Genomic DNA, 57,671 nt, shown 5'->3' on the forward strand with positions numbered 1-57,671 from the left:
AGTCAAGGTCGAACAAAACATTCAGCCGATTCGTTGGCAAGAGCATCTGCTGCCTTAGAAACACTTGATGTTGCGCCAGGCTTGGAAGAGCTTGAAATGGGCGCACAGCGCGTACAAGTTGACGATAAAGCTATGATCAACTGTCGTGCTGACTTGAACCAGCTTGTTCCGTTCAAATACGAGTGGGCTTGGCAGAAGTATCTTGACGGTTGTGCAAACCACTGGATGCCGCAAGAAGTAAACATGAACCATGACATCGCACTTTGGAAGTCTGAAAATGGCTTGACCGAAGATGAGCGTACGATTGTTATGCGTTCACTTGGTTTCTTCTCGACTGCCGATTCATTGGTTGCAAACAACCTGGTATTGGCGATTTACCGTCACATTACCAACCCTGAATGCCGTCAGTACATCTTGCGTCAAGCATTTGAAGAAGCGATTCATACTCACGCTTACCAATACTGTATCGAATCTTTAGGTATGGACGAAGGCGAAGTCTTCAACATGTACCGTGAAGTACCGTCAGTCGCACGTAAAGCAGCTTGGGGCTTGAAATATACTCAATCTTTATGTGATCCTACTTTCAAAACGGGTACACCTGAAAACGACCAAATTTTGCTTCGCAACCTGATCGCATTCTACTGTGTACTTGAAGGTATCTTCTTCTACTGTGGTTTCAGCCAAATCCTGTCTATGGGTCGTCGTAACAAGATGAATGGTGTTGCCGAGCAATTCCAGTACATCCTGCGTGATGAATCTATGCACTTGAACTTTGGTATCGACATGATTAACCAAATCAAGAATGAAAACCCGGGTCTATGGACAGCTGAATTCCAAGAAGAAATCATTCAAATGATTCTTGAAGGTACGATGCTTGAAATTGAATACGCACGTGACACCATGCCACGCGGTGTACTCGGCATGAATGCTGCAATGATGGAAGAATACTTGAAGTTCATTGCAAACCGTCGTTTAGCGCAACTTGGTTTGCCTGAACAATTTGCTGGTGTGAATAACCCATTCCAGTGGATGTCAGAAATGATGGACTTACGTAAAGAGAAAAACTTCTTTGAAACTCGCGTAACCGACTACCAAACGGGTGGCGCGTTAAGCTGGTAATTTAAAGATTCAAAAATCCCGCTCATATAGCGGGATTTTTTATTAAAAGATAAAAATATTATAAAAAACAATAGAAATACAGCAACTTAAGAATAAATAATTGGTTTATATTTCAAACTGTTCTGCTATTATAAAAGTGAATAACAACACTAAACTTATAACTTAATACCCATAAAATCACAGAGGCTAAAATGAAAGGAAGTATTTTGGATTTTTCAATCCAGACCAACACTGGGATTATCAGTGGAGATGACCAAAACCGCTACAATTTTACTGGTGCAGAATGGCGTGGACAACGCCCACCTGCTCGTGGCGATCGTGTGGATTTTGATGTCGATAATGCAGGTAGTGCAATTCAAATCTTTACCGCATTGGGTCACAGCAACCCTGTACAAAATATTTCCAATCAATTAGATAAACTTTCTGATCAGAATAAAGCTGAAGAACAATTCAACATGATTGACTGGTTTGTTAAAGGCTTAAAAAATTATGCAAACTTTAAAGGTCGTGCTCGTCGTAAAGAATATTGGTTTTTTGTACTTTGTCAGTTTTTGCTCATCTTTATTGCAGCGATTATAGATTCAATATTATTCGATAATCCCGCATTATTTTATAGCATCACGGCATTAGGGTTATTTATCCCTTCTTTAGCCGTAGCTGTTCGACGGATGCATGACATCGGTAAGTCAGGATGGCTATTATTATTGTCACTTATTCCACTTATTGGACTAATTGTAATTTTTTGGCTTGCAAGTGAAACAAAACAGGAAAATAATCAATGGGGACAACCTGCTAAATAAAGCAAACAAAAAAAGGGCGATATCGCCCTTTTATTCAATCAAAATTTAGCCATATTTACGGGCAAAATCTTCATCTGAGGTACACAAGTAAATAATAAACTCGATGAAAGCCACCAAGGCTGGAATAAAGGTCCAGCAGAAGATCAGATAAACAATGCCCCAACCAATTTGCCCCAAATAAAATTTATGAATACCAAAGCCGCCAAGAAAAAATGCCAAGATTGCAGCAATAATCCTGTTTTTCTCCCCAACTTGAGTTGGAAATACTAAAGGTGAACTCAGGATATAAATGTCATTGGCCTGACCTGCTCCATCTACGGTAAAATCAACTTTTTGACCTCGTGCAGGTGGAACTTGCCCACGCCAGTGCGCGCCAGAAAACTGATAACGGTTTTGATCATCAGCACTGATCACTCCCGAATTGGTCTGGATGGAAAAATCCAATATCTGCCCTTTCATACACACCCTTAATATTCTTTATATTATCTTTTTAAATTATAGGTTTAATTGACTAAATTTAAAACAAATATCGAAAAACCAATGCTTCGAACAGACTCAATATGCCAGTGCTTATAATTTTCCTTGAACTATTTTATAAAATGGTTCTACTAAAAAACTTCATTATAAAAACGCTTCAAACAAAAACCCGGACTTTGCAATCCGGGTTTTTAATGAATAATTTAACTGACGAGCTATATATTTATCGCAACTCGATTTGACTGATTTTTTCCAAACCCTGTACAGCGGCAGAAAAATCCAGTTGACGCGCAGACTCCTTCTCAATTAAAGCAAATTGCTCCTGAATCAAATGCATACTTGGAAGATTCAATGATTCTTCATGAATCAAATCGACTGCAATGCCAATATCTTTCTGTAATAAATCCAGAGTAAAGGTTTTATCAAAACTGCGGTTGAGTACCCGCTGCGCCATAATATTTTCAGAGATACTGCTTTTGCCACTGGAGTGATTGATACAATTTAAAGCAGCAGACAAATCTACCCCTTTGGATTTAAGCACGGTTAAGCCTTCTGCCAAAGCCCATAAATGGGTGGCCATCAAGGTATTATTAATGGCTTTTACCGCAAAACCTGAACCACTTTCCCCGACATATTCAATCAAACCTGAAAATGCCGCAATAATCGGTTTGGCTTTTTCAAAGGCATTCGCATCGCCACCAATCATGACGGTTAAAGTGCCCTTTCTCGCACCGATGGTTTGACCTGAAACAGGTGCATCCAGATATTCAACACCTATTTTCTTAAGACCTTGGCTTAAGATTTGAGCCGATTGTGGAACACCACTGGTGCAATCAATCCAGATACTGCCTGGCTTGGGTGGATGTGCTGCAATCAATTGCTCTACATCTGCACTGGTCGGCAGGCAAGAGAAAATAAAATCGGCCTGTACCGCTTTTTCTATATCTACAGATTGGGTTTGAAAGCTAATTGAATGATGATCTGCTTTGGACTGGGTTCTGTTCCACACCCAAACTTCATGTCCAAGTTTAGGAAGATGGGAAGCCATATGCCATCCCATTGCCCCGAGTCCAATAAATGCAATTGTCTGATTCAAAATAGACTCCTATTGATTGACCACAGGTATAACTGAACTTTCTGTATTTTCACCGACTGAATTGGTTGCGTCTTCGCCACGATTTAAAAACAGGTTCAGGGCAATTGCAGCTAAAGTTGCAGTACCAATACCGCCTAAATCAAAGATGCCAATTTTCAGGCTAAAGTTACCTGCACCCATAATTAGGCTGACCGCAGCAATAATTAAAGTGCTGTTTTTGGTGAAATCTATTTTATTATCAATCCAGATTTTTGCGCCAGCCACGGTAATCAAGCCAAACACCATGATGGATGCACCACCCAATAATGCCACTGGAATGGTACTGATCACGGCACCAAATTTAGGTGAAAGGCCGAGTAAAATCGCGAACACACCGGCAATGACAAATACCGTCGTTGAATAGACCTTAGTGACTGCCATCACGCCAATATTTTCGGCATAAGTGGTCATACCTGTACCACCCACCGATGCTGACATTGAGGTACATACACCATCTGCAAAGAATGCACGGCCCATATACGGGTCCAGGTTCTTGCCGGTCATGCCCGATACCGCTTTAAAGTGACCCAGGTTTTCAGCCACTAAAATTAGTGCCACAGGTGCAATTAATAAAATGGCATTGGCGTTAAAAACAGGACTATGAAAAGTTGGCAAACCAATCCAGGCTGCTTCAGAAATGATGCTGAAATTAATCGGCGTACCAAAACCCATGACATTGGTCATCAGGAAATAAATGAAATAGGCCGCAACAATACCAAGTAAAAGTAATAAACGGCGTACCATCCCTCGGGTAAACACCGCGACTACACTAATACAGATAATGGTGACCACTGCCATCCAGGTATCGAATGAACTTGCAGATACACTTTTGATAGTCACTGGCGCAAGGTTCAATCCAATAATCATTACAATTGCGCCCGTCACAATCGGCGGCATCAGTTTTTCAATCCAGCGGGTGCCAGTTTTCATGACAATCAAACCGATGCCGGCATAAATCAAACCACAAACGATGGTTCCGCCGAGCGCCAAGGCAATATTGGGATTAGACCCTGCACCGGCATAACCAGTTGCCGCGGCGACTGCACCAATAAAAGCAAAACTGGAACCCAAATAACTCGGCATGCGCCCGCCAGTAATCAGGAAAAATAAAATGGTCCCGATCCCGGTAATTAAAATGGTCAAGTTCGGATCGAAACCCATCAATAACGGTGCAAGCACCGTTGCACCAAACATTGCAAAAGCATGTTGTAGCCCTAAAACAATGCTTTTCCCCGCAGGTAAATATTCATCCATTTGGACTGGTGTTGTATCTAAATTGCCTTGATAAGGCTTAAATTCTGGAAACCACGATTCTTTTTTTTGCATGGGTTTCCCCTCCCCTCAATTAGGAATATTGGATTAGTTCATGGGTTGTGGCTCGCAATACGCACGATTGAAATACATCAATGCATTCCTACCTTCATTTTGTTTCATGGCTTTGACCTGACAGATCAGTACATCATGACTGCCGACCGACATGCTTTGCACCACTTCACAATCAAACGACACCAGTGCATCTTCTAACACCGGTGCCTGTGTGATCAGTGTTGACCATTTACCACGCAAGAATCGTTCCGATATGGGTGTTTTTCCACCAAAAACATTCGATAATTCAGTTTGATGCGAGGCGAGCGTATTTACACAAAGCACTTTATTGGTTTTGAATGTTTCAAATACTGACGCTGAACGGTTTAAACAGACCAATAAAGTCGGTGGTGAATCGGTGACACTACACACTGCAGAAGCGGTAAATCCTGCCTGACCCGCTGCACCATCTGTGGTAATCACATTGACGGCTGCACCCAAATTGGACATGCCCTGTCTAAAAATCGCCTGATCAATTTCTGTATGCGCTTCATGCGCCATCATTTGAAAATTTTGTGCATGTTGTACTAAATCTTTTGCAGATTGAACCGACATGATTTTACTGTTCATCACCACCTCCATCACTGAAATTCGATTATTCATGGTTGAATTCGAATTTCAGTTTTGTCCTGTATGGATATTATTTACATCTGTTTTTTTAAGAATTTTTTGATTTAAACATGGGCAATAGATGCAATTTCAACTAGAGCATCGGGTTTCACCAAGCCCGTCTGTACGCAATAGCGTGCCGGTTTATCACCCGGAAAATACTCCGCATAGACGGTATTGATGGCAGCATAATCGGCCCAGTCTTTGACAAAGACATGATTAAAGGTCACGTCATCCATGGTCCCACCCGCAGTTTCAATGACTTTTTTGATGGTTTGCAAAATATGACGGGTTTGTGCTGCGGCATCTCCCACATGCACGACATTGTTATTTTCATCAAAGGCCAAAGTGCCTGACACATAAACAATATTGTCCGCTTTGGTTGCAGGTACGTACGGTGCCAATGGTTTTCCTGTTCCTGCGGGTAAAATAATTTCTTTTGGCATGATGCTCCCCTATGAAGTTTTAAGCTGATTTTTCTAAAAGATTGGAGTTGGTTTGAAAGGTTTCGACAAAGTTTGCTGTGTCCGACACCCAACCAAAGAAGGTTTTAATGTTATATAAACTGGCTTCATGCGCCTCAATCGGTCCTGCCTGATAACAGGCATCACCCAGTGCTACGCCAAAATACTCCAGAAAAAAACCGTCTCTTAAAGTTGATTCCACACAGACATTGGTGGCAATCCCGACAAACACCAGATTACGAATGCCACGACTTCTGAGCATGCTGTCTAGTGCTGTATTAAAGAAACCGCTATAACGGGGTTTTTCAATCACGATGTCTTGAGCCAAGGGTATGAGTTCATCAATCAGTTCAAAGTCCCAACCGCCTTTTGCGAGTAATTTCCCTTGTAATTCAGGCTGCTGACGCATGGTTTTTAAGGCGTTGGATTTATGAAAATTCGGGGAATTGATACCACCCGCTTCCACATACTGATCATCCCAGCCATTTTTGAAATAAATCACCTGAATGTTTGACGCATGTGCGGCATCGACTGCTTTTTTGATGTTCTCCACAACAGGCTTGGTTTTTGAAACGTCAAAACCCGCCAAGTCTAAATAACCGCCTTTTGAGGTATAGGCATTTTGCATGTCTATTACGATTAATGCGGTTTGCTCAGCTGCCAGTTGAATTGCTTCAGGTTGTGCCTTTAATACTTTTCCAGTACCAGCGGCTTGAGTAAATCCTGCACAAACCACATTTTCTACAGATTTATTCATATTCATGCTGACTTCTCCAAGACTGAAACTTGAGTTGCTTCACCTTCAACCACAATATGCTCACGGCATTTCATCAAAGGCTGAATTTTTTGGCCAAAATTTTCTACGCCTTGAATAAAATCATCAAAGGTTAAAAGAATGCCTTCAGTTCCTTCGATTTCAGCAATTTCATCCAGCATTTTTGCGACATTTTCAAAAGAACCGACAATGGTGCCCATGTTGATATTGACGGGTGAAACACTGGATGCCATTTGACGAATGTTGGTATCGGCGCCAGATTTGGTATCTTTTCCGCCTTGATTCATCAGCCAGTTAATCGCCTCGACATCGGCTCCATCGTTATAGCTTTGCCATTTTGCAAAGGCTGCTTCATCTGTCTCTGCGGCAATCACCATAAAGAGCACATAGGTTTGCACATCGCGGCCTGTTTTATCGGTATATACCTTTAAGCGATCATTGATGTCTGCATACGCCTTCGGTGTATTTAAGCCTTTACCAAAGACAAAATTGTAATCTGCATATTTAGCGGAGAACTCTAGCCCCGTATCGGATTGCCCTGCACAGATGATTTTCATATCGGCTTGTGGAACTGGACTTACCCGGCAATCATCCATCTGGAAATGTTCACCCTTAAAGTCCGATTTTCCAGTCGCCCAAAGCTCACGTAAAATTTCGACATATTCAGATAAATAGTCATAACGTTTGGCAAAGTATTCATCGCCCGGCCACATACCCATTTGTTTATATTCAGGCGCTTGCCATCCCGTTACTACATTTAGTCCAAAACGCCCATTGGAAATGGAGTCAATGGTGGATGCCATACGTGCCACAATTGCAGGTGGCATCACCAAAGTTGCCGCTGTCGCATAAATTTTAATTTTGCTGGTCACTGCAGCCAGCCCCGCCATTAAAGTAAATGTCTCGAGGTTATGATCCCAAAATTCGGTTTTCCCGCCAAAGCCACGCAGCTTGATCATCGAGAGTGCAAAGTCAAAACCATAATGTTCTGCACGTTGCACAATTTGCTTGTTCATTTCAAAACTGGGTTTATATTGCGGTGCATTTTCAGACAGTAACCAGCCATTATTTCCGATTGGACAAAAGACGCCTATTTTCATTATTAACACCTCATTTTTACCATTTGGTTATAAACATGCTTCAAGCAACCCACTTGAACTTTTATAGTTAATATTTAGCAAATGCTATGCCAACATTATTAAAATTATATTTTTCAATAATTTGTAAATATTTTATTTTAACAAACAGTAAAATACACAACAAAATACCTGCACTGTTTTAGCGATAATGGCTCCAAAAAAATGCATAATCTTTAAAATTTGAAAATGCGGCATTGATCGATATCGAATTATTTTTATGAAAAAATGAATTAAAAAACCGTGATCTTAAAATCACGGTTTGATCAATAATTTACGGGTTATGACTATTAATAAGCCTGCTTAATTCGACAGTGAAATCACTTCAAAAAATGATTTTTAAAAAACTGCAGCATGGTTTTATTCAATAATTCAGGCTCTGTGACCGTAGATGCATGTGCACCTGTAGCAAGCACATTCAGTTGCCCATGACCCAGTCTCTGTTGCAGATCACTCGACTTGTGGCCGGGCACTAAAAAATCATCCTGATTGGCAATGAAATGTAATTGGCTATATTGCAAGGCTTGTATGTGCTGCTCATCGATCCTGAATTTCTGTGCAGCCTCAATGCGCTTCAATATATTTGCAGCCGGTGGAAAATCTTCAAGTTGAATATTTTCCAGCGTATTTAAATGCTGGTGATTTTTTGAAATCCATGCCGGTGGATATAAAAATAGCCCCTGCGCCCGTACATAAGCTTCAGAACCTGCTGATTTTAATAAATGAATCCGGGCTTCAAAACATTTTTGGGTATGCGGATCGAGCTCATCCCATGAATTGATACAAGTCAGACTTAATAATGTCGCTTCAGATGACTTTATTAATACCGCCAGTTCTGCTCCAATAAATCCGCCAATGGCATGTCCAATAAAATGAAAATCCTGAATTTTTTCCAGTTTTATAATTTCCAGTAACTGTTTTGCCAGATCGGTAATTGAATACTCATCGGCTAGAAGACCGGAATCTGCATGGCAGCCTTCCTGGTCATAACTCAACACATGAAAATATTGGGTTAATGCCTCAATTTGTGGTTTCCAAAAACTCGCATGACCACCCAAACCTGAAGATAAAATCAGGAACTCGGCTGCTGTATTTTCTGTACATTGATGAATTTGATAGTCCATTTTTTTTACCATTCATTAAAATAAATTTAATAAGAAATAGCAAAAGTTGTGCCTAAATAATCAAATAAATTTAGTTTAAATACCTAATATTAAATCACGCCACAGTGAAATATAGACAACGAAATTCGATATAAAAATAAGAAAGAGGAAAAATTTAAATCAAGAAAGTTACCTAACAGGATTTACTTTCATACTCAAATCTACAACAAAAACAGCTAAACCCAAGTCAACCTAAAAACTTAAAATAGATGAATACAGCAAAGACCAATAAAAGAAAAAATTTAAGAAAATAATTTGTTAAAACAAGCGTTAAAAATCAATATGCAATTTAATTGGAGTCAAGTTTATAACAATTCTAGGTATTTCCTGTCTCTAGGTACGTTCTGTCTCGTAATGGAACAGTCGCGCACTAGAAATAACAGTCACACCCTATCTATATTTTTTTTGAGGTGAGGGTTCATGGACACAGCAACTGAATATCCCCTATTTCAATGTCACTATCTGCCGCGTTATTTCATTGGGCTGATCTTTATCCCTGCCATATTTATTGTTTTAGCTCAGCACTCACTCAATAACTTCAATATGGTTCAAGATATTAGTAGTCTGATTCAGTATTTATTAGCTCAATCCCTGTCAAGTTGGTTAATGGTGTCGCTCATCTTCATGCTGGCTTGCGTTGCCATGAATATGAAACTTGTGGTCACCAGCCAGACCATCTCCATACAAAGTATTGGAATAAAGCTGAGTAGCATGGTGCAGCGTAATACGCTGTGTAAAGCCCAACTCTACTCCTCACATGCCTCAAAGTATCGTCTGCTTAAGCCCCTAATAACAAAAGGATTAAGCCAGCAAGAGTGGAAAAGATGCAGTATCGGCTTTATTTTAAAACCTGAATTTCGCAAGCACTATAAAATGGCACATATTGATCTGAATATGTTGAATAAAGACAACCGGCAAAAACTGATCCAGATTTTGGTGCAACACTATCATTTAAACCCTACGGTTTTTTTAGGCAGAGAACAACTTGCCAGACGGAAACTACAGCACAAATTTTGATAAAATATAAAAAAAAGCGCTCTCCGCGCTTTTTTTTATTCATCCCAGTTTAGGCAGGAATACGAAGTACCTGTCCTGGATAAATGTCATCGGCATTTTTTAACAAAGGACGGTTGGCTTCAAAAATTTTATTATATTGATTGCTATCACCATAATATTCTTTTGAAATTTTAGACAAGGTATCGCCAGATTTAACCGTATAAAATTTGCTTGCGGGTTCAGGCGTTGCAACAGTCATCTGATCATCGACCTTAGCGACATGATCGACATTCCCTACCGCCAATACAATTTTTTCACGGTCTGCTTGGCTTTGTACTTGCCCTTTAATGGTGGCTAGATCAGAAGTCCCGTTATAACTCACAGACAAGCCGGTTACAGGCAAACCCAAAGCTTTGATATGTCCGAGCAGTTTATTTGCGATTTCTTGTGCAGATGGCTCTGCGGGAGTAGTTGAAGCTGCTGGAGTTGCCTGTGGTTCAGCGGGTGCTGTATTTTTCTTACCAATTCCTTTTACAAAATCAAAAAGACCCATTTTATTTCTCCATATTGTTATTTATGCTATTTAAAAAAATAGTGTTCTATTTTTATACCTAAAATTTACCCAAAAGAAAGATTGTCTTTGGTGAACCGAACGTAACGATATGTAATGAAAGCTGTTTAAAACAGTTTTCATTTTGCAATAAAAAAGCCACCTAAAAGGTGGCTTTTTTATTTTCAGCAAAGCTGAAACAACGATTAACCTAGTTTCTTAGAAACATAGTCAATTGCTGATTGAACAGTTGTGATTTCGTTAGAATCTTCATCAGGGATAGTGATGTCAAAATCATTTTCGAAAGACATAACAAGCTCAACTAAGTCCAAAGAATCAGCACCCAAATCATCCATGAAAGATGCTTCGTTTTTAATCTCTTCAGCTTTAAGACCAAGTTGTTCTGCAACCGCTTGTTTGATACGTAGTTCGATATCGCTCACAGGAATTCTCCTCATTGCTTGTGGCGTTTTTAATGCCGTTAGTTTAATTGAATATCTAAGTTTTTGAAAGTTTATACATCAGCTAATTAGCTCATGTACAAACCGCCATTCACATGTAAAACAGTACCAGTGATGTAACTTGCCTTCTCGCTAGCCAGAAAGCTCACTGCATTCGCGATATCTTGTGGGTCACCTAAACGGTTTAATGCCACTTGATCACTCATTTTCTTACGAATTTCTTCACTTAACTGTTCTGTCATTTCTGTTGCAATAAAACCTGGCGCAACAGCATTCACCGTAATTTGGCGACTACCCATTTCTTTTGCAAGGCTACGGCCAAATGCTTCTATCCCTGCTTTTGCAGCAGAATAGTTGGCTTGTCCCGGATTTGCAAAGTGGGCAACGACAGAACTGATATTAATAATTCGTCCAAAACGTGCTCGGGTCATGCCTTTTAAAACACGCTTAGATAGACGGTATACGGCTTTCAAATGAATATTGAGAATATCGTCCCAGTCATCTTCAGACATACGCAGTAACAAATTATCTTTGGTAATTCCAGCATTGTTGACCAGTGCAAGAACAGGACCATACTTTTGTTCAATATCTGTAACCAAGGCATCAATGGCGGTCGCATCACGCACATCAAGCACTGCACCAGCACCATTTTCAGCGAAGCTTGCAGATAATTTTTCTGCGCCTGCTTCAGACGTTGCGGTACCCACCACAAAATAACCGTCTAAAATTAATTGCTGAGCAATGGCAGCTCCAATCCCTCGGCTCGCACCTGTGACCAATGCGACTTTACGTTCTTGTGTCATGCAATTTTCCCTTCCGCCACCAAAATGGCATTTAATGCATCCTCAAGACGACTCTTGCTGTCCAGTGGAAATGCTTTTTCGATATTTGGTAAACGCTTCGCAAGATTGGCAAGGACATTGCCCGGACCACATTCAACCATATATTGCACCCCTTGGTCTTGCAGGTATTGCATGGTCTTGGTCCATTGCACAGATTGATACAATTGTGCAGTCAATGCCTGACGTACGCCTGCCACATCCGTTGCGATTTCCGCGTTGACATTTTGTATTACAGGAAAGCCAGGCAGCTCAATGGCAGTTTGTTCCAAAGCTGCTGCAAACTTTTCAGCCGCAGGTTTCATCAGTGAACAATGTGACGGAACAGAGACCGGTAATGCAATCGCTTTACCTGACTGTTCTTTGGCCGCAGCCATCACCGCTTCTACAGGTGCTTTATCACCAGCAATGACTACTTGACCTTGAGCATTATAATTTGCAGCTTCAACCGAACCCAAACCTTGTGCATTTACCTGCTCGCAAAGTTGAATTACTTTAGCGTCATCTAGACCTAAAATAGCAGCCATTGCGCCCTGCCCTTGAGGAACAGCATCCTGCATGAGTTTGCCACGCAAATTCACAAGTTTTACTGCATCGCCAAGGCTCATTGCCCCTGCAGCAACCAGTGCGCTGTACTCACCCAGTGAGTGACCTGCAAGATATTTTGGTGCAACACCACCCAATTCCAACCACACGCGCCATAAGGCGATACTTGCAGTCAGCAATACAGGTTGTGTAAATTCTGTTTGGTTTAAGCCTTCACCACTTTGAGCAATGTGCCATAAATCAAAACCAATCGCTTCTGAAGCTTCAGCAAAAGTGTCGGTCACACCACTAAACTGTTCTGCAAGTTCAGCCAACATGCCAACTTTTTGTGAACCTTGACCAGGAAAAACAAATGCAGTTTTTGTCGCTTGAGCGGCTTGATCGAGTCTTTTAGCAGACATATAAAAATCCTTTCATGAGTCTAAGCTCGTTTACGAAGCGAAATTTAACACTTAATTTTTGTTTTGGTAATTGCCAAATACAACAAAAAACGGCAACAAAAAAAGGGAGCTTTCGCTCCCATTTTTTCTACTAAGCTTGACGCTTAATACATCACCAATTATTCAGCAGCAGCTGCTTTAGCGAATAATTGACGACCACGGTAGATACCATCTTTAGTCACGTGGTGACGACGGTGAGTTTCACCAGATGTTTGGTCTACAGTTAATGCATTCTCGGTTAAAGCGTCATGTGAACGGCGCATGTCACGGCGAGAGCGACTTTTACGGTTTTGCTGAACGGCCATGATGGCTCCTTACAAAGATCGAAAAAATGGATCAGAACAAATTCAGTTGTCTTATACTTTACAGTATAACACAAAAATTAGTTAAGTTTACCCTTCAAACCTGCCAAAACATCAAACGGATTATCCCGTTTTTCTTCGGCAATGTCTTCATCGGCGGGTTGATGCTTATGTACACAAACATCATGCTTGGGAGACAATGGCATCAACAATAACAATTCATCTTCTATCAGCGCGAGTAAATCAGCCGACGCAGGCGCATCAATGCTACCTTTTGTCGTTGCTTCACCTTCGCCTAAGACGATGAAATCAGCATCCTCATCCAAGCGCTCTATCAGTGATTCATCATCCACAAGCGCTAAATGAAAGTCTGAAACGAGAGGAATTTCAACGGACTGCAGACAACGCTGACATTCCATTGGGACTTTCGTTTCAACATGACCATCTAACCATACGATACGATGATACGCATCCATTGATAGCTTACAGTCTATGTTAATCAATTGATGATCAATTGATCCAACAGCTTCACGGGAAATGCGAACAAAGCGAGACAATGGCAGGGTACCTGACCATGTAAAGCCTTGCTCAGCCCATTTAAACGGCTCAATCTGTGCCGGAAAGGTATTTGCTGACATAATTAAGGCGGCAATTCTACAAATTCATGGGTACTCTGTCAAAGATTAAGATACAATTTTGTACTTATTTAGACAGATCATTTGGGTAATACAAGTCATGCATCAGTTGCAGCCGCAACCTGAAGTCACCACTTCATTACGGTTAACCACTCATTCAACCTCAAGTCCTGCAGTTTTTTTAGACCATGTGCAACTCTCACCTTGGGCTAATTTGCAAACAGAAGTTCAACCAGTAGATTGGCTTATATTACACTTTAATCACTGGTTTTCCCACTTAAATGTGATGCTTGTTCGTGGTGATTTTGAACCTGAATATTTTCCAGCGACTAAAGACCTCCCTGCCCGAATTCAGTTCGCACACGGTTTCTTTAATAGTGCATTGCATGAAATCAGCCATTGGAGCATTGCTGGCGACAAAAGACGCTTATTGGCAGATTTAGGTTACTGGTATGCACCTGATGGCCGAACTGCCGAGCAACAGGCATTATTTGAACAGGTGGAAATTAAACCGCAAGCCATTGAATGGTTGTTTTCTCAAGCTTTCGGCAGAAAATTCCGGGTATCCTTGGATAATTTAACCGGCGATAGCGGTGATGGCGCGACATTTAAAGACAATGTTTATGCTCAAGTTCAGCGATATTTTAATGGAGAAGCCAAACTTCCGCGTGATGCTGCGCACTTGATTCAGTGTATCTGTAGCTGCACAAGAAGTGGCAAAACATTACAAAGTGATGAGTTTCGACGTGAAATGTTAGGCTGAATTACATAAAATCATCAAAGCCTGATTGCAAGACTTTGTAAATTCAACAGATAATGTCTAAAAATAAGTCGGGAGAGAATAAATATGCTTCATTTAAGAGTACATCCTGATAACCCTCAACCGCGTTTGATCACGCAGGCGGTAGAACGTATTCGTGCAGGCGATGTGGTGGTTTACCCGACCGATGCTGCTTATGCAATTGGTTGCCAGATTGGGAATAAAAATGCCATGGAACGGATTGCCCAGATTCGTGGCTTGGGACCGAAACATCAATATGCGATTCTGTGTTGTGACTTATCCGACATTGCCACTTATGCCAAAGTAGACAACGCCATGTACCGGTTGCTGAAAAGTAACACTCCCGCTGTGACCACCTTTATATTACCTGCGACCAGCGAAGTGCCTAAACGCCTGATGCACCCGAAAAAGAAAACCATTGGACTTCGTATTCCGAGTAACCCGATTTGCCGGATGTTACTGAAGGAATTGGGTGAACCGCTTTTAACCAGTACCCTGATTCTTCCCGACCATACAGATCCTTTAGATGATCCTTATGATATTGAAATGGAATTGGGCAAACGTATTGATGTATTTGTTGATGGAGGTTTAGGTATTTTAAACACCACCAGTATTGTTGATTTATCCGGTGATCATCCCGAAGTGATCCGTCGAGGTGTTGGAGATGTAAGCGCTTTCGAATAAGCGCTTATTTTTTGGAATGAATTAAAAAATAAAGATAGAAATTGGAGATGAATTAAATGGACTTATTTCATGTCTTGGTCAATATTCAGCAATTCTCTGAACACGATAGCATTTATGTCGAGCGTCCTTGGACATTAGAATCCGAGGCTCAAGTTCTTTCCAGTTCGGAGGATGCAAAAATTATCAGTATCGAAAATAAGGTATTCGAATACTTTCTGGACATCTCCATTGTCGATGAATTATTGGCACAGTGTACGAATCAAAATTTATGCATCCGCGATACATCGCAACGTATTGTTGAATTTGCAATAAATACGGGACAACTGAAATAAGCCAAATGCTTATTTAGATAAACCGACTTTATATAAATCCATAAGGTCTTTTAATTTCTTGATCTGCTGCCCCCTCAATATCAAAATTATCCGCTTTTAGCCAAGCCAGATAGGCCTTTTCTAATTCCGGCCATTCTTCATCCAGAATTGAAAACCAAGCAGTATTACGGTTTTGGCCTTTGGCGATACGATGTTGACGAAAGGTTCCTTCATACTGAAAGCCAAAACGTAATGCTGCACGTTTTGAGGGATGATTCAATTCATCACATTTCCATTCCACCCGACGAAAGCTTTGCTCAAAACATGTTTTTAATAATAGATAAATCACTTCAGTCGAGGCGGTAGACTGTTTCATCTGATGCGAAAAATAGACGTTGCCAATTTCTATGACCTGATCCGCAGGACATTGATTAATTAAGCCCACCCATCCCACCATAGCGTGGTTCACTTCAATTAAATAATGGGTTGCTCCATTAAAACCAAAATGATTCTTTAAAGCGCTTCGTAATTCATCTTCGGTTTCAAAAGCCGGATAAGGTAAATAGGTCCAGCAACTGCGATCCACTTCGGTTTTTACACATTGCCAAATTTGCTTAAAATGCTCTTCACTGGGTGTGGTTACAGACAAATCATGGAGTGTCGCACTGTGTCCATATAAATTTTCTGCCAAAAGATGCACAGCTAAAGGATTGGGTACTGGCGTCCCAATCATTTGACCATATTCATTTTCTTGTTTTTTTTGATAATTTTTCATCGCTGATCACACTGCATTTTCTTGATTTTATTTTGCTTAAAGAATTTCTTTACTGCCAGTAAAATATATATCGAACAATGACATCAAGAGTATTGTTTTTACTTAAATCAAAATTCCCTATTTATTTTAGGTTTTTTTGCCATTTGTTAGCTTTTGTAATTTATTTGAACTCCATTTTCCTTTAGACTACGCAGATTAATTATGTGCTTTTTTCTTTCGATGCGAGATCGAAGCAAAAGCCTCCTGCATGCCTTTGAAAATTCGCGTGGCCTATAACTGTAATGAATCAACCGATCCATAATCCTATGGAGCAAGCTTCACCCATCCGAGTCATGGATGAGTGGCAAGAATCAATTCCAGAGGATTTGTATATTCCTCCTGCTGCATTCGAAATTCTTTTAGAGCATTTCGAAGGACCACTCGACTTTCTGATTTACCTGATTCAAAAAAGCGGTTTCGACTTATTACAACTTGATATTGCCCCAATTGCAGCCCAGTATTTATCCTATATGGATGCAATGAAGTCTCTCAATATTGAATTAACGGCAGATTATATGGTGATGGCGGCGTTATTGGCCGATCTTAAATCACGGCTTTTGCTACCAAAAACAAATTCATTCATTGTGATTGAGAAAGATCCAAAACAACAACTGATTGACCGTCTGGAAACCTATTTGCGGGTGAAACAGGCGGCTGAACGTTTGGGCCAGATGCCCGTTTTAGAACGCGACACCTTCCCGACCAATGTAAGCCTCGGTCAGATTGCACAAAACAACGAAGGCTACGATATTGGTCTGTTACGCGATGCCTTATTTTGCGTGTTTAACCGACCAGAACCGGTGATCCATCAAATTCAGCAAGAACCGGTACTGCTTGAAGAGCGCATTGCCTTTATTGAAAGCCGCTTACAGTCAGGTGAAATCCTGCATTTCGAAGCCTTGCTGAAACCGAGTCAAGGGCGTATGGGCATGGTGGTCACCTTTATGGCCATTTTAGAACTCACACGCCAGCAAAAAGTGAATATTATTGCAACAGGTATTGAAGCGCCACTTGCGATTCAAGGAGTACCAGCATGATTGATAATCAAGCCACAGCTCTGTCTGTTCTAGATAACCAACATGAAGTTTTGATGCAACTGGAAGCGATTATTTTTGCCAGTGAAGCTGCCGTTTCGCTTGCACGTTTAAAAGAAGCGTTCCAAAATCAGTATACTAAACAGGAATTGCGTCAATTCTTGCAACAGCTTGCTATGCTACAACATGGCAGATCAATCGAACTGGTGGAAACAGCACAAGGTTTCCGTTTTCAGGTTCGTGCTAAATATCGCAATATCATTACCCAGGTTTGGCCAGAGCGACCAACTCGCTTATCGCCAACCCTGCTCGAAACCATTGCTGTGATTGCTTACCATCAACCAGTAACCCGAGCAGATATTGAACAGATTCGTGGGGTTTCTAACAATAGTCAAATACTAAGATCTTTGTTTGACTGGAATTGGATTAAAGAGTCCGGATTCAGAGAACTCCCTGGAAGACCCGCGTTGTTAGTTACAACGCCACAATTTTTAAATGCATTTGGCCTGTCGTCTTTAGGTCAATTGCCTCCCCTGCAGGATGCCAAGGAAGCTTTTATGGCCCTCGATGCTCACGCACCGAAGTCATAGATAGGTGAACTGTTGATGATAATTTCTAAGGTTATGCTGTCATGAGTGAAAAATTACAAAAGGTGCTTGCACGCGTTGGTTTGGGTTCTCGCCGTTATATGGAAGAAGTCATTGCCGCTGGTCGTGTAAGTATCAACGGACGTGTTGCCCAAGTGGGTGAACGCATTGAACCAGGTGATGAGCTTCGCATCGATGGTCGTAAAGTTGCATTCCAAATTGAAGACGAAATTCGTCGTCGTGTGATTATTTATTATAAGCCTGAAGGCGAAATTTGCTCACGCAGCGACCCTGAAAACCGTCCAACCGTATTTGAACAATTGCCGTCTATTCCGGGCGATCGTTGGGTGATGGTCGGTCGTCTAGACATCAACTCAACCGGTCTATTGTTGTTCACAAACGATGGTGAATTGGCAAACCGCTTAATGCACCCTTCAAATGAAATTGAACGTGAATATGCTGTGCGTGTGATGGGTGAAGTAACACCACAACTCAAAAAGAACATGACTGAAGGTGTTGTTCTGGATGATGGTCCGGCAAAATTTGAATCATTCTCTGAAATTGGTGGTGAAGGGATTAACCGCTGGTATCAAGTGGTGGTAAAAGAAGGCCGTAACCGCGAAGTTCGTCGTATTTTCGAATCGCAAGGTCTTAAAGTCAGCCGCTTGCTTCGTACCCGTTATGGCACTGTAATTCTACCTCGCGAACTTCGTACGGGTCGTTGGATTGAGCTTGATAAAGGTGATATCGATAACTTGACCAAATCTGTTGAGTTGAAACCACGTCAAGGTACTGGCTTATTCGGCATGGCAAAACGCCGTAACGAACGTATGCAAGAAAAACCAATGGCTGCACGTCGTGGTGGTTATTTACGTCAGCAACGCCGTGATAACGAAGGTGAAGCGCAACCGGAACAGCGTCGTGACCAGCGTCAAGCCAGCCCTGAAAATGGCCGTACTGATAACCGCAGCGACAACCGTTTCAATAGTCGTCCTGTTCGTACAGAAGGCACTAGCGATAACCGTTTTAACACTCGTAATGATCGTTCAGAACCGCGTGGCGATGATCGTGGCAACCGTGCGCCTACTGAGCGTAATGGCAATACCTTTGAAAACCAAAACCGCCCTACAGATAAATTTGCACAACGCAAACCTTTTGGCTTGAACAAAGGCTTTAAGAAATTTTAATTCTTAAATGCCCTTTAAAAGGAAAGCCACTCATTTGAGTGGCTTTTTTTTATTATCTTCCAGAAAAAGAGAAAGCCTTTACAACACCGGAATATCTATCCACTGTGCATTCGGGAAATGTATGGCCAAATACGCTTTTAAATAGTCCGACGTATCTTTAGAAATAAGCGGGTCTTGCGATTCATCATTCAAGTTATAAGCTAATGCATAAAGTTCCAAACCACGACTTTTCAAAGCTTCCAAGCTGAGCAAAGTATGATTAATACTGCCTAAACGGCCTGAACTGACCAAAATCACAGGAAATTTCTTTTCAGCCAGATAATCAATCGTCAGCAATTCAGTGGTTAAAGGCACCATCAAACCGCCTGCACCCTCCAGCAAAACCACCTCATATTTATGAGCCAATTGCTGAGTCGCATCTTCAATTTTCTGGAAATCAATTTCGCGACCATCAATTTTAGTCGCCAAATGTGGCGAGGCGGGGTAAGTAAAAATTTCAGGCATGGTCAGCTTGCTTTCATCTTCGGGAAACCAGCCCATCTGCATCATTTTACGGTGCTGTTCGATATCTTCAGAAATATCGCTATTGCCGGTTTGAATCAGCTTTTGAGTAATGGTTTTCTTGCCCTGCGCATTCCATAATTTTGCCAGATAACCCGTGGTATAGGTCTTGCCAATGCCGGTATCAATACCGCTAATAAAATAAACGGGTGCTGTCATGGCTTGCTCCGTGCAATGCAATAAATAGGATGATAGCTCAGCTGATAATGGCGCTGACCACACTGATCAAGCTCTGAAAATTGCTGATAATCTTGATAAAAATGCTGCAAAGACTGTTTGCTCCAACGATGCTGCGATGCGGTTGCAGTCACGCCTGTAGCTTTTAAATGTTGCAGTACTTGTTTGGGATGTGAAAATGTCAGGGTTTCAATATTCTCTGAAAGATGCAGGATTTCAAAATTCTGCTGCATCAACTTTTCCTGAATAGATTCAATGCTGAGATAATTCAGACCCTGTCCAGTAAGCGCCTTAATTTCTTTTAGATTCTGCTGACCAAAGGTCGAAATACACAAATAGCCTTGCTGTGTTAACACATCAAAACATTTTTTAAAGATGGCATCTAAATCATAGATCCATTGCAAAGCTGAACTGGACGCGATCAGGTCAAGGGATTGAGGGAAATCCAGTTGTTCAATATCGCCAATCAGCCATTGCAGTCTTTTAGAATCAGAAAAATGTTGTTGAACTTCAGGATACAGGTCATTTAAAAACAGCTGTTTGATTTGAAAATTCTGCATCAGCAAATGGCTTAAATTACCTGAGCCACAACCAATTTCAAAAACACGATCCAAACTGTTTTCGGATAAGTGTTCTTGCATCAACCCCATTAAATTCTGGCAAATCTGTTTTTGCACCACCGCATGTTGAGTATAACTTTGCGCTGCTTTTTCAAAGCGCTGCGCGACTTGTGACTTATCAATCTTCACCATGCAGACTCACAACAATCCTACAAGCTGATCGAGATCAGTTTGGCTCACTTGCGTGGTCAGTGAAATACGCAATCTTGAGCTGTGTTTTGGTACCGTCGGCGGACGAACCGGCATGATATAAAAACCAGCCCGCTGTAGCTGCGTGGCTTTATCCACGGTCTTTTGTGACTCTCCGATAATCACCGGCACAATATGCGAGGTTGAAGGACAATCAAAACCTTTGCTCAGAACCGCTTGCTGCAAGGACTGGCTGATATTCTTTAAATGCTGTCGCTGATTTTTTAAAGTTAACACTTTTTGGAAAATAAAATCAGTCCATGCCATACAGATCGGTGGCTGTGCGGTACTGAAAATCAGCGGTCGCATACTATTAATCAGATATTCACGAATGATCGGATGACAAATCAGATAACCACCGACCGATGCCAGTGCCTTACCAAAAGTCCCCACCAGCAAATCAATATCATCAATCACGCCATATTGTTCAGCGCAGCCCAAGCCCTGCTCACCCCGTACTCCAATGGCATGCGCTTCATCGACATACAGCATGACTTTAGTAAATTGCTTTTTAATCCGAACCAGTTCAGCTAAATCGGTCTCATTGCCATCCATGCTAAAAATGGATTCCGTGACCACAATAATGCGATCGAATGTTTCATCTGCATGGTATTGCTGTAAAAGTTGGCTCAGATGTTTCAGGTCATTATGACGATATCGCACATACTTCGCTGTTGATAAACGGATGCCATCAATCATGCTGGCATGTATTAGTTTATCTGCCAGAATTAAGGTTTTACTGTCACTTAAGGCAGGCAGAATCCCGATATTCATGTGATAGCCACTGTTAAATAACAGTGCGGCACGACCCTGAAAAGCCTGACTTAAACTGGATTCCAGTTGTTCATATTCAGGGAAATTCCCCGTCAGCAAACGTGAAGAAGATGAACTCATGATCCGCAGTTCATTTGGGGTTTCATCAAAAAACTGTTCACGAAGTTTAATATCAGATGCCAAACCCAAATAATCATTGGATGAAAGGTTGAGCATCTTCTGGTTGTTAATTTCGATATAACGGCCTTGCTGAACATTGGAAGTAAATTGGCGCAGATTGCCTTGCTGTTTTAATTCATCCAGTTTTGCTGCATAGTCATTCAACAGCTTCATGCTGAAACCTCTTGCATCTGTTCTACCACTTCAACCAGTTGTTGCAACAAGATCTTGAGTTCTTGCTCACTAATCACATAAGGCGGCATCACATAGACCAGTTTTCCAAATGGACGAATCCAGATGCCGCGCTGAACAAACTGTCGTTGCAAGGTTTTCATATCCACATTAAAGCTCAGTTCAACCACGCCAATAGCACCTAGTACCCGCACATCCTGCACATAATCCAGTTGTGACAGCGGTTGTAAATATTGCTCTAACTGTTTTTCAATCCGCTGAATATTCGCTTGCCAATCCTGTGCCAATAAAACTTCGGTGCTTTTCAATGCAACAGCACATGCCAGTGGATTCGCCATAAAGGTTGGGCCATGCATGAATACACCGGCTTCACCTTGGCTAATAATCTCCGCAACATGCCTAGTGGTTAAGGTGGCCGAAAGCGTCATATAGCCTCCAGTTAACCCTTTACCAATACACATAATATCCGGTTCAACCTGTGCATGTTCCCATGCAAACAACTTGCCGGTACGCCCAAAACCGGTGGCAATTTCATCAAAAATCAGCAGCACTTGGTATTTTTCACAGAGCAGTTTGGCTTGGCGTAAATATTCAGGATGATAAAAGCGCATCCCGCCTGCGCCTTGTACGATAGGTTCTAGAATCAAACCGGCAATCGTCTGATGATGATTTTTTAGGACCTGTCCTAATTCAGCAATATCTGCTTGATTCCATTCATTATAAAAACCGACTTGCGGTGCCGGAACAAAGAAACGGTTCGGTAGACTGGAACCAAAAATCTGATGCATGCCCGTAACTGGATCGCAAACGGACATCGCATTCCAGGTATCGCCGTGATAGCCAGAACGCGGGGTCACGAAATTGGTCTTCTGACTTTTTCCCTGCGAAGTCCAAAACTGAACCGCCATCTTTAACGCCACTTCAACAGCGACCGATCCTGAGTCTGCATAAAAAATTTTATCCAGACTGGGCGGTGTTATTTTTAACAGAAGCTTGCCGAGTTCAATCGCAGGATCATGGGTAAATCCACCAAACATGATGTGCGACATCTTTTGTAATTGATCCGTTACTGCCTGGTTCAGCTCAGGATGGTTATAACCATGAATCGCGCACCACCAGGAAGACATGCCGTCAATCAGTTGCCGTCCATCTTCCAGTTCGATGATTGCACCATAGGCCTTTTTGACCTTAAACGTTGGCAAGGGTTTCGTCATGGAAGTATAAGGATGCCAGATATGCTCAAGATCAAATTCCAGATCAGTTAACTCGGTCATCCTTACCTCTAACAGTACATAAAAATCCTAATTTCAGATCTTAAACTGCCAGCAAACAAAAAGGAATTGCGAGATCAGCCATTTCTCAAGATGTTTGTTCTATTTTCTTTAAATACTGACAGATTTTTTCACTTGTTGCTTCTGGATGGAAGACAGGAAATCCATGCGATCCTGAAATCAGGTCAACCTTTAAAAATTTTGCATTTAAATTTTGAAGATTACCTATAACTTTGCAGCTAACTAAGGCATCTTGCTGCGCCAGCAAATGATATTGCTCCCCTCGATAATTTTTTAATATATCTGCAACATTTAATTGCTCAAGCAAATTTAAACCTTGCTTTAACAGCTGAATTTGCTGTGGCTGAATTAAACTTTGCAAAGTGATGAGATCGGTCCTGGTAGTTTCCACACCCTGACACACCATATAGCTAAATTTCTTTAATGTCGCAATTGCATCCTGTTCAAAGGACTGTTTAAACTGCTGAAAAGTTGCTTGAGCCATTGCCGTTTGCCATTCATCATTTGCAACAAAGCAGGGATTCGAAGCAAGCGTGATCAGGATTTTTCTTTGTGCATATTGCTGTTCAATTTGATCCACCAGCAAAGCAGCCAATTGCCCACCTAAAGACCAGCCCATAATGACATCAAACTGTTTAGCCAGCTCAATCTTTTGCTGCAATATCTGCTCATCAAAGGCATTAAAGATATTGATCAATTCGACTTGATGACCTTGTTGTTGCACGGCCTGTTTTAAAGGATTAAGCAGTTGGGTGCCACCGCCCCAGCCAGTAATGAGTAAAATACGTTGCTGCAAGGTTAATCCTTAAATCTATGCTCAGACTGACTGCAGTATATAAAATTTTATTGCTTTTAAACTGCACAAAATCCATCAAAAATAATCTAGGTTTAATGAATATTATTTTGTTAGTATTTGCAGAGATCCTGACAAAAAGAATATGCAGAATATTATGAACGCTTCTAAAATATGCAAATCTAAACTATGCAAAATCACTTTGCTGTGTATAAGTCTAAGCTTAAGTCTGACTCAATTTGCATCTGCTGAAAGTTCCATTTTTTCAAAGTCTGAAACATCTCAAAAACAATGGGTGGGTAAATCCGCACCTGCGTTTAAATTACAGGATCAAAATAGCAAATGGCATTCACTCAGCCAATATAAAGGCAAATGGATCGTTCTGTATTTTTATCCCAAAGACAATTCACCGGGCTGCACCCAAGAAGCCAATCAATTCAAGGCACTGTATCCACAATTTTTAAAAAGTAATGCTGTGGTTCTGGGCGTGAGTCTGGATGATGTCAAATCTCATCAAAAATTTTCAGAAAAGTTAGGTTTACCTTTTCCAATCCTGGCTGACAATAATCATCAGTTGGCAAATCAATTCGGGATTGTCCGTAACTTAGGCATCACCAAAATTGCGAAACGGGAAAGCTTTTTGATTGATCCTAAAGGAACCATTGTTTATCACTACAACAGTGTAAATACCCAATCGCATGCCGCTCAGGTCTTGGCAGACATTCAAAAGTTTTCTAAATAAATCTTCAAATATTTAAAATCCACAAAATATAGCTAGGCTCAAATAATCAACAAAATTCAAATCATAAAAATGCAGATACAAAAAAACCCGACTATTGTCAGGCTTCTTTATTTTTAAATTTAAGCTTACATTTGCGATTGAATATAGTTTTGCAAACCAATTAACTCGATTAAACGAATTTGTTTTTCCAGCCAATAGGTATGATCTTCTTCAGTATCAGACATTTGCTGACGAAGCATATCACGGGTCACGTAATCGCCTTTTTCTTCGCAAAGTTTTACACCTTGCGCCAGTTTTTCACGTACATGATATTCGAGTTTTAAATCTGCTTTTAAACACGTTACAACATCTTCACCTGTTTCGATGTCATCACGGTTCATATTCGGTGTACCTTCGAGGAATAATACACGGCGAATAATCGAATCGGCATGCGCTGCTTCTTCTTGCATTTCATGATCGATCCGTTCGAAAATCTTGGTTAAACCCCAATCTTCGTACATACGAGAATGAATCAAATATTGATCACGAGCAGCCAGTTCGCCACCGATCAACATATTTAGATAGTCTACGACTTCTGGATTGCCACGCATTTCAATTACTCCATACCCTTTTTCTAATATTATGGACAAAAGCGGCCATGAATGCAAAATAAAAATTATGTAAGTTTATGATTTTTATAAAATTAAAATGAGAAACATACGCATTTGCAGTGTATTTAACAAAACTTTCCATATAAAAAATAAGCCTTTGCGTAATTGAAGACATTTTCTCAAGGCTTATTAAAATTGTAAAAGTGTATTTTTAAGATTTGTAACGATTACAAATAGTTCTTATTCCATCAGCGAAATGGTATTAACTTCGTGATAGCGGTCTTAGCCGACAATCGTTCAGCAGCACATGCGTCTTGTTTAAACCCATTCAATAGCTGTCGAGCATTTACCAATCGCACATAAAGCATTTCTATATACACATTATTGCTGAAACAAGCACCAATCCGCCAAAGACAAGTCTGCGCTTTCACTCTAAGATAGATACAAATTTAAAAACAACAATGGTTTAACTTATGACGACTCCACAACATGCTGCGCCCATTCTTGTGACCGGTGCGACAGGCTATATCGCCAGCTGGGTGATTAAAAATTTACTGGAGCAAGGTCATACCGTACATGCCACTGTTCGTGACCTCAACAAAAAGCCAAGCTTTGCACATTTAGATAAAATTGCAGCAGGAACCATAGGCACACTTAAACTTTTTAAAGCCAATCTGCTTGAACCGCATTCATTTGATGAAGCCATGCAAGGCTGTGAAATTGTATTGCATATGGCATCTCCTTTTGTGGTGAATAACTTTAAAGATGCGCTAAAAGACATTATTGAACCGGCTATTTTAGGCACTGAAAATGTGCTGAACAGTGTCAATAAAACCGATTCAGTGAAACGTGTGATTGTGACCTCGAGTATTGCCGCAACTTATGGCGATGCCATTGATATTCAACACACCGCAAAGAATGAGTTTGATGAATCGCACTGGAATACCACCAGTTCAGAAACACATCAACCCTATCCGTATTCCAAGGTGATCGCAGAACGCAAAGCATGGGAAATGCAAAAAGCACAGCAACGTTGGGACCTGGTCTGTATTAACCCGGCGCTGGTGCTCGGTCCATCATTAACTGCAAATACCCAGTCAGGCAGTGTAGAGGTGCTACAACAATTTGCCAATGGCATGACCTTACTTGGTGTGCCGCCAATGTGGAATGGCATTGTCGATGTCCGTGATGTTGCCGAAGCACACGTTCAAGCCGCGTTTAATCCTAAAGCCGAAGGTCGCTATATTATTAGTGGCGGTACTTTAAGCTTACTGGAAATGGGGGAAATTTTACGTCAGAACTTTGGGCCTAAGTTCCCGTTCCCACGTAATAAACTCCCGAAAGCGGCTTTCAAACTGTTTGGCCCTTTGGCCGGTTTTTCCAAATCATTTGTTGAACTGAATATGGGCTATCCCATCTACTTTAATGCCAACAAAAGTCAGCAAGAACTTGGCATGCAGTACCGCAACATCGAAACCAGTTTAATTGAGCATTTCCAGCAGTTACTGGATGACGGTGTGGTGAAAAAATACATTCCTTAATGCCTAAAAAAACCACATGCATTTGGCATGTGGTTTTTTTGACTGCACTGATTGAAACTTTAAGTGCGTACTAAGCTTGTACTTGTCCGTATTCAGCCATGAAGCTTAAAAAATCAGTTTCATTCATGACTTTTACGCCCAGCTTTTCAGCTTTTTCAAGTTTAGAACCTGCTTTTTCCCCGGCAACCACACATTTGGTTTTACTCGACACGCTACCGCTAACGCGTGCGCCCAAGGCTTGCAGTAAATGTGTCGCTTCATCACGCCCCATACTGCTTAAGGTTCCAGTGACCACCCAGCTCTCACCATTAAGAGGCTGACGTATGGGTGCAATCGGTGCATCCCAATGAATTCCGGCTTCAAGCAAACGATTGAGTACTTCCAGATTATGCGGTGCCTGAAAGAAATCGATAATCCATTCAGCGGTAATGTCACCCACATCCGGCGTTTTCTTCAGCGCTTCAAGATCTGCATGTTGTAATGCTTCAAAAGTCTGGAACGTGTTGGCCAGCATACGAGCCGTGGTTTCCCCGACACCGCGGATACCCAAGGCATAAATAAATGAAGCCAGGGTGGTTTTCTTGCTATTTTCAATGGCTTCGAGCAGGTTCTGTACCGACTTCTCTCCCATTTTTTCAATTGTCAGCAACTGTTCACGGTGCTCATGCAAGCAATAAATATCGGCGACATTTTTAAGCAAGTCGAGGTGTAATAAAGATTCCACCCAACGCTCACCCAAACCTTCAATATCCATGGCCTTACGCGAAACAAAGTGACGGATGGTCTCGATTCGCTGTGCAGCACAATACAGTTCACCTGAACAGCGCGCCAATGCTTCACCTTCTGGCATCACTACAGGCGAATCACAGACTGGACATTTTTCAGGAAGATGAATTTCGACTGCATCATCTGGACGGAATTCCGGCCAGACTTTTTCCACTTTGGGAATCACGTCTCCACTACGATATACGCTAACCGTATCGCCAATGCGCACATCTAAACGGTGGATTTCTCCAATATTATGCAAGGTGACATTGGATACTGTTACCCCGCCCACCGCAACAGGATTCAAGCGCGCAACCGGTGTTAAAGTACCGGTACGGCCCACTTGCCAGTCAATATTTTCAACTGTGGTTAAAGCGGCAACTGCGGGGAATTTATAGGCCGTTGCCCAACGCGGTTCACGGCTCAGGAAACCCAATTGTTTTTGCTGTTTTAAGCTGTCGACTTTAATGACCATACCATCAATTTCAACGCTCAAATTCGCGCGTTTCGCATTGATTTCTTCATAGCACTGCTGCACTTGCTGAATGCTGTCACACACAAAATGACATTCACCCACCGCAAAACCAAATTGAGTAAGCCATTTCAGACTGCCCGACATGGTGGTTTGACCATGATCTGGTTCGCACTGTGCAATGCCATAAGCATAAAATGCTAAAGGTCGTGATGCTGCAATCGCTGGATCAAGCTGACGTAGACTACCTGCAGCTGCATTTCGCGGATTGGCAAAGGTTTTTTCACCTTTGGCTTCATTCTCAGCATTGAGTTTTTCAAAGCCTGCTTTCGGCATGAGAACTTCACCACGCACTTCCAATAGTGTTGGAACTGGACCTTGAGCAGATGAAAGCACTTTGGGTAAGTTACGAATGGTTTTGACATTATGGGTAATATCTTCGCCCGTTTCGCCATCCCCTCGTGTCACTCCACGAACCAGCACCCCATTTTCATACCATAGCGAAATGGCCAGACCGTCGAACTTTAATTCAACATCGTATTGAATTTTCTGGTTCGGTAAACGCTCTTCTACACGGCGCGCAAAGGCAAACAGGTCTTCTTGGTTAAACACATTCCCCAATGACAGCATCGGCACCTTATGAGTCACGCTTGCAAATTTAGTCAGTGCTTTGCCGCCGACCTTTTTAGTTGGAGTATCGGCTTGTACATATTCTGGATATTGCTCTTCTAAAGCCTTGAGCTGATGAAAGAGTTGATCATATTCACTATCTTCAATACTTGGTTGATCCATCACATAATAGGCGTGATTATGCTTGGCTAAAATTTGAATCAATTGACGCATTTGCGCTTTGATAGTTAAATCTTGGGTCATACACTCACCATAAAAAAGGGCGGTTGATTTCCGCCCTTAAAAAATATTTTATCTGCTCGCTATTATAGAAATCGAGTCCGTCAGTTTCAAACTAAACTTCAGCAGTTTGTCCTGCACGATAGTCGATCGCATGATGACGCCATTGCTCACGTAGCTGAGGTGTGAATTCCTGATTGTTCTGATCATAGACGGTGCCATCAATTTCACGCGCAATCAGACGTGAAAGACTGTCCATGGTGTCAAAGGCATTTTGCACATCACTATGTGGCAAGGCCAGGAAGAATGCCAAACCTTTCACCTGTTCAGTCGACAAGGTTTCAAGGTCAAAACCGGCAGCGCCTTCATCGGTAATTTGTAAAACCGAAAACAGCAATTTACTGTCGTCTGGGCTGTAACGATGGAAACAGGCCATTTCACCAAAACGTAAACCATACTTAAGCAATACTTTTAAAGTTTTTTCACCTGAAAGTACACGGCGTTCCGGGTAAACATTTAATGCAATAAACTCAACTGCAGTGGACAAGGCACTTTCTTCATCAACGCGCTGCTGTTCATGTAAGTGTTCATCCAGAATACTGCTTTCATCTTCAAACTCTGAAATTTCAGCTTTTTCGACATTGGCATTTACGCTCTGTTCTTCTGAATTTTTTGCTTCAGCTGGTTCAGCCTCAATCGCTTGTTCTTGTGCAGGATCTGTTTTTGATTCAACTTGATTCGCTGTTTCTGCGCTAGCGGCTACTGGCGCTTTAACTTCATTATTTTCAGATTTTGCTTGTGCTTTTTTTGCATCTTGAACCAGCTCAGCAGCCGGTTCTGCCAACGTAGGTTCAACACGTTCTAAACTTGATGGCTCATTGGCACTCTGTAATTGATCACGGACATGGCGAGGAATCACGGGCTGCTGGCTATCTGTGTCTACATGAAGTTCTGATTCTAATGATGGTGCTGCATCAGCAGGTTTTTTGAACAGTATTCTTAAGCCGAATAACATAATGATAACGGCGATAACAATACCAACGACGGTGGTGATTTCCATATTATGACTCCGCGACTAAACCGTATTCTTTTGCCTGTTCCAAATCGACAGTGACTAATTTTGATGTACCAGGTTCTGGCATGGTAACACCTAACAAATCGGTTGCCATCGTCATTGCAACTTTATTATGGGTAATGTAAATGAATTGAACTTGTTCAGATAGTTCTTTGACCAAATTACAAAACCGACCCACGTTTGCATCATCCAAAGGGGCATCAACCTCATCCAGAACACAGAACGGTGCCGGATTTAAACGGAAGATTGCAAACACCAATGCCAATGCTGTTAATGCTTTTTCGCCACCAGACAACAAGGCCAAAGAGCTGTTGCGCTTGCCTGGCGGTCGAGCCATTAGTTTTACACCCGATTGCCAGTCATCTTCAAGACTTAAACTCGCTTCCCCGCCATTAAATACCTTAGGAAACAAATCTTGCAGCTCAAGATTGACCTGATCGAAGGTGGTCATAAACAATTTGCGGGTTTCCTGATCAATACTTTTCATGGCCGCTTGTAATTGATCAACCGTTTTTTCCAGGTCTTCAATTTGATGGCTGAGTTCTTCAAAGCGTTTAGAGACTTCTTGGTATTCTTCGGAAGCCGCCAAATTGACCGCGCCCAATTTTTCAAAGCGCTGCTGGGCTTTTTCCAGTTGTTGCTGATGGGCAATGACATCAATATTTAAACCGCTAATCACTTCACTATTCAAGGCATTGAGTTGTTCTGAATAATGCTGAAAGTCTGATTTGGCCACTTGCCAAGCCAGACGTTTTTCTTCCAGTTGACCACGCAATTTCTCATCTTGCTGCTGATGCTGATGACGTTGTTCGGTCAAATTCTGCTGTTTTTCCTGAATATTATTCAGCTCAACTTGCCATTCATTCCAGGTCTTTTGCAACTTCTCTGTGACTTGCGACTGTTCACTGAATTGTGATTCCAGCGCTGGCAATTCCAGCTGGACAGGATCGACAAACTTTTTCGCCTGTTCCATTTGCGCAATAATCTGCTGATATTGTGCTTTTGAGAATGAAGCATCTTTTTCCAGCAATTCTACCTGCTGCTGGGTTTGCGTGCTTTGACGCCGTAGCAATTCTAACTCTTGTTGCGCTTGCTGCCAGCTGTGCTGGGTATTTTCAAGCTGTTCGGTCAATTCCTCAACTTGGAATTGCAAGGTTTTATAATTCGGTAAAGCCTGCTCAAGTTTCAGATTCAAGGCATGCAAATCAATTTCCAGATCATCTTTTTGCATCGCATCTTCTTCAAGCTGCGCATCCAGTTGCTGTAACTGGTTGTGCAATTGCTGCTTTTGCACTAAAAAGGCCTGAGCCGTACTTTGTACTTTGGCAATATTCACATCGAGCTGTTGCAAAGACTTTTGTTGTTGCTTTAAAGCCTCTTGCTGATCTTGAATGTTTTTTTGCAGGGTTTGAATCTGTTGTAGCATTGTTGGCAATTGTTGTTCCGCGGCTTCAAGCTGAGCTAACTGCTGTGTCAAGACAGTTTCAATTTCATCTAGACGGATACGATGACTTAAGCTCCCTTGCCCGGCTTGACTGGCTTCATCATAAAATAAACCAATCACCCAATCCGCAGCAACATGATAGCCATCCAGACTTAAAATCGACTGACCGATAGCTAACTCTGATTGTAAAGACAAGGCCTGATTCAGATTGTCCGCAACTGCAACCTGCTGCCAAATGGAATGCTGTGGTGACTCAATCCAATCCGCCAAACAAGGCAAACCGGCGAGCTGAATCTGATCTTGCGAAGCATGGGTTTTCAGCTGACGGGCCATACTTTCAGCAAAATCAGCATTTGCATCTAATACTTGTGCAGAAAGCCATTTTGCCAAAAATTTTTCAATTAAGTTGGCATGCGCTTTGGCCTGATCTTTTAGCTTGAGTACCTGCATCAACTGCACGGCATCATTCTGAACTTTGGGACTGTTCTTGATCAGCAACTGATTCAGGTTTTTCTGTTCCGATTGCAACACCTGAATCGCAGACTTCAAGGTTACGGCATCATTTTTCTGCTGCGCATACTGAGCCTGATCCAATTCCAATGCCTGCTTCTGGGTTTGAATCGCGTGTTCTAATTGTTCAATCTGCTGGCCAAGCTGAACTTTTTCACTTTCCAGCTGTTCAATATCATCTTGCTGATCCTGATTTTGGATCTGAGCCGTTTGCTGTTGCAGGGTTTGTTTTTGCTGTTCGATCCGGGCAATATTTTTGGCTAACTGCTCACTTTGCGCCAGCATCTGCATTTTTTGCTGCTGCTGTTTCTCAACCTGTGCTTTGACCAATTCAAACTGTTGCTGCACTTGCTGCTGTTGTGCTTTTAAATCGCTAAAAGTTTGAGTCTGGTCTTGATTCTGACTTTCTTGCTGTTGTAATTGTTCAGTCTGCTGTTCATATTGAGATTGCAAAGTTTCAATTTGCAGTTCAATCAATTGCAGCCGTTCTTTGGTTTGAATTTTTTGTTGTTCGAGCTGAGTTAGAGTCGAGGTATTTTGCTGAAACAAGGACTGTTTCTGTTCCAATGTCATTTTCAATTCAGACAGTTTTTTCTCGGCTTGTTGCCATTCATTTTGCAGTGGAGTGGACTGCTGAATCAGGCGTTGAAACAGTTCACTGGTCGAGGTTAAATCATGTTCCAAGGTACTTAATTCTGAACGAACCAGCTTAAAAGTATCACCGAGTTCATTCATCTGAAGGCTATATTCTTGCTGCAAGCGGCTGCTTTGCTCGCATTGAAAAGACAATACTTCAACTTTGATGGTGCGAATCTGGGTTTCCAGTTCTTTATATTGCACAGCCGTTTCAGACTGACGTTTCAGGGTTTTCAGCTGTGACTTAAGTTCAGAGGCAATATCTTCAAGTCGGGATAAATTCTGTGTGGTGTGATCAAGATGCAATAAGGTTTCGCGGCGACGTGCCTGATAACGCGAAACGCCCGCAGCCTCCTCAATAAACACCCGCATTTCTTCAGGTTTGGCATCGACCAGACGGTTGATCATGCCCTGTTCAATAATCGCGTATGAACGTGGCCCCAATCCTGTACCTAAAAAGATGTCGGTGATATCACGACGACGGCATTTAGTGCCATTTAGAAAGTATTCAGACTTGCCATCACGGTTGACCTGACGACGCACGGCCAATTCATTGTAGGCATTATAAGCCCCACCGAGCTTGCCATAGGTATTGTCAAAACGCAGTTCAACACTGGCTACACCGACAGGTTTACGTTTGGCCGTACCGGTAAAAATGACATCCTGCATGCTGCCACCACGCAGCTGGCGCGCACTGGATTCCCCCATCACCCAACGGATGGCATCAATCACGTTAGATTTACCACAACCGTTTGGCCCAACGACAGCGGTACGATTCGCCTTGAAATGTAAAGTCGTACTATCGGCAAAAGATTTAAAGCCGGAAAGTTTTAAGCTGCTTAAACGCATAATGTCCTGATCAACGTCGTGAACGTCTTGCCCATGCAAGTTCGATTTGTTTCATCCGTGTTAGAGATTCCAACACAAGGTTGCGCAAGTGTCGACAAAAATCGTCCATAAATAAAGTAGCTTGTTGTGATTTTCGGATCAAAACTGCATCAGTCACTAACTTAAACAGTTCAAATGATTCCTCTAGCTCGCGACGAGAGATATTTAAGGTTAAAAAATAGCTGCGGCGCATTGAGGGTAACAGCTCTTGATAGAACTTCATCAAATAAGGATTAGCCACCATTTCGTGCTGGCGCGCCATACCTTGAAAGATTAAATCGTAAAATTTTTCAGTATGTCCCTGACGCGTCTCTTCATGCAATTGATGCAATAATGCCTGAATTCTTTCCGCTTCATGGGTACGCCAGGTTTCCGCCACACGATGCACAATCTGTCCCAAGAGTAACGCGCTCATATCAAATAAGGCGCGGACTTGTTGCGCAGACATTTCTGAAACAACCGCACCACGGCGTGGGTAAATTTCAATCAGGTGCGTGCGTTGCAACAGCAATAATGCTTCACGCACAGAGCCACGACTGACATCGAGTTCAGCCGAGATTCGCAACTCTTGAATGCGTTCACCTTCAACCAATTCGCCACGAATAATTTGCTCACTAATATGCTTTGCAATTTGTTCGGACAAACTGTCCTTTTCCTGTTCTTGCATACTCGTCCTATCTTGTTTTTATAAGATGCAATCGAAAAAATTTCACACGTTTGGATTAACTTTGTTATTTTTACTTGGTTTTATCAGTAAAACATATGACATTGTCAGACAATTTTTGAGTCTTTAAAGCCAATATAAAAAAGGTGTGAACAATTGAACTGTAGCACACCTTTTCATTCTATTTTTATCTGTTATTTAAAATTAAAAATAAGTCGAAAATCCTTGATAAATAAAATATAAACCGACAACACTTAACAGGCAGGCAAAGCATCTTTTCAACATGGCAGGCGATAGTTTATGCGCCACTTTTGCCCCGAATTTTGCAGTGATAAAGCTCATCACACTAATGCCAATAAAGGCATAAATATGTACATAGCCAATACTATGCGGCACTTCTGCTTGGGTATTCGAGCCAAACCACATAAAGCCCAATGCTCCGGCCACCGCAATGGGTAATCCGCCTGCAGCTGAGGTTGCGACCGCTTTTTGAATGACTACACCATGACGAATCAAATACGGTACCGTCAAACTGCCCCCACCGATGCCGAAAATAGCCGATGCAATCCCGATGCCTCCACCTGCCAGCAGCTGCATTTCTTTAGAAGGCAAATCATGCTTAGGATCAACGGGTTTGCTTGCACCGGTAAACATGCCGTATGCAACCCACACCGCAAAAAAACCAATCAGCAACTGTAAGCCCTGACCTGACATATAGTCAGCAATACCAGCACCTAAAAATGAGCCAAGAGCCAGACCCGGTGCCAAATTACGAAATACATCCCACATTACTGCACCGCGTTTATGGTGCGCTGAAACAGAGCTGATTGAGGTCACAATAATGGTCGCCAACGATGTACCAACGGCCAAATGCATAATCACTGAAGGATCATAATGCAGCTGCGTGAACACAATATATAAAATGGGCACAATAATCAGGCCGCCACCGACACCGAATAGTCCAGCGGCAAAACCAGCCATTGCACCAATCAATAAATATATGATTAACTCCATTATTCACATTCCACTGTTGCTTAGATTTAAATGGATTTCGAGACTCGACAACTGCAAAAAATCCTCGACGAAGCTCATCAGCTCCCGGAAGTTTTAATACTGAAACCCGTCACGACTTCAACCAATGATGATGTGCGGGAAATTGCACTCAAAGGTATTCAGAGCGTTTTAGTCTGTAGTTTGAGGCAAACTCAAGGTCGTGGACAGCGTCAACGCCAATGGGTCTCACCTAAAGGGAACATCTATTTAAGCACATTGCTGAATACGCGAACACCCATTGATGGTCGGCTTGCCCTTGAAATTGCATTAAATATTTTGCAAATGCCAAGTCTAAAGAAGCTGGATCTGCAAGTAAAATGGCCGAATGACCTTTATAGTACTCAGGGCAAATGGGGCGGAATTCTGGTTGAACCACTTTCTCCGCATCAGGTGATTGTTGGTGTAGGAATCAATCTTGAACCCGTGCCGAAAGAACAGATTGACCAGCATGCAACATCACTGAGTGAATTGGGCTTGGCCAATATTTCCCGTATTCAGCTGGTTGCAGAGTTATATATGGCAATTCAACAGGCCAGCGAATGGTTTGATCATCATTGCTGTAACTTGGCTGCGCGTTTTAATCACTATGCTGCTTTTAAAAATCAGGCGGTTGAATTTGAGCATCATTCGGGGCAATGTTCAGGTATCTTTTTAGGGATTCAGGATGATGGTGCGGTCAATATTGAAACCAGCGAAGGCTTAAAACAGTTTTATCAAGGGCGCTTACGTCGCTTGGAAAGCGCTCTTTAGAGAAATGCAATGAAGAATTTATGGCTAGATATTGGCAATACCCGACTCAAATACTGGATTACTGAAAATGACCAGATTATTGAACAGGCTGCAGAACTGCATTTGCAATCCCCGGCAGAACTGCTGCTGGGCTTAATTCAGCATTTTAAATGTTTAGGTCTGCAGCAAGTTGGGGTGTCTTCAGTTCAGGACAAAAAGAATAATGAACGCATCCAGAAGATTCTCAAGTTTTTAGATGTGCCGGTGAGCTTTGCCAAAGTACATGCCGAATATGCAGGTTTACGCTGCGCCTATGAAGATACCAGCAAGTTCGGGATTGACCGTTGGTTACAAATGCTAGCCGTGGTCCATGATCCGAAGCAAAAATATTGTGTGATTAGTTGCGGAACCGCCTTGACCATTGATCTCACCGATGGCATGCAACATTTAGGCGGTTATATCCTGCCGAATCTGTATTTACAGCGGGATTCTCTAATTCAGAATACCAAGGGCATTAAAATTCCCGATGCCACATTCAACGAGCTTACTCCAGGCCGCAATACTATGGATGCCGTGCATCATGGTATTTTGTTAAGCCTGGTGAGTACCATTGAAAAGGTACTGGATAAATACCCAAGCCAGCTGATTCTGACTGGCGGCGATGCTCCATTATTTGCCAAATATCTGACCCAATACCAGCCTCAAATTGAGCCAGACCTACTGCTCAAAGGTCTGCGGAATTATATTTATTCCTTGGCCGAAGCCTAGGGCCTGGCAAAATTTTCCGTGCTTCATATCCGCTTAAAAATATGTGTCGTCGCAAATATAGATGAAGTGTCACCGCCTAATCTTGACGAATGAGATAAGGTTGTATGGTCTGCCAAACTTCAGGCAGTTCCGTACACCCTTCAGAATCGATAAAGTGTCCCTGGCACTGGGCAGAAATGAGCTCGGCATCCAGACTTTGCGCCTGTTCAATACTGAATTTTGGCAGGACGTGATCATCACCTTCCGAATAGATCACCACACGGTGTTCAATCTGACGTTTTAGCAATTCAAAATCAATTTGGGCTGCATCGATAAAAGGATAGACTTCTTCTAATCGTCCCAGACGTCCATTAAAACCGGCAACCAGAACCAATTGTTTAATACGCTGATGGGCTAAATGTTTGGACAAATAATGTAATGCCGCGATAGTTCCCAAACTATGCGCAATCATAATGCTGTTTTCATCCAGTCCTTCTATCTGCTCATCCATTTGTGATTCCCACACCGACAGTTCCGGACGCGGTGAAGGATCCAAACGCAATACTTTCAAACTATAATGCTGCTGGTCTGCAGTCTGCTGAATCCAGGGATACCAGTTTTCTTCGGGGCTGGCGGTATACCCATGGATCACGTTCACTTGAGCCATTATTCTTCCCTCTTCTTAAGCTGTTCTAGTGCGTATCTAGCCTAATCTGAATTGAGTCATGTAATTGTTGGTCTTTTTATAAAAATACCAACTTCCGAAGTACCCACTAAAACTCAATCGCTCATTCACTTAAAGATTCAAAATAAATGCGAAGTCCATCAATGATGTAGCAACGGCTTCAGAACATCCCAAACCTGTTTAAATTCATCAAAACCGTCACTTCGCATAAAATGTCCCGCTTGATTTACCTCTTGCATCTGTGCATTAATAAAATGCCCGAGCAAGACCGATTTAGGCGGTGAAACATAAGGATCATTACAGGAAAACAGTAGAAATCGTGTTGCAATCTGTTTTTGCAAAATGGCCATGTCTAGTTTTGCCTGACGAATAAAACCATCCAATTCAGGCAATGCGGTTAATTTATCCTTAAAACCGGCCACCAGAATCAGCCCTTTAATTTGGGTCTGGTTGAGTGCCTGAGTTAAAAAATGCAAGCTCGCCAGACAGCCTAAACTATGCGCGACAATAATGCTTTCTGGGTCTAATGTCGGCATTTGCTTCTGTAATGCTTGTTGCCATATTTGAAAATTAGGCGCGTTTGGATCGGGCAATATCAGACGTTTTGCAAAATGGCCTGAATGTTGAACCTGTTGACCAAGCCATGGAAACCAATGATCATTCGGTGATTCCTGATCCCCATGCACGATATAAACTTTCTTTTGTTTTTGTAATACTGACATATCTTTTCTTCTTGTTATTGACAATTTTATTATGGTTTCAAATTTATCTTATTTCATAATCATAGGTATAACTTTTTTGTCTTCCATATTTTAATTTTATTTACCTTATAACTTCAAAAAGTTATTTTTAAATTTCAAAAACAAAAAAGGCGCATCAAGCGCCTTTTTTACGATGATAAGTATAATTTTACTTCTTGTCGTTTCCACCGAACAATGGTCCCATACCGCCGCCACCGCCGAATTTATTTTGCATACCGCTAAGTGATTTCATCATTTTTGCCATGCCTGATGGATTGGCAAATTTCTTCATCATTTTCGCCATTTGCGCATGTTGTTTAATCAGTTTATTGACTTCAACAACTTCCATACCACAACCCGCTGCGATACGTTTTTTACGGCTCGGGTTCATCAGGTCTGGGTTACGGCGTTCTTTAATGGTCATCGACTGGATAATCGCTTCCATTTTTTTCACTTGCTTTTCAGGGTTCGCTTGCGCAATCGCATCTTGAATACCTGAATTGCTCATGCCAGGCAACTTATCCAGGAAGCCCATCATGCCGCCCATTTTGTTCATTTGTTCAAATTGCATCAGCATATCTTCAAAGTTGAAGCTACCGCCTTTTTGCAATTTTTTCGCCATTTTTTCGGCTTTTTCTTTGTCGACCTTGCGTTCAAGTTCTTCGACCAGCGACAGTACGTCACCCATACCCAAGATACGTTGTGCAATACGCTCAGGATGGAATGGCTCCAGCGCATCGAGTTTTTCACCCATCCCCAAGAATTTGATTGGCTTGCCGGTAATGGCACGAACAGAAAGTGCCGCACCACCGCGTGCATCACCATCAGTTTTGGTCAGGATCACACCGGTTAAAGGGAGCGCATCATTAAAGGCTTTTGCAGTATTCGCCGCATCCTGACCGGTCATAGCATCGACTACGAACAAGGTTTCAGTTGGGTTAATTGCTGCGTGAAGCGCTTTAATTTCGTCCATCATGTCATCATCGACATGCAAACGACCTGCCGTATCGACAATCAGCACATCGGCAAACTGGATTTTTGCCTGTTCAATTGCACGTTTTGCAATATCAATTGGGCGTTCATCTGCGTGAGATTCTAAGAAAATCGCACCTACTTCGCCTGCAACCGTTTGTAGCTGTTTGATCGCTGCTGGACGGTATACGTCAGCAGATACCATCGCGACTTTTTTCTTTTGACGTTCTTGTAAGAAGCGTGCAAGTTTCGCTGCAGTTGTTGTTTTACCCGCACCTTGTAGACCTGCCAGCAGGACAACAACAGGTGGTTTTGCAGCGAGGTCGAGGCTTTCATTGGCCTCGCCCATCATTTTGGTCAATTCGTCATGAACGATTTTGACAAAAGCCTGTCCAGGGGATAACTGAGTCATCACTTCCTGGCCCAATGCTTCTTCCTTAACTTTCGCGATGAATTCACGAGTTACAGGTAACGCAACATCGGCCTCAAGAAGCGCCATACGCACTTCACGTAACGTATCTTTAATATTGTCTTCGGTTAGCTGCCCTGAGCCAGTAACATTTCTTAAACTCTGCGTGAGTCGTTCTGTTAAGGTATCAAACATTGCAAAATCCGCTTAAAATTGCCAGTTGCAAAAAAATCTTTCTTAAAATAGAAAATTTATGCATAAGATGCTATAGGATACTGTAGTTCACGTAGAATTTATATAAATGAATATTCAACATCCTGAAAAAGGTTTGACATGATCAGTCCCCCCTTGGTTTACACGATCTTAGCATTAATTTCTTATACCACATCTTTCTGGTATTTGTTTATTCACTTAATGTCAAAGCGTGATCCGAACCATTGGTTTATAGGGCTTGTACTCGGTTTAGGGTTATTGCTACATGCGGGTGTTTTATATAACGATATGATGACACCCTTAGGTGTGAATTATGACGTATTTCTCATACTGTCATTTACATCTGGTCTGATGTTATTGCTGAGTTTAATCTTTAGTACTTACCGCCCCATTTTGGCACTCAATTTACTGGGCATTCCTGTTGCTGCGACCGGCTTAATTTTAGGTTTTGCCTTAAGCAAACAGAATCAGGTAATTGAACCACACTCCTTAGGCTTGGACATTCATATTATTTTGTCTTTATCGGCCTATGCGGTTCTGCTGATGGCAACCATACAAGCCGTGATTCTGTGGTTCCAAAATCGTGAATTAAAGAACAAGCAAAAAAGGATCTGGGTTAATTTACTGCCTTCATTCCAAGCCATGGAATCTTTGCTGTTCGACTTGATCATTACCGGTTTTGTCTTACTGACTTTAGCACTCGGCTTTGGTTTCTTCACCATTGAGGACTTCTTCGCCCAACACTTGGCCCATAAAACCGCGTTTAGCATTATTTCATGGTTTGTTTATGGATCGCTGCTGATTGGTCATTACAAATTTGGTTGGCGTGGTCAGAAAGCCATTCGTTTTACCTTGATTGGTTTTATGCTACTGGCGATTGGTTTTATTGGTTCCAAGTTTGTGCTGGAAATGATTTTGGGAAGATAAATACATTTTCCCTTTAATTTTTTAATCAAACAATAATTGAATATCTGACATGGAACATGGCAAATCAGTAAAAAGCTCAAATTAACCAGATTGAGCTTTTCTAAAGAAGTAAAACAAAAGATATTGATGATAATAAAAAGAAAAAATCGAATAATTTATAGAGGATGAACTGTAATTTCTAGAATGAAGATTTTATAAAATAGGACTATTAATTTTTTCCGTTTTTGCTTAATAATTTTTTTTAGCCTCTTGCATTAATTTCTTTATTTCTTGATTCTTTCTTTTGGCCTCTTCTACTATATATTTGATTTCCTCATTCTTTCTTCTCTTTTCATCTTTATAGCCTTGTAAACCTAAAGTAATTGTCATAAGTGTTAATAATTAAGCAGTTAGACCTATTTTTTTTGCATATTTTCTCTTTAAGAATAGTTTTAAAATAATATTGTTTTTTTCTTTGTTTAAAAATAAAAAAAGCACTCATGAGTGCTTTTTTTAATATCTGTGGTTACTTATACAGCAACAATATTCACAGCATTTGGGCCTTTTTGACCTTGTGTAACGCTGAATTCTACTTGTTGACCTTCAAGTAAGGTTTTGAAGCCTGAGCTTGCGATTTCGCTAAAATGAGCAAAAACATCTGGACCTGATTCTTGTTGGATAAAACCAAAACCTTTAGTTTCGTTGAACCACTTTACAGTACCTTTAACAACATTTGAGTTTGACATAATAAATCCTACTGATTTTTAATAATTTTTAGCCATTTTATTGACTGATTGTAACTTGGAAAATAATAAAGAATGGAACTTAAAATCTGAAAAAAACGAAGGATTATGACTAAAACTGCGATACTTAAAGAAGATTTACCGAAACAAGACTTTTTTCTAGTTGAGTTCATTATATACGAAAAAACTAAATAATCAAGTTTTCTTATATGTATATTTAAATCATTTATATAAATAGTGAATTTTATAAAATTTTAGCCTTAATAAACAATTCTCTATACAGTTATCATAAGCATTCTTTTAAGAAAATTGAGCTTTAATGACCTTTTTAGCTTTTCATAACAGCTTTTAGCTCGAATGACGTGTCAAAAAACATCTAGCAGATTAAGTGTTTAACACGACTCGGCCCAAGCAATAAAATACTGCCTGAGCCTAAACGCAGATCAAAGATTGAGCTATTAAAAATCCATTTCTTACTATTTAACCGATGATGAATTTGCGGCTTTTTCTGCAATAGGTGATACGCGCCAAATCATATTGCCGACATCATCGGCGACCAAAATGGCACCTGATGAATCAACAGCTACACCCACAGGCCGACCTAAGGCATCCCCTTGCTCACTTAAAAAACCGGTCAATACATCTTGTGGCGGGCCTGAAGGCTGGCCATTTTGAAACGGCACATAGATGACTTTATAGCCACTATGCGGTTTACGGTTCCATGAGCCATGCTGACCAATCAAGGCACCACTGCGGTATTGTGGCATGAGTTCAGCCTTATAAAAGGCCAGGCCTAAGGATGCTGTATGGTTGCCGAGTGCATAATCAGGTTTAATCGCGCGCGCTACTCGCTCAGAGTTTTGTGGTTTCACCCGCGTATCGACATGTTGGCCATAATAACTATAGGGCCAGCCATAAAAAGCACCATCTTTCACTGAAGTCAGGTAATCGGGCACCAAGTCATTGCCAATTTCATCACGCTCATTCACCACCGTCCATAACACGCCACTCTGCGGCTGCCAGTCCATACCATTCGGGTTACGTAACCCGGTCGCAAAGGGTCGCGCTTTAGCACTGGCGATATCAAATTCCATAATCAATGCGCGGCCCACTTCCTTGTCTAGTCCATTTTCGGCCGCATTACTGTTTGAACCGACAGTAATATATAGTTTGCTGCCCGCAGGATTGGCAATGACATTTTTGGTCCAATGGTGGTTTAAGGTGCCGCCCGGTAAATCCAGTACTTTAGTACCATTTGCTGTAATTTGAGTCGCACCTTCTGGGTAAGGAAAGCGCATAAGCGAATCGGTATTGGCGACGTACAGCATATTGCCGACCAGTGCCATGCCAAACGGAGAATTGAGATTTTGTAGAAACACGGTTTTCTGGTCAGCTACGCCATCACCATTACTATCACGCAGTAAGCTAATACGGTTGGCACTCGGATATGACGACCCTGCACGCCTCATCACCAGCTTCATGATTTTGCCTTTAATGCCCTTACTGTCATCAGGCTTAGCCGGAGCATCGGTTTCGGCCACCAGCACATCACCATTCGGCAGCACATGCAGCCAGCGCGGATGCTGAAGTTCTTTTGCAAATGCCTGTACTTTTAAAGCGGCAGCAGGGATTGGCATCGTCCCTGCAGGCCAGCCTTTGGCAGGTGCGATATTAACGATCGGCAACAATCTTGATTTGGGTTCAGGCAGATGAGGCTGCGGCCCGTAGCTGTCTATGATGGGGGACTTTGAGGGTAACGCACATCCTGCTAATGCCAAGACAATGGCAGAACCCGCCATGGGAAGTAAAATGGGCAGTAAAAATTGAACAGACATCTTTGCGCTCCTTATTTTTATCGCAATAGCCCTAGCTTACTGTCACTCATAAATTTCAAATTTGCCTTAGTCTTTTGGTAATTAGTCTTTTAGTAAAAAGTAAGCAATGATGATGTTTTAAGTTTTATTATTAATATTTCTATTAACCTAAATCTCTTCCAGTAAAGATAAAGTCTTAAATCACGAATGTACAAGGTGGCAATTCAAGACCTATGCTAGACATCTTCCCTAAAAAAACGTATAACCCTGTTTTTCTTTAACTAGGTCTAACACTTTGAAACTTGTTCTTGCGCCCATGGAAGGCTTAACCGATCCTATTATGCGAGATGTACTGACGCATGTCGGCAGCTTTGACTGGTGTGTAACCGAGTTCATTCGTGTGACAGACTCTGTCCTGCCCGACCACGTTTATCATAATTATTGTCCTGAATTATTGAATGATGGCAAAACTGCTGCGGGTACCCCTGTGCATGTGCAGTTTTTAGGAAATAACCCTGAAATGCTGGCAGCCAATGCCATTCGTGCGGTGGAACTGGGCGCCCCTGCCATTGATATGAACTTTGGTTGTCCTGCAAAAACGGTCAACCGCCACCGTGGCGGTTCAGTCCTGCTGGATGAACCGGAAGTGGTACATATGCTGGTCAAAGCTGTGCGTGATGCCGTACCCAGCCATATTCCCGTCTCTGCCAAAATGCGTTTAGGCTATATGGACAGAAACTTTACCCTGGAAAATGCCCATGCCATTGAAGATGCCGGTGCAGCCTGGGTTACCGTCCATGCCCGCACCAAAGCTGAAGGCTATACGCCCCCTGCATTTTGGGATCAGTTACAACCGATTCGTGAAGCATTGAAAATTAACGTGATTGCCAATGGTGAAATCTGGACCAATACTGATGCCAAACAATGCCAGTTAGAGTCTGGTTGTGAAGATTTGATGATTGGTCGGGCTGCAGTAACCACACCCGATATCACGCAATGTATCCGCAAAAATACCGATGAGCCCATCATTACTTGGGATGAGCTTTTAGACTTGCAAATCCGCTTTTTAAATGGCCCGTATAAAAAAGAAATTAATATGGTCGGACGCTATAAACAGTGGCTCGGCATGATGTCTAAGCATTATCCTGAAGCAAAAGAATTGTGGAATGAAGTAAAACGAATTAAGGCTTTGATTGAAATTATTGAAAAATTAAATGTCTTAAAGCCGTAATAAAAAAGCCTTTGAATATTCAAAGGCTTTTTTATTTAGCTACTTTCTTTACGCTGTTTTAAATTTTCCACATGTATTCGATTAGTTTTCCAAGATTTTTCTAACACTTCCTTTTCAATGCGTAATTGAATCCGTTTCAGTTTCATCGCAGGGATGACTTCCGCTTTAAAGTTTTTCACATAATCTACCCAAGCGGCTCCACGAAATACATTCACAGGCATATCGGTTTTAAACTCACAATCGGGCATAAATACAACAATTGAATGTAAATATTCAGGAGTAATAATATCCGCAAGCACCTGTTCTAAAACCTTTTGGTGCTTGTAATTTTGATGTAGGGGATTTTGAAATTTATAGCTCTTTTTAAATATTTTCTGCGTCCACAATTTCTGACGTTCACTACCGAAAATCCAGCCTTTATAATTTTTGGTTTCAATAATAAAGATGCCATAGGGACTTAATAAAATATGATCTATCTGGGTCGTACCCGATTGCTCATCCGGCAAAGTACAATCATTTAATAAAATATATTGAACATCTTTCAAATAGAGTTTGACGTGCAAAGCGACCGCAAATTCCCCAACTTTTCCTTTAATAAAAGGTTTAAAGGCTTTGATGATCCCTATTGCAACAAAAGCAAGAATGACCCACCAAAAAGTTGAAAACAGCTGACTCGATATTATTTGCATAATTTTATAAATTATTAAATTTTATAAGGAACAATAACAGTTTTTTCTATTTAAATTAGTGTTTCTCTAAACGGAGCAAAATATCCTTATTATCCAGACCACCTGCAAAACCCACCAATTTGCCATTGGTACCCACTACACGGTGACACGGCGCAATAATTGAAATCGGATTTTTACCATTCGCAGCACCCACTGCACGTACCGCTTTGACATTGCCAATCTGTTCGGCAATGTCACGGTAACTTCGGGTCTCTCCAAAGGGAATGCTGAGTAAGGCTTGCCAAACCTTCTGCTGAAACTCGGTTCCTGCAAAATCTAAAGGCAAATCAAATTGCTGTCTTTTTCCTGCAAAATATTCAGTTAACTGTTTTTGAGTTTCCAGCAAGATAGGATGATCTGCCTGTTCCACCAATTCGGCTAAACGTACACGCTTGGGATTCTCATTTTCCCAAAGTACCGCGACTAAAGCTGTTTCATGGGCGACCAGTTTTAAAGTACCGACAGGAGAAACCATTTCTATAAATGCTAGTTTCATTGGTCTTCTCCTGCAGTGAAATAAATGATCCAGATTTTATGATGATGACAGTTTCATTAACACTAATCCAGAAATAATCAGTATTGCTGCCAACATACGCATTGCCGATGCTGGCTCACCTAAAATAAAGATTCCCACAAGGAAAGAGCCTACTGCTCCAATGCCTGTCCAGATGGTATAGGCTGTACCGAGCGGTAAAGTTCGCATGGCATAAGCCAATAGAGCAAAACTTAAAATCATAAATACTAAGGTAATAATACTGGGCGTTAAACGTGTGAAACCTTCTGAAAGTTTCATAGCATAGGCCCAGACAATTTCAAAAAGACCCGCTAAAATTAATACCACCCAAGCCATGACGACTATGCTCCGTTTAATGAAAATCAGGTCGTCCTGACGAGTTTCCTTGGTGCAAATATCAACTGAATTGTACCAATGGAGGTCGTTCCTCCTGTCATTCAAGCTGATTATATAAATAAATGATTTAGATTGGTGCAGTATTTACACTTTTGACCCATTGTTCACCTGAACAAGCGCTAAAATAAAAAATCCGGTAGACATGTCCCCACCGGATTTCTGCTCATCATTTTGTTTTAAAACTTGAAACGAATACCTGCACCATAGAGCCATTCATTTTCAGAAGCTAAGGATGGCTGCCCAGCCGTTTCTTCCTGCCCGTTTTTATATCCATATGCAACATCTATAAAAGGCATGACCTTTTTATTGATTTCATAACGGGTTTCCAGACCCAGTTGTGCGGTACTTAAACCGGTCTTTTGCGCATAGTTGGAGTCATCACTGAAAATGATATTCAGATCCAGATAGGGCTTTAGAATCAGTTTCTGGGTCAGTAGCACATCCCGCTCAGTTTCTAGACTGAATGATACTTGCCGATCCTGTCCAACAAATAAATAGGCATCAGTTTCAAAGAAATAGGGCGCCAAGCCATGGATACCAATGACAGCGCCCACCTGCTCCTGATCCACTTCACGATTCTGATTATTCAAATAGCGAAGACCGGCCTGCACATCCCAAAAATCACTCAGCATACGGCTATATAACAGTTTGGCATCATATTCAGCTTGCTGCGATTCAGCCTGATCGGCATGAATTTTAATAAAGAATTTATTTTCATCTGTCCCGATTCGGGTCACAAGCTCTGACTGTAAAATACCCTCGCCATCCTCATTGCGTAGCCATTTACTTTCAAAAATGGTCTGCTGATATACCTGCCCCCCATGCTCTTTGATATGTGATGCATGATCAGTCCCGTCTGAATTGGATTGCTCCTGCTGCACAACGGGTTGCGGTTCGGTTGCCATCTGATGATGCTGCGAATGATCCTCATGCACTTCAATAGCTTGTCCAGACTGCTGTGACATCGGCATAGAATGGTGCGGGTCCTGCGCAACACTTTGCCCGCTCAACAGCAACAAGGAAGCGCTCAATGTACTCATGGCAAATAAATTAATGATGCACATGTGAGTCTCCTTGCTTTGCCGGGACTGAGCTAGATCGTGTAGTGGCTGCTTGATTTCTATCTACATTCGCAACAACCAGTTTACTCATCATGCCAGATGACATGTGATACAGCAGATGGCAATGAATGGCCCATTCCCCCAACTCATCCGCAGTGAGCAGCGCAGTGACTGTCTTACCCGGTGGCACAATCAAGGTATGCTTGTTGGGCAGGTCTGATAATGCCTGTCCATTTTCCAGTTGCATAAACATGCCATGCAAATGCATTGGATGCGCCATCATGCTGTCATTGATAAATTTCAAGCGAATCCGTTCACCATACTTGACCTGCAAGGGTTCAACTTCGGTAAATTTCTTGCCGTTGATGGTCCAGATATAACGCTCCATCGTACCGCCCAAACGGACTTCCAGCTCCCTTTCAGCCGGACGGGTATCGGATTGCGGTGTGAGCGATTTCAAATCACCATATTGCAGTGCCCTATGCCCTGCTGGAGTGGAGGCATTTGCCCAGCCTTCAACAGGCTTGTTGCTCTCCACCAATCGTTTCGCTACTGCATGTGCTGAATGATTCATCCCTTGTTGTGGCTCTGAATCAGACTTTGCTTGATGTTGTGAATGATCATTCCTATTCGTCTTAGAGTGGTTCATTTGTGAATGATCCATCGTCGCTGAATCATGCTGCATCATGGAATGATCCATTTTTAAATGATCCATAGCCTGATGATTCATCTTGCCCGCACTTTCTTGACTGGCATCCATCTGATCGTGATTCATATCCGTATGATCAGTGGATGATGAACCATGTCCCATATCTTCCATTGTCAGCAAGGCACGTGGACGCGGTTTAGGCATCTGAATCCCTTGTGTCCCGGGTTGATTTTGGTTCTGTAATGATCCAATCGCAAAACCGCTACGGTCGATCGACTCGGCCTGAATTTGGTAATGATTGTCTTGCGGCTCAACAATCACATCATAGGTTTCTGCAGTACCTATACGAAATTCATCTACTGCCACAGGTTGAACAGGCTGTCCATCGGCACTCACTACGGTCATTTTCAAGTTAGGAATATTGACATCATAAAACGACATGGCGGAGGCATTGATAAAACGTAAACGGACTTTTTCATTCGGCTTAAACATTCCGGTCCAGTTTTGTGCAGGGGTTTTGCCATTCATCAAAAAGGTATATCCGGTGACATCAGACAGGTCGGTTTTGAGCATGCGCATCTGGTTCCACATTGCACGATCTTGCCATGTGTTTTTCAAACCCTGACGTTTTACCTGCTTAAATACATCAGCCAAAGTTTCACGCTGATTCTGATAGTATTCTGAGGACTTTTTCAGATTTTTCAGGATTTGCTCACTACTGGATGGATGAAAATCAGACAGCATCACCACATAATCACGATCCGTTTTTTCATGCGCCGCGACGGGCTTTTTATCTTTAGGGTAAATGACCAGCGCACCATATAAACCATCCTGTTCCTGTCCTTTGGAATGCGCGTGATACCAATAGGTGCCGTTTTGACGCACCTTAAAACGATAGACAAAATTCGCCTGTGGTTTAATGCCTTTGAACTGGTTGAAGCCCGGCACACCATCCATTAAACCGGGCAGCAATAAACCATGCCAGTGAATGGAAGAATCTTTATTTTTCATCTTATTATGTACATGAATAATGGCATCATCACCTTCTTCAAATTCTAGAAGTGGTGCCGGAAACTGACCATTTACGGTAATCCGTTTTAATGGCTTGCCGGTGACATTCACCATCTGCTCATCAATATTCAGATGATATTCTTTGACCGCAGCAAATGCCCACGATGATGACAGCAGAGACACCCCAACCAAGAGGCTTTGCGTTAATTTAATAGACATGACTTAACCTGTAATTTAAAAATAAAAATGTTTTTTAAATAAAGATTAAGCTTTAGGAGGACGTAAGATTTGTTGCCAGAAGCCGGTTAAATGCTGGGCTGAATAATCAAAATTGCGCTGTGGATGTTCTTGAATAGGGTCTAAATTGGGCAATTCTGCTGTTGCTGAATCCAGCCAGGTGGTCAAACTTTGACAATGTAACTGTACACAATCATTACAACTGAAATGCTGCGTCTGATCGGTCATGGTCTGATGACAATCTTGATCATGCGCTACTTTTATATGTTCTAAAGAATGTTGCGTATCAGGTTCAACATTCACCGGATCATGGCAGCCAGACATCGCCGTCATTTCTGCGTTGTGATGCTGATCAACGCTCGCTGCATGCATCATGGGCTGATGCATGGATTTTACCGATGCCAAGGCAACACTACTCCACCCCATGGCAAAAACCATCAGGAACACAAACCAAAGCTGTTTGCGTAATGAAGTCAGCAAAGAATTATCCTTTAACCCGTCCAGAATAAAATATAAATCATATTATTTTGATTTAGATCTACAGCATAACCAAGAACAAAGTTATATACAATTTTTTAAATTTATACTCAACAATTCATGGTTCGCTATTTTTATGAGCATTAAAACAATAAAGTTATTTTTTAAACAGGTTTATTTATAAGCATAGTTTAATAAACAACCATATTTTTGAATAGCTTAAGAGATCAAAAAAGGACTCATTTGAGTCCTTTTTATACATTTAATGTCTAATTATTAAACTATTGTTCCATAATCGTTTATAAACTAATCAAGTTATCCATACAGTTATCTACACAGATATCCATATGGTTATCCATAAAGTTATCCACAACTTAGGAACAATTAATTGTAGATTATTAGATATTTACAGCGCCAACTTTTGCAAGTTCTGCACGCATTTCATTAATCACAGCTTGATAATCCGGTTTACCGAAAATCGCCGAACCTGCAACAAACATGTCTGCACCAGCTTCTGCAATTTCACGAATATTGGCCGGTGTTACACCGCCATCTACTTCTAAACGGATGTCACGACCTGAAGCATCAATGATTTTGCGCGCTTGACGAAGTTTCTCTAAAGTCATTGGAATAAATTTTTGACCGCCAAAACCCGGGTTGACACTCATCAATAACACTTGATCGACTTTATCCAAAACATAGTCCAGATAATGCAATGGTGTTGCCGGGTTAAAGACCAAACCGGCTTTCGCGCCACCAGCTTTAATCAACTGTAAAGAACGGTCAATATGGTCGCTTGCTTCCGGGTGGAAGGTAATAATGTCTGCACCCGCTTCCAAGAAATCACCAATCATACGATCGACTGGCGAAACCATCAAATGCACATCAATCGGTGCTTTAATCCCATATTTTTTTAATGCCTTACACACACCTGCACCAAATGTCAGGTTAGGCACGTAATGGTTATCCATCACGTCAAAATGTACGACATCTGCACCAGCAGCGAGCACATTTTCGACTTCTTCACCTAAGCGGGCAAAGTCAGCAGATAAAATTGATGGCGCAATTAAATATGGCTTGGACATGGGGAGAACCTGGCTATGTATTTGAATTGATTTTTCACATTATAACAAATTGAACCTGGCTGCTGTGATTCAATCCTGATTCGATGCTATTTATTCAGCATTCCAAAACTGCGACGTTGCGTTGCATTTTTTAACTTTAGCTATTTTTAGAATCTGTTATGTTGATGTCACACCACAAGGTAAATGAGAATGAAAAGCAATACAGCAATTACCACTTCAGAAGCCGCCCGTATCGCCAAGCGTTTGCTCAATCATTGGAAACATAAATTTGACGTTGCTGAAACTGACGGCCATTTCAGTATTTTTATGCCGGATGCCACCGTAAAGCTGATGCCACAACCAGAAGCGTTATTGGTCTCGATTGATAGCTCGCGAGAAGACTTAAGCACTTTAGAAAAAGTCGTTCTGGATCATTTAAGCCGTATGGCACAGCAAGAATTTACCACAATCTGGCAGCATCAATAAAAAAAAAGGAGAATCATGTTCTCCCTTTTTTTGAATTAAATATTATGCTTCAAGCTGCACGGCATGAAATTGCAAATGGTCATCGATAAAACTTTGAATGAAGTAATATCCATGATCATAAGCTTCGTGTTCACGCAAGGTTAGCGACTGTCCCACTTGGGCACAAGCCTGTTTAAATAATGCCGGATTCAATTGAGCATAGAATTGATCTTTCAATCCTTGATCAATCAGAATCTCTGGAAATAATGCGCCTTTTTCTTGAATCAAAGCAGTGGCATCATGCTTTAACCATTCATTTCGGTCTTCACCAAAATAGTTCGCAAAGGCTTTTTCGCCCCATGGACATTGGCTCGGTGCACAAATAGGCGCAAAAGCAGAAACCGATTTAAATTTTTCCGGGTATTTAAATGCCAGTGTTAATGCACCGTGTCCACCCATGGAATGTCCGAAAATGCCTACCGCATCCGCCTGAACGGGAAATTCTTGAATCACCAGATCATAAAGCTCATCTGCAATAAAGCTTTCCATTTGATAATGTTCAGCCCACGGCGTTTGGGTCGCATTGATATAAAATCCTGCACCTTGACCGATATCCCAAGAATCGCCTTGTGCAACCTGCTCGCCTCTTGGCGAAGTATCGGGACTAATCAGGATTAAACCCAATTGAGTGGCCATGCGTTGTGCATGTGCTTTAATACTGAACGTTTCTTCAGTACAGGTCAGACCGGCTAAATAAAAAAGTACCGGGCAGGCCTGTCCCCTTAAAGCTTGCGGGGGCAAGAAAATGCCAAATTTGGTTTGTCCATTGAGAACACGAGAATTAAAAGCATACATGCGCTGTTCACCATCAAAACATCGGTTATGTTGAATTAATTCCATGTCTATTTTCCTTATTGTGTTTGAACATTAAGTTGTGGTGTTTCTATTTTCATCTCTGTTTTAGACGTCACTGGAAATAAGCGTTGTTCCAATTGCGGCAACATAAATTCCATATTCTTGCCAATCGACCATTGCGGTTCGGATGCTTCAAAACCTTGCGCTTTTTCCCATTGCGCCACAGTGCCTTTGGTTTGCTCAAATGCAGCACTGATTGAATTCTGTTCACGCATAGACTGATCAAAGAAAGCGCGGCCGAAATACGTATAATCGGCTTCATTTGAACAGCCAAAAGAAGCCCGGTCAGCAGCAGATGCGGTAATAATCAAGGTGTTATCATCTTGCAAGGCTGGAACAAAACTGCCTGAATAACATGCAGAAATCACAATAACACGCCAGCGAATCCCCGATTTATCCAACGTATCTTTGAGCCATTTCGGATCGACATCATTTAAATCGATCGGCGCATTTTCCATCTCAAACTGGTTCGGCAAGCCATGTGAGGTCATGTATAAAAATAACACATCACTTTCACGGTTCATCTGCTGCCCTATTCGACGTAGGGCCATCTCCATACTGGTACGCGAAGCAATCGGCGTTTTGGTACGGGTCTCTGGATTATTTACCAGCATGATGGAACGGCCAAAGGTTCCAAAACGGGTATCAAACTGTTCTTTAATCCGTTCGACTTCCGACTTGAACACGTCTTGATAACCGGCGCCTGCTACACCTAAAAAGTACCAGTGCGACTGTGCAAATTCGCCATACTGGACATCTTCCAGCGATTTATTCAGGACACGGCTTTGGGCGTAAAAAGCATCTTCGGCAAAGGTCGGTGGTGTTTCTTCAACTTTCCAGATGGGCTGGCTTTTGACTGACATTTGCCAGACCACAAGAGTAAAAAGCGTTGCTGCAACAATCAGTGCCCGCTCCCACCACGGCCATTTCAGTTCACGCGAAAATACCCAAACCACGGCCAAACTTTGCCAGACAAACAGCACCATGAATATCATCGGTAAATAGTCATAGAAGATGTAAGGCAATACATCGATATAACCCAGATACTGAATCAGACTTTGTAGTAAGGCGATATGCGTATCCAGTACTAGCCACAGTAAGGCCGGCACCAGCATCAAACGCGGGTTATTAATACGTTGCGAAAGGAAAATACCGACAATCAGCGCAATAAAAGGCCATAAGGCATAACTGATCAGGCCTTGAGGATTAAACTCGCCCACTTCCCCTGAACTTAACCAACTAAATAAGCTGTTGGCACTACCGCCTAAAATTCCCCAAAAAATGAGTTGTAAAATTGAAGGGCGAACAATTTGTAAAGACCGACGTGATCCCAAAAAGAGCCACATCCCTGCAGTTTGGTTGCTTTTAAAATCATGCCAAAAATTGATGGAGGGTTTAAAGTCGATCATAGGATTTAGGGTTAGCTGTAGCTCGCTGATTCACTGTGTAAGTTTATGCCTGATGGAAGTTTTATCAATGCTGCTTTGGCACTATATAACAAATTAATGTTCAATATTGAAGCAATTACCAAACTACTCTACAAGATGCTGCTGAAAGTAGGCATCAAAACGACAAGCGTCGCCTTGCCACTGATGATTGGGTTGCTGATCAGCCAAATATACGGCTAAACGCGGCCGTTTCACCACCACTCGTTTTGCTACTTTTTGCGCTAAAATCAATAAATTATCACCGAGATCCATTTCACCATCTTCAGGTAAAAGCATATGCAGTAATTGCATCTGCTTTTTGACTTGGGCCTGCTTCTTGATGGCTTGCTGGTTTTGATCACGTTGTGGAAACATCGGATCAAGATAAACCACATCCACGATCTTGTTCTGTTCAGCTTGCTGAATTAAGTAGTCGGCAGAATCGGAGAAAACCAAATGAATTCGAGCAATAACCGAACTTAAAAACGGATCGGTTTCAGCATGGTTTTTAGTATCTTCCAGCAAGGTAAATAAAATCGGATGTCGCTCAACCAAGCTAACATCGGCGCCTAAATGCGCCATTAACAAACTGTCATGCCCCAGACCTGCTGTAGCATCAATCAAGCTGGGTTTCTCACCGAGGTTACACGCTCGGGCAATCATTTCAGATTTTAATGACGATCTTTTTAAACGTGGAACTTCCGCTTTCCAGTCCGGTTGCATCTTCATACCATTGGCACACAGCCAAAGACCGGATTCATCTACACATAAAGCCAAATCTGGATGAAAACGCAAAAATCGGGCATTGAGCTTTTCAATGATTTCAAGATTTACCTTCACTCCACGAGAAGAAAGCACAGCAGAATACTGCTGTGCTTTCTGGTGAAATTCCTGTTCTACAAATAAGCGGATCTCGCTTACCATAATTTCCAGCCTGTAAATGCAAAGAGTAAGATTAAAAGACCCGAGGCAATACGATACCAGGCAAAGACCATAAAATCGCGTTTTGCGACATAGGCCACCAATACTCGAATCAGAATCAAAGCCGAAACAAATGAAACTATAATTCCTGTTGCAAGAACGGCCCAATCTTCTGTGCTTTGGAATACATGGTAGCTTTGGTAAAGATCTAAAAGACCTGCACCAATAATCACCGGAATCCCGAGAAAGAAGGAAAATTCAGTGGCCGCTTTACGTGATATCCCCAAGAACATTGCACCAATAATAGTTGCACCCGAACGTGAGGTTCCCGGAATTAACGACAGTACTTGAATTAAACCAATCCAGATCGCTTCTTTATAGCTGATGTTCTCAACTTCTTCGGCATTCACTTTTGGTGGATTTTTTTCAATCCAGATAATAATGAAACCACCGATGATCAGCCCAATCGCAACCGCAATATCATTAAATAATAATTCTTTGACTGCCTGTCCAAAGGTGAGACCAATCAGCACGATTGGAATGGATGCCATAATCAGGCTAAAGCCCAAACGGCGACCTTTGGGTTCACCGGTAAACATACCGGTAGCTGCACCCCACAGACGAGCCCAATATTCATAAATGACGGCTGCAATCGCACCCATTTGAATAGCGATCACGAATACATCACTTTTTTCTTTGGTCCAGAAATTCATGAGTTCGGAAGCGAGTATTAAGTGTCCGGTACTTGAAACAGGTAGAAATTCGGTAATACCTTCAACAATACCCATAATTGCCGCTTTCAGCAGCAGTAAAAGATCCATACAAAATCCTGATTATGATTTGCCTTGTTCTGGAATTTTTTTCCAAGCGTTATCACGTAAATACACAGGTAATGCCTGTTCAGCACTGACCCATTTTTTTTGTTCAACATCTGCGCGCGCAATGGTAGCAATATCTTGCGCAGTCGCACTTAAGTCTTTGTATTGTATTTGTTCAGGCTGAATTAAAGCTGAACCGGAACCGACAAGTTCAAATTTAACCACTTGGCTGGCATCATCGTAATTTAGCAGTTGCTCTTCATCCACAGCCTGCATAATGCCCTGTGAATCCAGCTCAAAACTTGCAATATAAACTTCTTTCATCCGTGCATCGAGCACCGCAGTCACGGCGGTTAAACCTGCAACGCGATATGCTGTCTGTGCCAAAGCTTGCAAAGTTGAAACAGCAACAACGGGAAGATCATTTGCCCATGCCAAGGCTTGAGTCACCGCGGCATTAATCCGCACGCCACTAAAAGAACCGGGACCACGGCTAAATGCAATTGCAGTTAATTCAGATGCAGATAGGTCAAGCTGTGTAAAAGCCTGCTCAATCATCGGGAGAATCGTTTGCGTTTGTGCTTTTGCTCGCGCATCTAATTGGAAAAATAATTCTTGGGTTTCATCTACAATAGAGACGGAACACTGCTCATTGGCAGTTTCCAATGCCAGCAATTTCATGCACAACCTTAATTAATTTAAATGTAAAAAACGGCTCATATGATACTCCACTCATCTGCGCTAGGCGAGATTTTCCATCTGGGGAATACAAAAAAGCCAATCGCCAGCTTGGGTAGATCAACCCGTTCTCATTACAGTTCAACTGCTTCCAGGTTCTGAAAATTCTTAAAATGTGCTGCGTAGTGCATGGCACTCATTTTGAGTTTAGCTTCAGCAGCCTCGTCCAAAGTTTTTACTATTTTTCCCGGTGAACCCATCACCACCGAGTTATCCGGAATAACTTTGCCTTCAGGAATTAAGGCATTTGCCCCGATGATGCAATTTTTACCAATCACCGCATGATTTAAAATGACCGAGTTGATGCCAATTAAAGTGTTATCTCCAACCGTACAGCCATGCAACATCGCTTGATGCCCAATCGTGACATAGCTACCAATGTGCATCTCGATGCCAGCATCGGTATGTAAGACTGCATTTTCCTGAACATTGCTAAAATCACCAATTTTGATTTTGCTGTTATCACCACGGATTACTGCACCAAACCAGACACTGACCTGTTTCCCCATTTCAACTTGACCAATCACCGTCGCATTCTCTGCGACCCAGCCATCCCAAGGCTGGTGCGTGGCTTGAGGGGCATAGCCATTAAATTTGTACATCATAGTGTGATATTCCTTTATCTATTGCGTTTAATCTTATTGCTGTGAAAAGCAGGAGAATTTAATAAAAATGGCCACTCTTTCTGATAATTCAAACCATACTGAAACAGTGAGATCAACATCCGTGCAGTTAAACCCCAAACAATTTCATTTTCCACACGCATACTGGGAAAATATAAAGACTGGTGTGCATAACGTACTTCATAGGGAATGGGCGGTGCCTTCATTAAACTACTCAGGGATGCAAAGAAAATACGGTCAATTTCGCTCGGTTGAGCAATCAAATTGACTTCAGCTGGAATCAGCCCGACCACAGGTTTTACCAACATGCCATTGCGCGCTTTTTGCATCGGTAAATCACCCATCAATTGCACATCAAATGGATTTAATGCCGTCTCTTCATAGGCTTCACGTAATGCCACCACAATATTACTGGTATCTTGCGGGTCTCTTTTCCCGCCTGGAAATGAAACCTCACCGGCATGATTCGATAAATAGAGTGAGCGTCGAGTAAGCAGAACTTTTGGATCCAATTCATCTGTAATCGCGATTAATACAGCAGCGTGTGCCGGTTTTATCCGGGTGGAAAAACGCAATCTTTGCTGTAACGATTGTATTAATGAATGGTCATCCATACCTCTACTCTCCCCTCATTTCTTCTTGGTTTCATCATAGCTGAATTTTTATTCTAAAAGATAGAAATGATGCCAAAGTTCAATTTTTCAGTTATGCTGATCACACCTTTATCATTGACGATGAATATGAATTTCTGTGTAATTTGTGGACATAAAACTACGGAAAAAATCCCACTCGGCGATCATCAATTACGTCGTGTTTGTACAGATTGTGGCAATATTCATTACATCAATCCTAAAGTCATTTGCGGGGCCTTAGTCCTGTTTGAAAATAAAGTTTTAATGTGCCGCCGTGCCATTGAACCGCGTTACGGTTTATGGACGCTGCCTGCCGGCTATATGGAACTGTTTGAGACCATGGAGCAAGGTGCAGCACGCGAAACCCGTGAAGAAGCCGAAGCCGAAATCGATATTGAACAGCTCTACTGTATGTATAATATTCCACGGATCGGACAAATTTATGTGTTATTCAAAGCCAATTTAATTGATGGTCAATTTGGCGCAGGTGAAGAAACCATTGAAAGCCGCTTATTTAGCGAAGATGAAATTCCTTGGTCTGAACTGGCCTTCCCAAGTGTAGAACATACCTTAAGACATTATTTTGAAGATCGTAAAACCAATCAGTTCC

The 57,671-nt window shown here is 41.8% G+C and carries 63 protein-coding genes (2 of these 63 cut by a window edge); 17 read left to right on the forward strand and 46 right to left on the reverse strand.

Going from position 1 to position 57,671, the window contains the following annotated elements; all coding sequences use genetic code 11:
* Positions 1-1,119, forward strand: partial view of a ribonucleotide-diphosphate reductase subunit beta gene (locus tag E0H81_RS04330; RefSeq protein ID WP_131316812.1) — the 3' portion only. It extends 165 nt beyond the left edge of the window; the window shows 1,119 of its 1,284 coding nt (coding positions 166-1,284); its start codon lies off the left edge, out of view; the stop codon is at positions 1,117-1,119.
* Between the two features lie 191 nt (positions 1,120-1,310).
* Positions 1,311-1,919, forward strand: a complete 609-nt coding sequence (locus E0H81_RS04335) for a DUF805 domain-containing protein (RefSeq protein WP_131316814.1) — start codon at positions 1,311-1,313, stop codon at positions 1,917-1,919.
* A 45-nt stretch (positions 1,920-1,964) separates the two neighbouring features.
* On the opposite strand, the gene E0H81_RS04340 is transcribed toward E0H81_RS04335, so the two are convergent.
* The 8 genes from E0H81_RS04340 to rutD form a co-directional block, all read right to left on the reverse strand.
* On the reverse strand, positions 1,965-2,378 hold the full coding sequence (locus E0H81_RS04340; RefSeq protein ID WP_131316816.1) for a TM2 domain-containing protein: 414 nt from the start codon (positions 2,376-2,378) through the stop codon (positions 1,965-1,967).
* Positions 2,379-2,619: 241 nt separating this feature from the next.
* Complete coding sequence (locus E0H81_RS04345; RefSeq protein ID WP_131316818.1) at positions 2,620-3,492, reverse strand: NAD(P)-dependent oxidoreductase; 873 nt, start codon at positions 3,490-3,492, stop codon at positions 2,620-2,622.
* Between the two features lie 9 nt (positions 3,493-3,501).
* Positions 3,502-4,857 (reverse strand): pyrimidine utilization transport protein G, encoded by a 1,356-nt coding sequence (gene rutG / locus E0H81_RS04350; RefSeq protein ID WP_131316819.1) that lies wholly within the window; start codon positions 4,855-4,857, stop codon positions 3,502-3,504.
* A gap of 33 nt (positions 4,858-4,890) precedes the next feature.
* The gene (gene rutF / locus E0H81_RS04355; protein WP_378235546.1) at positions 4,891-5,400 is read right to left on the reverse strand and encodes an NADH-dependent FMN reductase RutF; all 510 of its coding nucleotides are present in this window, start codon (positions 5,398-5,400) and stop codon (positions 4,891-4,893) included.
* Between the two features lie 170 nt (positions 5,401-5,570).
* Entirely contained in the window at positions 5,571-5,951 is a 381-nt protein-coding gene (rutC, locus tag E0H81_RS04360; protein WP_131270989.1) for a pyrimidine utilization protein C, read from the reverse strand.
* Positions 5,952-5,970: 19 nt separating this feature from the next.
* The gene (gene rutB, locus E0H81_RS04365) at positions 5,971-6,726 is read right to left on the reverse strand and encodes a pyrimidine utilization protein B (protein WP_131316947.1); all 756 of its coding nucleotides are present in this window, start codon (positions 6,724-6,726) and stop codon (positions 5,971-5,973) included.
* Positions 6,727-6,728: 2 nt separating this feature from the next.
* Entirely contained in the window at positions 6,729-7,844 is a 1,116-nt protein-coding gene (gene rutA / locus E0H81_RS04370) for a pyrimidine utilization protein A (RefSeq protein WP_131316821.1), read from the reverse strand.
* 356 nt (positions 7,845-8,200) lie between these two features.
* Complete coding sequence (gene rutD, locus E0H81_RS04375) at positions 8,201-9,004, reverse strand: pyrimidine utilization protein D (protein WP_131316823.1); 804 nt, start codon at positions 9,002-9,004, stop codon at positions 8,201-8,203.
* A gap of 459 nt (positions 9,005-9,463) precedes the next feature.
* Between rutD and E0H81_RS04380 the strand changes: the two genes are divergently transcribed.
* Positions 9,464-10,060 (forward strand): hypothetical protein, encoded by a 597-nt coding sequence (locus tag E0H81_RS04380; protein ID WP_131316825.1) that lies wholly within the window; start codon positions 9,464-9,466, stop codon positions 10,058-10,060.
* Positions 10,061-10,109: 49 nt separating this feature from the next.
* Here E0H81_RS04380 and lysM read toward each other — a convergent pair whose 3' ends face one another.
* The 6 genes from lysM to E0H81_RS04410 all read right to left on the reverse strand — a co-directional run bounded on the left by lysM (position 10,110) and on the right by E0H81_RS04410 (position 13,815).
* Complete coding sequence (gene lysM / locus E0H81_RS04385; RefSeq protein WP_131316827.1) at positions 10,110-10,592, reverse strand: peptidoglycan-binding protein LysM; 483 nt, start codon at positions 10,590-10,592, stop codon at positions 10,110-10,112.
* A 203-nt stretch (positions 10,593-10,795) separates the two neighbouring features.
* Positions 10,796-11,032: an acyl carrier protein gene (gene acpP, locus E0H81_RS04390; RefSeq protein ID WP_004651013.1), complete on the reverse strand. Its 237-nt coding sequence runs from the start codon at positions 11,030-11,032 to the stop codon at positions 10,796-10,798.
* An 86-nt stretch (positions 11,033-11,118) separates the two neighbouring features.
* Positions 11,119-11,853 carry a 3-oxoacyl-ACP reductase FabG gene (gene fabG, locus E0H81_RS04395; protein WP_131268711.1) on the reverse strand — a complete coding sequence of 245 codons (735 nt, stop codon included), beginning with the start codon at positions 11,851-11,853 and terminating at the stop codon, positions 11,119-11,121.
* Positions 11,850-12,836: an ACP S-malonyltransferase gene (fabD, locus tag E0H81_RS04400; RefSeq protein WP_131316829.1), complete on the reverse strand. Its 987-nt coding sequence runs from the start codon at positions 12,834-12,836 to the stop codon at positions 11,850-11,852. The genes fabG and fabD overlap by 4 nt, the downstream gene beginning before the upstream one ends.
* A gap of 158 nt (positions 12,837-12,994) precedes the next feature.
* Positions 12,995-13,180, reverse strand: coding sequence for a 50S ribosomal protein L32 (gene rpmF / locus E0H81_RS04405; RefSeq protein ID WP_131316831.1), 186 nt, complete (start codon positions 13,178-13,180; stop codon positions 12,995-12,997).
* 77 nt (positions 13,181-13,257) lie between these two features.
* Positions 13,258-13,815, reverse strand: coding sequence for a YceD family protein (locus tag E0H81_RS04410; RefSeq protein WP_131316833.1), 558 nt, complete (start codon positions 13,813-13,815; stop codon positions 13,258-13,260).
* A gap of 97 nt (positions 13,816-13,912) precedes the next feature.
* Here E0H81_RS04410 and E0H81_RS04415 point away from each other — a divergent pair, with 97 nt between their 5' ends.
* The 3 genes from E0H81_RS04415 to E0H81_RS04425 all read left to right on the forward strand — a co-directional run bounded on the left by E0H81_RS04415 (position 13,913) and on the right by E0H81_RS04425 (position 15,609).
* The gene (locus E0H81_RS04415) at positions 13,913-14,575 is read left to right on the forward strand and encodes an elongation factor P hydroxylase (RefSeq protein WP_131316835.1); all 663 of its coding nucleotides are present in this window, start codon (positions 13,913-13,915) and stop codon (positions 14,573-14,575) included.
* 84 nt (positions 14,576-14,659) lie between these two features.
* Positions 14,660-15,277, forward strand: a complete 618-nt coding sequence (locus tag E0H81_RS04420) for an L-threonylcarbamoyladenylate synthase (RefSeq protein WP_131316837.1) — start codon at positions 14,660-14,662, stop codon at positions 15,275-15,277.
* A gap of 56 nt (positions 15,278-15,333) precedes the next feature.
* Positions 15,334-15,609, forward strand: coding sequence for a hypothetical protein (locus tag E0H81_RS04425; RefSeq protein ID WP_131316839.1), 276 nt, complete (start codon positions 15,334-15,336; stop codon positions 15,607-15,609).
* A gap of 28 nt (positions 15,610-15,637) precedes the next feature.
* Here the strand turns inward: E0H81_RS04425 and E0H81_RS04430 are convergent, their stop codons facing one another.
* Positions 15,638-16,363 carry a GNAT family N-acetyltransferase gene (locus E0H81_RS04430; protein WP_131316841.1) on the reverse strand — a complete coding sequence of 242 codons (726 nt, stop codon included), beginning with the start codon at positions 16,361-16,363 and terminating at the stop codon, positions 15,638-15,640.
* Between the two features lie 281 nt (positions 16,364-16,644).
* Here E0H81_RS04430 and E0H81_RS04435 point away from each other — a divergent pair, with 281 nt between their 5' ends.
* From E0H81_RS04435 to rluB, 3 genes are read left to right on the forward strand one after another with little or no spacing between them, the layout of a single operon-like run.
* A complete protein-coding gene (locus E0H81_RS04435; protein WP_131316843.1) occupies positions 16,645-17,439 on the forward strand; it encodes a segregation and condensation protein A in 795 nt (264 codons plus the stop codon).
* Positions 17,436-18,026: an SMC-Scp complex subunit ScpB gene (gene scpB / locus E0H81_RS04440; RefSeq protein ID WP_131316845.1), complete on the forward strand. Its 591-nt coding sequence runs from the start codon at positions 17,436-17,438 to the stop codon at positions 18,024-18,026. Before E0H81_RS04435 ends, scpB begins: the two co-directional genes overlap by 4 nt.
* A 41-nt stretch (positions 18,027-18,067) precedes the next feature.
* Positions 18,068-19,210, forward strand: a complete 1,143-nt coding sequence (gene rluB / locus E0H81_RS04445; RefSeq protein WP_131316847.1) for a 23S rRNA pseudouridine(2605) synthase RluB — start codon at positions 18,068-18,070, stop codon at positions 19,208-19,210.
* Positions 19,211-19,288: 78 nt separating this feature from the next.
* Here the strand turns inward: rluB and bioD are convergent, their stop codons facing one another.
* The 5 genes from bioD to E0H81_RS04470 all read right to left on the reverse strand — a co-directional run bounded on the left by bioD (position 19,289) and on the right by E0H81_RS04470 (position 23,970).
* Complete coding sequence (gene bioD, locus E0H81_RS04450) at positions 19,289-19,930, reverse strand: dethiobiotin synthase (protein ID WP_131316849.1); 642 nt, start codon at positions 19,928-19,930, stop codon at positions 19,289-19,291.
* Positions 19,927-20,700 carry a malonyl-ACP O-methyltransferase BioC gene (bioC, locus tag E0H81_RS04455; RefSeq protein WP_131316851.1) on the reverse strand — a complete coding sequence of 258 codons (774 nt, stop codon included), beginning with the start codon at positions 20,698-20,700 and terminating at the stop codon, positions 19,927-19,929. Before bioC ends, bioD begins: the two co-directional genes overlap by 4 nt.
* A 6-nt stretch (positions 20,701-20,706) precedes the next feature.
* Positions 20,707-21,864: an 8-amino-7-oxononanoate synthase gene (locus tag E0H81_RS04460; RefSeq protein WP_131316853.1), complete on the reverse strand. Its 1,158-nt coding sequence runs from the start codon at positions 21,862-21,864 to the stop codon at positions 20,707-20,709.
* Positions 21,861-23,156, reverse strand: coding sequence for an adenosylmethionine--8-amino-7-oxononanoate transaminase (gene bioA, locus E0H81_RS04465; protein ID WP_131316855.1), 1,296 nt, complete (start codon positions 23,154-23,156; stop codon positions 21,861-21,863). The genes E0H81_RS04460 and bioA overlap by 4 nt, the downstream gene beginning before the upstream one ends.
* 85 nt (positions 23,157-23,241) lie before the next feature.
* Positions 23,242-23,970: an alpha/beta hydrolase family protein gene (locus tag E0H81_RS04470; RefSeq protein ID WP_131316857.1), complete on the reverse strand. Its 729-nt coding sequence runs from the start codon at positions 23,968-23,970 to the stop codon at positions 23,242-23,244.
* Between the two features lie 154 nt (positions 23,971-24,124).
* Here E0H81_RS04470 and E0H81_RS04475 point away from each other — a divergent pair, with 154 nt between their 5' ends.
* Positions 24,125-24,709 carry a peroxiredoxin gene (locus E0H81_RS04475; protein ID WP_171458570.1) on the forward strand — a complete coding sequence of 195 codons (585 nt, stop codon included), beginning with the start codon at positions 24,125-24,127 and terminating at the stop codon, positions 24,707-24,709.
* A gap of 125 nt (positions 24,710-24,834) precedes the next feature.
* Here E0H81_RS04475 and ftn read toward each other — a convergent pair whose 3' ends face one another.
* Positions 24,835-25,299 (reverse strand): heteropolymeric bacterioferritin subunit Ftn, encoded by a 465-nt coding sequence (ftn, locus tag E0H81_RS04480; protein ID WP_131268826.1) that lies wholly within the window; start codon positions 25,297-25,299, stop codon positions 24,835-24,837.
* Between the two features lie 473 nt (positions 25,300-25,772).
* Between ftn and E0H81_RS04485 the strand changes: the two genes are divergently transcribed.
* On the forward strand, positions 25,773-26,840 hold the full coding sequence (locus E0H81_RS04485) for an SDR family oxidoreductase (RefSeq protein WP_131316859.1): 1,068 nt from the start codon (positions 25,773-25,775) through the stop codon (positions 26,838-26,840).
* Between the two features lie 70 nt (positions 26,841-26,910).
* On the opposite strand, the gene ligA is transcribed toward E0H81_RS04485, so the two are convergent.
* From ligA to E0H81_RS04510, 5 genes are all read right to left on the reverse strand, one after another.
* Positions 26,911-28,950 carry an NAD-dependent DNA ligase LigA gene (ligA, locus tag E0H81_RS04490; RefSeq protein ID WP_131316861.1) on the reverse strand — a complete coding sequence of 680 codons (2,040 nt, stop codon included), beginning with the start codon at positions 28,948-28,950 and terminating at the stop codon, positions 26,911-26,913.
* 91 nt (positions 28,951-29,041) lie between these two features.
* Entirely contained in the window at positions 29,042-29,986 is a 945-nt protein-coding gene (locus tag E0H81_RS04495; RefSeq protein WP_131316863.1) for a cell division protein ZipA C-terminal FtsZ-binding domain-containing protein, read from the reverse strand.
* Position 29,987: 1 nt separating this feature from the next.
* On the reverse strand, positions 29,988-33,440 hold the full coding sequence (smc, locus tag E0H81_RS04500; protein ID WP_131316951.1) for a chromosome segregation protein SMC: 3,453 nt from the start codon (positions 33,438-33,440) through the stop codon (positions 29,988-29,990).
* Between the two features lie 10 nt (positions 33,441-33,450).
* Positions 33,451-34,146, reverse strand: coding sequence for a GntR family transcriptional regulator (locus tag E0H81_RS04505; RefSeq protein ID WP_131316865.1), 696 nt, complete (start codon positions 34,144-34,146; stop codon positions 33,451-33,453).
* 201 nt (positions 34,147-34,347) lie between these two features.
* Complete coding sequence (locus tag E0H81_RS04510) at positions 34,348-35,157, reverse strand: sulfite exporter TauE/SafE family protein (RefSeq protein WP_131316867.1); 810 nt, start codon at positions 35,155-35,157, stop codon at positions 34,348-34,350.
* 30 nt (positions 35,158-35,187) lie between these two features.
* On the opposite strand from E0H81_RS04510, the gene E0H81_RS04515 reads away from it, so the two are divergent.
* Complete coding sequence (locus E0H81_RS04515) at positions 35,188-35,946, forward strand: biotin--[acetyl-CoA-carboxylase] ligase (RefSeq protein WP_131316869.1); 759 nt, start codon at positions 35,188-35,190, stop codon at positions 35,944-35,946.
* 9 nt (positions 35,947-35,955) lie between these two features.
* The gene (locus E0H81_RS04520; protein ID WP_131316871.1) at positions 35,956-36,693 is read left to right on the forward strand and encodes a type III pantothenate kinase; all 738 of its coding nucleotides are present in this window, start codon (positions 35,956-35,958) and stop codon (positions 36,691-36,693) included.
* Between the two features lie 76 nt (positions 36,694-36,769).
* Here E0H81_RS04520 and E0H81_RS04525 read toward each other — a convergent pair whose 3' ends face one another.
* From E0H81_RS04525 to ffh, 3 genes are all read right to left on the reverse strand, one after another.
* Positions 36,770-37,339, reverse strand: a complete 570-nt coding sequence (locus tag E0H81_RS04525; RefSeq protein WP_131316873.1) for an RBBP9/YdeN family alpha/beta hydrolase — start codon at positions 37,337-37,339, stop codon at positions 36,770-36,772.
* Between the two features lie 158 nt (positions 37,340-37,497).
* Positions 37,498-38,079: an RBBP9/YdeN family alpha/beta hydrolase gene (locus E0H81_RS04530; protein ID WP_131316875.1), complete on the reverse strand. Its 582-nt coding sequence runs from the start codon at positions 38,077-38,079 to the stop codon at positions 37,498-37,500.
* A gap of 187 nt (positions 38,080-38,266) precedes the next feature.
* Positions 38,267-39,673 (reverse strand): signal recognition particle protein, encoded by a 1,407-nt coding sequence (gene ffh, locus E0H81_RS04535; RefSeq protein ID WP_131316877.1) that lies wholly within the window; start codon positions 39,671-39,673, stop codon positions 38,267-38,269.
* Positions 39,674-39,811: 138 nt separating this feature from the next.
* Here ffh and E0H81_RS04540 point away from each other — a divergent pair, with 138 nt between their 5' ends.
* A complete protein-coding gene (locus E0H81_RS04540) occupies positions 39,812-40,618 on the forward strand; it encodes a cytochrome C assembly family protein (protein WP_131316879.1) in 807 nt (268 codons plus the stop codon).
* A 228-nt stretch (positions 40,619-40,846) separates the two neighbouring features.
* Here E0H81_RS04540 and E0H81_RS15895 read toward each other — a convergent pair whose 3' ends face one another.
* The 3 genes from E0H81_RS15895 to E0H81_RS04550 form a co-directional block, all read right to left on the reverse strand.
* Entirely contained in the window at positions 40,847-40,987 is a 141-nt protein-coding gene (locus tag E0H81_RS15895) for a hypothetical protein (RefSeq protein ID WP_165492588.1), read from the reverse strand.
* A gap of 140 nt (positions 40,988-41,127) precedes the next feature.
* Positions 41,128-41,343, reverse strand: a complete 216-nt coding sequence (locus tag E0H81_RS04545) for a cold-shock protein (protein WP_131316881.1) — start codon at positions 41,341-41,343, stop codon at positions 41,128-41,130.
* A 473-nt stretch (positions 41,344-41,816) separates the two neighbouring features.
* Entirely contained in the window at positions 41,817-43,139 is a 1,323-nt protein-coding gene (locus tag E0H81_RS04550) for a PQQ-dependent sugar dehydrogenase (RefSeq protein WP_244926501.1), read from the reverse strand.
* Between the two features lie 310 nt (positions 43,140-43,449).
* Between E0H81_RS04550 and E0H81_RS04555 the strand changes: the two genes are divergently transcribed.
* Entirely contained in the window at positions 43,450-44,385 is a 936-nt protein-coding gene (locus tag E0H81_RS04555; protein ID WP_205677716.1) for a tRNA dihydrouridine synthase, read from the forward strand.
* A 35-nt stretch (positions 44,386-44,420) separates the two neighbouring features.
* Here the strand turns inward: E0H81_RS04555 and E0H81_RS04560 are convergent, their stop codons facing one another.
* The 7 genes from E0H81_RS04560 to rpe form a co-directional block, all read right to left on the reverse strand.
* On the reverse strand, positions 44,421-45,074 hold the full coding sequence (locus E0H81_RS04560) for a nuclease-related domain-containing protein (protein WP_131316885.1): 654 nt from the start codon (positions 45,072-45,074) through the stop codon (positions 44,421-44,423).
* 55 nt (positions 45,075-45,129) lie between these two features.
* On the reverse strand, positions 45,130-45,609 hold the full coding sequence (locus tag E0H81_RS04565) for a methylated-DNA--[protein]-cysteine S-methyltransferase (protein ID WP_131316887.1): 480 nt from the start codon (positions 45,607-45,609) through the stop codon (positions 45,130-45,132).
* Positions 45,610-45,645: 36 nt separating this feature from the next.
* Positions 45,646-45,963 (reverse strand): quaternary ammonium compound efflux SMR transporter SugE, encoded by a 318-nt coding sequence (gene sugE, locus E0H81_RS04570; protein WP_131268775.1) that lies wholly within the window; start codon positions 45,961-45,963, stop codon positions 45,646-45,648.
* Positions 45,964-46,199: 236 nt separating this feature from the next.
* Complete coding sequence (locus E0H81_RS04575; protein ID WP_131316889.1) at positions 46,200-47,087, reverse strand: copper resistance protein B; 888 nt, start codon at positions 47,085-47,087, stop codon at positions 46,200-46,202.
* Entirely contained in the window at positions 47,074-48,963 is a 1,890-nt protein-coding gene (locus E0H81_RS04580) for a copper resistance system multicopper oxidase (RefSeq protein ID WP_131316891.1), read from the reverse strand. Before E0H81_RS04580 ends, E0H81_RS04575 begins: the two co-directional genes overlap by 14 nt.
* A gap of 45 nt (positions 48,964-49,008) precedes the next feature.
* A complete protein-coding gene (locus E0H81_RS04585) occupies positions 49,009-49,461 on the reverse strand; it encodes a hypothetical protein (RefSeq protein WP_131316893.1) in 453 nt (150 codons plus the stop codon).
* A gap of 395 nt (positions 49,462-49,856) precedes the next feature.
* Positions 49,857-50,543, reverse strand: a complete 687-nt coding sequence (gene rpe, locus E0H81_RS04590; protein WP_131316895.1) for a ribulose-phosphate 3-epimerase — start codon at positions 50,541-50,543, stop codon at positions 49,857-49,859.
* 189 nt (positions 50,544-50,732) lie between these two features.
* Between rpe and E0H81_RS04595 the strand changes: the two genes are divergently transcribed.
* On the forward strand, positions 50,733-51,008 hold the full coding sequence (locus E0H81_RS04595) for a DUF2218 domain-containing protein (protein ID WP_131316897.1): 276 nt from the start codon (positions 50,733-50,735) through the stop codon (positions 51,006-51,008).
* 42 nt (positions 51,009-51,050) lie between these two features.
* Here E0H81_RS04595 and fghA read toward each other — a convergent pair whose 3' ends face one another.
* From fghA to E0H81_RS04630, 7 genes are all read right to left on the reverse strand, one after another.
* Positions 51,051-51,887, reverse strand: a complete 837-nt coding sequence (gene fghA, locus E0H81_RS04600; protein ID WP_131316899.1) for an S-formylglutathione hydrolase — start codon at positions 51,885-51,887, stop codon at positions 51,051-51,053.
* An 11-nt stretch (positions 51,888-51,898) separates the two neighbouring features.
* Complete coding sequence (locus tag E0H81_RS04605) at positions 51,899-53,311, reverse strand: C13 family peptidase (RefSeq protein ID WP_131316901.1); 1,413 nt, start codon at positions 53,309-53,311, stop codon at positions 51,899-51,901.
* Positions 53,312-53,434: 123 nt separating this feature from the next.
* Entirely contained in the window at positions 53,435-54,253 is an 819-nt protein-coding gene (locus E0H81_RS04610) for a class I SAM-dependent methyltransferase (RefSeq protein WP_131316903.1), read from the reverse strand.
* On the reverse strand, positions 54,247-55,071 hold the full coding sequence (locus E0H81_RS04615) for an undecaprenyl-diphosphate phosphatase (protein ID WP_131316905.1): 825 nt from the start codon (positions 55,069-55,071) through the stop codon (positions 54,247-54,249). Before E0H81_RS04615 ends, E0H81_RS04610 begins: the two co-directional genes overlap by 7 nt.
* A gap of 12 nt (positions 55,072-55,083) precedes the next feature.
* Positions 55,084-55,749 (reverse strand): tRNA (adenosine(37)-N6)-threonylcarbamoyltransferase complex dimerization subunit type 1 TsaB, encoded by a 666-nt coding sequence (gene tsaB, locus E0H81_RS04620; RefSeq protein ID WP_131316907.1) that lies wholly within the window; start codon positions 55,747-55,749, stop codon positions 55,084-55,086.
* Between the two features lie 131 nt (positions 55,750-55,880).
* On the reverse strand, positions 55,881-56,411 hold the full coding sequence (locus E0H81_RS04625; RefSeq protein ID WP_131316909.1) for a gamma carbonic anhydrase family protein: 531 nt from the start codon (positions 56,409-56,411) through the stop codon (positions 55,881-55,883).
* A 14-nt stretch (positions 56,412-56,425) separates the two neighbouring features.
* A complete protein-coding gene (locus tag E0H81_RS04630) occupies positions 56,426-57,043 on the reverse strand; it encodes an NUDIX hydrolase (protein WP_131316911.1) in 618 nt (205 codons plus the stop codon).
* A gap of 126 nt (positions 57,044-57,169) precedes the next feature.
* Between E0H81_RS04630 and E0H81_RS04635 the strand changes: the two genes are divergently transcribed.
* Positions 57,170-57,671, forward strand: partial view of an NUDIX hydrolase gene (locus E0H81_RS04635; protein ID WP_131316914.1) — the 5' portion only. It continues 47 nt past the right edge of the window; 502 of the gene's 549 nt are visible here — the first part of the coding sequence; its start codon is at positions 57,170-57,172; the stop codon falls past the right edge of the window.

It is taken from the genome of Acinetobacter terrestris, assembly GCF_004331155.1.
GTDB lineage: Bacteria > Pseudomonadota > Gammaproteobacteria > Pseudomonadales > Moraxellaceae > Acinetobacter > Acinetobacter terrestris.

Coding starts and splice junctions, on each gene's coding strand:
- E0H81_RS04550 (WP_244926501.1), bottom strand. CDS start 43,139: ATGGCGGGTTCTGCCATTGTCTTGGCATTAGCAGGATGTGCGTTACCC.
- E0H81_RS04595 (WP_131316897.1), top strand. CDS start 50,733: ATGAAAAGCAATACAGCAATTACCACTTCAGAAGCCGCCCGTATCGCC.
- ftn (WP_131268826.1), bottom strand. CDS start 25,299: ATGCGTGGCAATCCAGAAGTCGTAGACTATCTAAATATGTTGATCGGT.
- E0H81_RS04510 (WP_131316867.1), bottom strand. CDS start 35,157: ATGGAGTTAATCATATATTTATTGATTGGTGCAATGGCTGGTTTTGCC.
- bioA (WP_131316855.1), bottom strand. CDS start 23,156: ATGACCGAGTTAACTGATCTGGAATTTGATCTTGAGCATATCTGGCAT.
- E0H81_RS04530 (WP_131316875.1), bottom strand. CDS start 38,079: ATGTCAGTATTACAAAAACAAAAGAAAGTTTATATCGTGCATGGGGAT.
- scpB (WP_131316845.1), top strand. CDS start 17,436: ATGATTGATAATCAAGCCACAGCTCTGTCTGTTCTAGATAACCAACAT.
- rutB (WP_131316947.1), bottom strand. CDS start 6,726: ATGAATAAATCTGTAGAAAATGTGGTTTGTGCAGGATTTACTCAAGCC.
- E0H81_RS04560 (WP_131316885.1), bottom strand. CDS start 45,074: ATGCAAATAATATCGAGTCAGCTGTTTTCAACTTTTTGGTGGGTCATT.
- E0H81_RS04335 (WP_131316814.1), top strand. CDS start 1,311: ATGAAAGGAAGTATTTTGGATTTTTCAATCCAGACCAACACTGGGATT.
- E0H81_RS04625 (WP_131316909.1), bottom strand. CDS start 56,411: ATGATGTACAAATTTAATGGCTATGCCCCTCAAGCCACGCACCAGCCT.
- E0H81_RS04380 (WP_131316825.1), top strand. CDS start 9,464: ATGGACACAGCAACTGAATATCCCCTATTTCAATGTCACTATCTGCCG.
- rpe (WP_131316895.1), bottom strand. CDS start 50,543: ATGTCCAAGCCATATTTAATTGCGCCATCAATTTTATCTGCTGACTTT.
- E0H81_RS04410 (WP_131316833.1), bottom strand. CDS start 13,815: ATGTCAGCAAATACCTTTCCGGCACAGATTGAGCCGTTTAAATGGGCT.
- bioC (WP_131316851.1), bottom strand. CDS start 20,700: ATGGTGAAGATTGATAAGTCACAAGTCGCGCAGCGCTTTGAAAAAGCA.
- E0H81_RS04580 (WP_131316891.1), bottom strand. CDS start 48,963: ATGTCTATTAAATTAACGCAAAGCCTCTTGGTTGGGGTGTCTCTGCTG.
- E0H81_RS04610 (WP_131316903.1), bottom strand. CDS start 54,253: ATGGTAAGCGAGATCCGCTTATTTGTAGAACAGGAATTTCACCAGAAA.
- fghA (WP_131316899.1), bottom strand. CDS start 51,887: ATGGAATTAATTCAACATAACCGATGTTTTGATGGTGAACAGCGCATG.
- rutA (WP_131316821.1), bottom strand. CDS start 7,844: ATGAAAATAGGCGTCTTTTGTCCAATCGGAAATAATGGCTGGTTACTG.
- fabD (WP_131316829.1), bottom strand. CDS start 12,836: ATGTCTGCTAAAAGACTCGATCAAGCCGCTCAAGCGACAAAAACTGCA.
- E0H81_RS04575 (WP_131316889.1), bottom strand. CDS start 47,087: ATGTGCATCATTAATTTATTTGCCATGAGTACATTGAGCGCTTCCTTG.
- smc (WP_131316951.1), bottom strand. CDS start 33,440: ATGCGTTTAAGCAGCTTAAAACTTTCCGGCTTTAAATCTTTTGCCGAT.
- rutC (WP_131270989.1), bottom strand. CDS start 5,951: ATGCCAAAAGAAATTATTTTACCCGCAGGAACAGGAAAACCATTGGCA.
- tsaB (WP_131316907.1), bottom strand. CDS start 55,749: ATGAAATTGCTGGCATTGGAAACTGCCAATGAGCAGTGTTCCGTCTCT.
- E0H81_RS04495 (WP_131316863.1), bottom strand. CDS start 29,986: ATGGAAATCACCACCGTCGTTGGTATTGTTATCGCCGTTATCATTATG.
- E0H81_RS15895 (WP_165492588.1), bottom strand. CDS start 40,987: ATGACAATTACTTTAGGTTTACAAGGCTATAAAGATGAAAAGAGAAGA.
- E0H81_RS04435 (WP_131316843.1), top strand. CDS start 16,645: ATGAATCAACCGATCCATAATCCTATGGAGCAAGCTTCACCCATCCGA.
- E0H81_RS04540 (WP_131316879.1), top strand. CDS start 39,812: ATGATCAGTCCCCCCTTGGTTTACACGATCTTAGCATTAATTTCTTAT.
- rutG (WP_131316819.1), bottom strand. CDS start 4,857: ATGCAAAAAAAAGAATCGTGGTTTCCAGAATTTAAGCCTTATCAAGGC.
- rluB (WP_131316847.1), top strand. CDS start 18,068: ATGAGTGAAAAATTACAAAAGGTGCTTGCACGCGTTGGTTTGGGTTCT.
- E0H81_RS04425 (WP_131316839.1), top strand. CDS start 15,334: ATGGACTTATTTCATGTCTTGGTCAATATTCAGCAATTCTCTGAACAC.
- E0H81_RS04525 (WP_131316873.1), bottom strand. CDS start 37,339: ATGGCTCAAGTGAACGTGATCCATGGGTATACCGCCAGCCCCGAAGAA.
- ffh (WP_131316877.1), bottom strand. CDS start 39,673: ATGTTTGATACCTTAACAGAACGACTCACGCAGAGTTTAAGAAATGTT.
- E0H81_RS04475 (WP_171458570.1), top strand. CDS start 24,125: ATGAACGCTTCTAAAATATGCAAATCTAAACTATGCAAAATCACTTTG.
- bioD (WP_131316849.1), bottom strand. CDS start 19,930: ATGACAGCACCCGTTTATTTTATTAGCGGTATTGATACCGGCATTGGC.
- ligA (WP_131316861.1), bottom strand. CDS start 28,950: ATGACCCAAGATTTAACTATCAAAGCGCAAATGCGTCAATTGATTCAA.
- E0H81_RS04485 (WP_131316859.1), top strand. CDS start 25,773: ATGACGACTCCACAACATGCTGCGCCCATTCTTGTGACCGGTGCGACA.
- E0H81_RS04505 (WP_131316865.1), bottom strand. CDS start 34,146: ATGCAAGAACAGGAAAAGGACAGTTTGTCCGAACAAATTGCAAAGCAT.
- E0H81_RS04420 (WP_131316837.1), top strand. CDS start 14,660: ATGCTTCATTTAAGAGTACATCCTGATAACCCTCAACCGCGTTTGATC.
- E0H81_RS04520 (WP_131316871.1), top strand. CDS start 35,956: ATGAAGAATTTATGGCTAGATATTGGCAATACCCGACTCAAATACTGG.
- E0H81_RS04630 (WP_131316911.1), bottom strand. CDS start 57,043: ATGGATGACCATTCATTAATACAATCGTTACAGCAAAGATTGCGTTTT.
- E0H81_RS04430 (WP_131316841.1), bottom strand. CDS start 16,363: ATGAAAAATTATCAAAAAAAACAAGAAAATGAATATGGTCAAATGATT.
- E0H81_RS04340 (WP_131316816.1), bottom strand. CDS start 2,378: ATGAAAGGGCAGATATTGGATTTTTCCATCCAGACCAATTCGGGAGTG.
- lysM (WP_131316827.1), bottom strand. CDS start 10,592: ATGGGTCTTTTTGATTTTGTAAAAGGAATTGGTAAGAAAAATACAGCA.
- E0H81_RS04615 (WP_131316905.1), bottom strand. CDS start 55,071: ATGGATCTTTTACTGCTGCTGAAAGCGGCAATTATGGGTATTGTTGAA.
- sugE (WP_131268775.1), bottom strand. CDS start 45,963: ATGGCTTGGGTGGTATTAATTTTAGCGGGTCTTTTTGAAATTGTCTGG.
- E0H81_RS04545 (WP_131316881.1), bottom strand. CDS start 41,343: ATGTCAAACTCAAATGTTGTTAAAGGTACTGTAAAGTGGTTCAACGAA.
- E0H81_RS04460 (WP_131316853.1), bottom strand. CDS start 21,864: ATGAAGCTGTTGAATGACTATGCAGCAAAACTGGATGAATTAAAACAG.
- E0H81_RS04515 (WP_131316869.1), top strand. CDS start 35,188: ATGGATTTCGAGACTCGACAACTGCAAAAAATCCTCGACGAAGCTCAT.
- rpmF (WP_131316831.1), bottom strand. CDS start 13,180: ATGGCCGTTCAGCAAAACCGTAAAAGTCGCTCTCGCCGTGACATGCGC.
- E0H81_RS04605 (WP_131316901.1), bottom strand. CDS start 53,311: ATGATCGACTTTAAACCCTCCATCAATTTTTGGCATGATTTTAAAAGC.
- rutF (WP_378235546.1), bottom strand. CDS start 5,400: ATGATGGCGCATGAAGCGCATACAGAAATTGATCAGGCGATTTTTAGA.
- fabG (WP_131268711.1), bottom strand. CDS start 11,853: ATGACACAAGAACGTAAAGTCGCATTGGTCACAGGTGCGAGCCGAGGG.
- E0H81_RS04415 (WP_131316835.1), top strand. CDS start 13,913: ATGCATCAGTTGCAGCCGCAACCTGAAGTCACCACTTCATTACGGTTA.
- rutD (WP_131316823.1), bottom strand. CDS start 9,004: ATGGACTATCAAATTCATCAATGTACAGAAAATACAGCAGCCGAGTTC.
- E0H81_RS04565 (WP_131316887.1), bottom strand. CDS start 45,609: ATGAAACTAGCATTTATAGAAATGGTTTCTCCTGTCGGTACTTTAAAA.